Here is a 56,344-nt window from a genome sequence, read left to right as displayed (position 1 = left end):
ACTGTCCTGCTGCGCGTGACCGAGATCCAGGCCGAGCGCGTGCGCCCCTTCGAGGAGGTCGCCGGCGAGGTCAGGAACGAGGTCGCCGCCAGCAAGGCGTCGAGCCAGATCGGCGAGCTGCACGACAAGATCGAGGACCAGCGCGCCGCGGCCAGGCCGCTGGCCGAGATCGCGCGCGAATTCAATCTGCCGGTCCGCGCCGTCGGACCGGTCGATGCCGGACTGAACAAGCTCGATGGCACGAAAGAGCAGCCGCTGCCGGGCGGCGACGCCACGCTGCCTGCGATCTTCCAGTCCGATATCGGCGTCGACAACGAGGCGATCCGCCTGCCGCGCGACGCCGGCTATGTCTGGTTCGACGTCACCAAGATCGACCCGGCGCGCGAGCGCGGCTTCGACGAGGTCAAGGCCGAGGTCGAGGCGCAATGGCGCGCCGACGAGATCGCCAGCAGGCTTTCGGCAAAGGCGCGCGAGCTGGTCCAGCGGCTCGATACGGGCGAGGCCTTCGACGCGGTCGCCGCATCCGCGGGGCTGACGAGCGAGCAGGCCAAGGATCTCGGCCGGCAGGACCAGAAGCCGGAGCTGCCCGCGAACGTGGTCAGCCTGATCTTCGGGACGGCGGTGAGCAAGAGCGGCTCCGCCAGCGGCGCCGAAGGCGCCGGGCGCGTGCTGTTCAAGGTCGATTCGGCCACCGTTCCGCCCTATGCCCGCACGACGCAGGAGGCTGAAAACTTTGCCCGCCTGCTCGGCTCCAGTGTCAGCGAGGACATCCTCGCGCAATATGTCGGCAAGCGGCAGGCGGAGCTCGGGGTTTCCCTCAATGAGGCTGCCTTCCGGAACGCCACCGGCGGCACGCAGAACTGATGTCGACCCCGCCCGATATCGAGGCTTTCGCGCAAGCCTATGACGCCGGCACGCCGCAGCTCCTGAGGCGCGTGCTCGTCGGCGATTGCGAAACGCCGGTCGCGGCCTTCCTGAAGCTGCGCCACGCCACCGAGGGGCCGGCTTTCCTGCTCGAATCGGTCGAGGGCGGCGCGGTGCGCGGGCGCTACTCGATGATCGGGGTCGAGCCTGACCTGATCTGGCGCTGCCATCGCGGCGAGGCGTCGCTGTGCCGGCCGGCGCTGGGCGAGACCTTCCTGGCCGATCCGCGCCCGGCCTTCGAGAGCCTGCGCGCATTGCTGACCGAGAGTGCCATCCCGGCTGCCGACGACCTGCCGCCGATGGCGTCCGGCATCTTCGGCTATCTCGGCTACGACATGGTCCGGCTGATGGAGCGTCTGCCGGAGCCCAAGGATACGGGCACGGGCGTTCCGGACGCGATCCTGATGCGCCCGACGCTGATGGTCGTGTTCGATTCGATCCGGGACGAGATCCATCTGGTGACGCCGGTGCGGCAGCAGCCCGGCATCGCCGCGCGTGCCGCTCACGAGCGCGCGCAGGAACAGCTGGACAGGGTCGCGGCGGCGCTGGAAGGCCCCCTGCCCTCCGAAGCGGAAATCGATATCGCCAACCTGCCGGAACCCGCCATCGCGTCGAATACGACCGAGGACGAGTTCCACGCGATGGTCGCCAGGGCGCAGGACTATGTCCGCGCCGGCGACATCTTCCAGGTCGTGCTCTCACAGCGCTTCGAGGCGCCCTTCGCATTGCCGCCCTTCGCGCTCTACCGGGCGCTCCGGCGCGTCAATCCGGCGCCCTTCCTGTGCTATCTCGATTTCAGCGACTTCCAGATCGTCTGCTCCAGTCCGGAAATCCTGGTCCGGCTGCGCGACGAGACCGTCACGATCCGGCCGATCGCCGGCACCCGCAGGCGCGGCGCGACGCCCGACGAGGATGCGGCGCTGGCCGACGAACTGCTGGCCGACCCGAAGGAGCGCGCCGAGCACCTGATGCTGCTCGATCTCGGCCGCAACGATGTCGGCCGCGTCGCGCAGATCGGCTCGGTCAAGGTGACGGATTCCTTCTTCATCGAACGCTACAGCCAGGTCATGCACATCGTCTCCAATGTCGAGGGCAGGATCGACCCGCAGCACGATGCGCTTGCCGCGCTCGCGGCCGGCTTCCCCGCCGGCACCGTCTCGGGCGCGCCGAAGGTGCGGGCCATGGAGATCATCGACGAGCTCGAGCATGACGCGCGCGGCGCCTATGGCGGCTGCATCGGCTATTTCGGCGGAAATGGGGAGATGGACACCTGCATCGTGCTGCGCACGGCGGTGGTCAAGGACGGGCGCATGCATGTCCAGGCCGGCGCCGGGATCGTCTATGATTCCGACCCCGCCTCCGAACACCTCGAATGCGTCAACAAGGCCAAGGCGCTGTTCAAGGCTGCCGAGGAGGCGATCCGGTTCGCGGCGCGGACCGGGCGCGGACAATAGGTGCCTGACGCGGACATGGCCGATGAGGGTGGCCATACCGTCGTCGAGGTCCTGCAGATCTTCAGCCAGGCGAGCACCCGCCCCTGCCTGGTCCGGACAGCGGATGACCGGCTCCATGTCATGAAACTGGCCGGCGCCGGCCCCGGGCCGCGTGGGCTGCTGATCGAATTCCTCGCGCTTCGCTTCGCCCGGCTGCTTGGCGCCCCTGTCCCGGAGGCGACGCCGGTCCTGCTGCCGCAAGGCTTTCCCTGGATGGTCGGCACCGACGAGTTTGACGAGATGATCCAGCGCAGCTTCGGCTGGAATCTCGGGGTCGGCTATGTCCCGGATGCTGAGCTTGCGGCGGTTGAAACATTCGACGAAGCCGACGCCGCAGCACTCACGGCGACGGGTGAAGCCGACCGCTTCCTGCACAATGTCGACCGGACGGCCAAGAATCCCAATCTGTTGCGCAACGCGCAACGGCGGCTCCGGGCGATCGACTTCGACGCCTGCCTGTTCTTCGACCGGGCGGTTTCAGGCCGGATCCCCGAGAGCTTCCCGCTCCCGCGCGGGCATCTCCTCTCCGATCTCGAGAAACGACCGCCTCTGATCCGGCTCGATCCGGAGGCTTGCCGCGCCTGGTTGACTGAAGCGCCGGCGGAATGGCTGGCGACGACTGGCCGCTCGCCTGCGGAGCTTGCCAGCGCCCTCGCCAGCTATGTCGAAGCCTGGAATGGCCAGCGCTGGCCGTGACCTTTCCTCAGCGCGTCCGCGCGACACGCATATCCGCAAGCTTGACCGCGCGACCCGGTAGCGGGCATGACCATCGCTGAAACCCGGGACCGGAACCGCCCAAGCTCATGCGCATCCTGCTGATCGACAATTACGACAGCTTCACCTGGAACCTGGTCCACCTGATCGGTGGGCTCGGCGCCGAGGTCGAGGTGCGCCGCAACGACGCGCTCAGCGCCGAGGAGGCGCTGGCCGGCGAACATGACGCGATCGTGCTGTCGCCCGGTCCCTGCACGCCGAACGAAGCGGGCATCTGCCTCGAACTCGTGCGCCAGGGCGCCGACAAGGTGCCTATCTTCGGCGTCTGCCTCGGGCTGCAGGCCATTGGCCAAGTCTTCGGTGGCGAGGTCGTGCGCGCGCCGGTTCCGATGCATGGCAAGCTCTCGACGATCTCGCATCGGGCGCGCGGGCTGTTCCATGGCGTCAACGGCCCGATCCAGGCGACGCGCTACCATTCGCTGATCATCGCGCGCGAGAGCTGCCCGGCCGAGCTAGAGATCGAGGCCGCAACCGAGGACGGGCTGATCATGGCGCTGTCGCATCGCGAGCTGCCGGTGCATGGCGTGCAGTTCCACCCCGAAAGCATCGCGTCGGAACATGGCGCGACGATCCTGCGCAATTTCCTGACGATCGCCGAGCGATGGTCCGCCACGCAGGACCGCGCCGCCCTTTCCGAGACAGCCTGACCTTTCGAGCAATCATGGACGATTTCAAACCCTTCATCGCCAAGGTAGCGACCGGCGCCTCGCTCTCCCGCGAGGAGGCCAGGGACGCCTTCGACACCATCCTCTCCGGCGAGGTCACCAATGCCCAGGCGGCCGCCTTCCTGATGGCACTGCGCGTGCGCGGCGAGACCACGGAGGAGATCGCCGGCGCGGTCAGCGCGATGCGCGGCAAGATGCTGCCCGTCAAGGCGCCGGCGGAGGCGATCGACATCGTCGGAACCGGCGGCGACGCCTCGGGCTCCTACAATGTCTCGACTCTGGCCGCGATCATCACAGCGGCTTGCGGCGTACCCGTCGCCAAGCACGGCAACCGGGCGGCCTCGTCCCGGTCCGGCGCGGCCGACGTGCTGACGGCGCTCGGCGTCAAGGTCGGGCTCGAGCCGGCCGGTACCGAGCGCTGCATCAAGGAGGCCGGCGTCGGCTTCATGTTCGCGCCGACCCACCACGCCTCGATGCGCCATGTCGCGCCGGTGCGCACCGAACTCGGCACCCGCACGATCTTCAACCTGCTCGGCCCGCTCTCGAACCCCGCCGGCGTGAAGAGGCAACTCGTCGGCGCCTTCTCCGAGACCTGGCTGGAGCCGATGGTGCGGGTCCTGGCCTCGCTTGGGTCCGAGCGTCTCTGGGCCGTGCACGGCTCCGACGGGCTCGACGAGATCACCACCACGGGCCCGACCCGCGTCGTCTCGCTCGACAAGGGCAAGATCGAGAGTTTCTCGATCAGCCCCGACGATGTCGGATTGCCGCGCGCGAAACCCGAGGACCTGCGCGGCGGCGAGCCGGCGCAGAACGCCGAGGCGCTGCGGGCCGTGCTCGACGGCAAAAAGACGGCCTTCCGCGACATCGCCGCATTCAACGCCGCGGCCGCGCTGGTCGTGGCAGGTCAGGCAGGCGACTTGCGGGACGGCCTGACACGCGCCACATCCGCCATCGACAGCGGCAAGGCCAAGGCGGTGCTGACGACGCTGGTCGCGAGCTCGAACGCTTGAGGGCGCCATGACCGACATCCTGGCCCGGATCGAAGCCTATAAGCGCGGGGAGATCGCCGCCGCGAAGCTCGCCGTGCCGCCGGCCGAGATCGAAAGGCGGGCGCAGGCCGCGTCGCCGGCGCGTGGCTTCACGGCTGCCCTGGCCGCCAAGCACACGGCCGGGCAGCCGGCGCTGATCGCCGAGATCAAGAAGGCGAGCCCGTCCAAGGGGCTGATCCGCGCTGATTTCGATCCGCCGTCCCTGGCCCGCGCCTATGCCGATGGCGGCGCGGCCTGCCTCTCGGTCCTGACCGACGCACCCTCCTTCCAGGGCCGACCGGAATTCCTGGAGCAGGCGCGCGCGGCAAGCGGACTGCCCGTGCTGCGCAAGGATTTCCTCTACGAGCCCTACCAGGTCTTCGAAGCGCGGAGCTGGGGGGCGGACTGCATCCTGATCATCATGGCTGGCGTCGACGACGCGACCGCGCGCGCGCTGAACGAGACGGCGGCCGGGCTCGGCATGGACGTGCTGGTCGAGGTCCATGACGAGGCGGAACTCGAGCGTGCGCTGAAGATCGACAGCCGCCTGCTCGGCATCAACAACCGCGACCTGCGCAGTTTCTCCGTCGATCTCGCCGTCACCGAGCGGCTTGTCTCGCTGGTGCCGGCAGACCGGATCATCGTCGGTGAAAGCGGCATCTTCAGCCATGCCGATATCGGGCGGCTGCAGCGGGTGGGTGTGAACAGCTTCCTCGTCGGCGAGAGCCTGATGCGGCAGGAGAATGTTGCCGCAGCGACGCGCGAACTCCTCACCGGCTCGGCGCGCGACGCGGCATGACCAGGCTCAGCCATCTCGACGCCCAGGGCCAGGCCCATATGGTCGATGTCGGCGGCAAGGAAGAGACGGCGCGGATCGCCATCGCCGAAGGCCGAGTCGTGATGCAGGCCGCGACGCTGGCCATCGTGCGTGACGGCGACGCCAAGAAGGGCGACGTGCTCGGCACCGCCCGGCTTGCCGGCATCATGGCGGCGAAGCGTACGCATGAGCTCATCCCGCTTTGCCACCCGCTGCTGATCAGCAAGATCGCGGTCGACCTGACCCTGGACGAGGCCTTGCCCGGCGTACGCATCCGCGCAGAGGTCAAGATGAAGGGCCAGACCGGGGTCGAGATGGAGGCGCTGACCGCCGTCAGCGTCGCCTGCCTCACGGTCTACGACATGGTCAAGGCGGTCGACCGGGCGATGCGGATCGAGGATATCCGGCTCGTCCACAAATCCGGCGGCAAATCCGGCACGTTCGATTCGACCGAGGGCGCAGGATGAGCCTCACACCGGTTTCTGATGCCCTGAAGGCATTGATCGCGAGCGTTCCCGCCCCGACTGCAGCCGAGATCTTGCCTCTGTCGCGCTGCGCCGGGCGGGTGCTCGCCGCTGACCTGAAGGCGCTGCGGACCCAGCCTCCCTTCGCTAATTCCGCCATGGATGGCTATGCGGCGCGCGCCGATGATCTTGTGCCGGCAAATGAACTGCGTGTGATTGGCGAAGCCGCCGCCGGCCGGGCCTTCGCCGGTTCGGTCGGCCCCGGCGAGGTGGTCCGCATCTTCACCGGCGCGCCCTTGCCGGAGGGGGCGGATACGATCCTGATCCAGGAGGACGCCGACGGCGTCGGTACCGCCACGATCCGCGTGCGCGAGGGCGCCGCCAAGGGCCGCTTCGTGCGACCTGCCGGGCTCGATTTCAGCGAAGGCGACGTGCTGCTCAAGGCCGGCAGCCGGCTCGACAGCGCTTCGCTCGGCCTCGCCGCCGCGATGGGCCATCCCCAGCTCGCGGTGCGGAAGAAGCCGGTGGTCGCCATCCTCGCCACCGGCGACGAGCTCGTGCAGCCTGGCGAGCCGGTCGGCCCGGACCAGATCGTCGCCTCGAACAGCTTTGCGCTGGCCGCGCTGGTCGAACAGGCCGGCGGAACGGCGCTCGATCTCGGGATCGCACGTGACGACCATGCCGATCTCGCCGACAAGATCGGCAAGGCCCGCAGCGCCGATGCCGATGTCCTGATCACGCTCGGCGGCGCCTCGGTCGGCGAGCATGACCTCGTCCAGGCCGCGCTCAAGGCCCAGGGCATGGATCTCGGCTTCTGGAAGATCGCGATGCGCCCCGGCAAGCCGATGATGACCGGGCGCCTCGGCCGCATGGTCGCCGTCGGGCTGCCGGGCAACCCGGTCTCGTCGATCGTCTGCGGGCATCTCTTCGTCGTGCCGCTGCTGATGGCGCTGCTCGGCATGCCGGAGCCCGAGCGCGACCGCAGCGAGCCTGCCCTTCTCGGAAAAGATTTGCCGGCGAATGATGAGCGGCAGGACTATCTACGCGCCGAACTCGCGCTCGGACCGGACGGCTGGACCGCGACGCCCTTCGCCAAGCAGGATTCCTCGATGCTGGCCGCCCTGGCGAAGGCTGAGGCCCTCGTCATCCGCCCCGCTTTCGCTGAGCCGGCAAAGAGCGGTGACGACTGCCGGATCATCCGCCTGCGCTGAGCTCCGCTTGCGGAACACACCGCGAACATGTATGGTGTTCGTGATTTGTTTCGATTCTGCGCCGCTGGGCGCCGGCGGGGACCATGCTGACACGCAAACAATTCGAACTGCTTCGCTTCATCCAGGAACGCCTGCGCGAAACGGGCGTGCCCCCCTCCTTCGACGAGATGAAGGATGCGCTCGACCTGCGCTCCAAATCCGGCATCCACCGCCTGATCATGGCGCTCGAGGAGCGCGGCTTCATCCGGCGCCTTCCCAACCGGGCCCGGGCGCTGGAGATCATCAAGCTGCCCGACGGAGTCGGCGGCCCCCAGACGACGCGGGGGCGCTTCAACCCGTCGGTGGTCCAGGGCGGCCTCGGCAAGGTCCGGCCGCTGGCAACCGCGCCGGAGGAAGACGTGCGCGCGACCGTGGCGATCCCGGTCATGGGCCGTATCGCCGCCGGCACGCCGATCTCCGCCATCCAGAGCCGCAGCCATAGCGTCGCCCTGCCTGCCGATATGCTTGGCGCCGGCGAGCATTTCGCGCTCGAGGTCCGCGGCGATTCGATGGTGGAGGCCGGCATCCTCGATGGCGATACGGTGGTGATCCGGCGCCAGGACACGGCCAATACCGGCGACATCATCGTGGCCCTGATCGACGAGGAGGAAGCGACGCTGAAGCGGCTGCGCAAGCGCGGCTCCTCGATCGCGCTCGAGGCCGCCAATCCGGCCTATGAGACCCGGGTTCTCGGACCAGACCGGGTCAAGATCCAGGGCCGTCTCGTCAATCTGATGCGGCGTTACTGAAGCGGCTCCATTTCGTCCGCGACGACGGTCGGCTGGGCTGACGGCGCTGCAGGTAACGCTGGCCGCGTCGCGGCAGGTCGCGCGGATTTGCGGCTCCAGGGCCGGTCGGAACCGACCTGCTCCGAGAGATGCGCGCGCCAGCCGCCTGCATGGCTGGTCAGGGCGGTCGCGCCGTCACGGGCGAGCGTCATGCGGTCGATCAGTTTTGCGTCGCAGGGCGCCGTCCAGGGGATCGGCGTGATGACGAGGTCGGCGCGGCGGCAATCTTCGGCCAGCGCCAACCTGTCCTTGGCATAGGCGATGCTGCGGCCGTCCCGGGCGCGGATGACACAGCCCCATTCGTCGCAAGCCGCACCGCTGCGTAACGTCCCATCGTCCGGCTGGCGACTATCGCCGTCGGCGTTCAGCCATTGCTGCAGGACGAAGCGGCTCGGCCGCCCGGCCAGGATCAGCCGCTCGTCAGCGCCCCGGACCAGGATGCCGGAGCCGTCGCGTTCGATCAGGATATCGGGGCGCTGCGGCTTGGCGGCGACCGTGAGCCCCGCGACCAGCGGGACTGCCGCCAGGAAGCGCAAGGGCGTGGTCCAGAGCGTCACCCAGAGCAGCGTCACCGCGAAACAGACGAGCGCGGCGGAGCCAAAGGCCGGGATGATGATCGACGAGTGATCGAAACCCGCGACCCAATGCGCCAGCTTCAGGACGAGGTCGGACGCCAGTCCCATCAAGGCCCAGGCCGGCCAGTCGAGCCCGAACGGATAGGCGAGCACGCCGAAGACGGCCGCCGGCATCACGATCAGCGAGACGAAGGGCAAGGCGAGCGCGTTTCCGAGCAGACCGAAGGGGTTGAAGGTCTGGAAATGATAGGCGCCGAAGGGCGCGGTGGCGGCTGTGGCGAGCAAGGTCGTGACCGTGATGCCGATCGCGCCGAGCCAGATCGGCCGGATCGGCCAGGGCAGGTTCACGGGAGGCTCGGTCCGCCGCCTCTCCTCCCAGCGCTCGGCGAAGGCGATCAGCGCCGCGACCGCGCCGAAGGACATCTGGAAGCTCGGGCCCAGCAGCGCGTCCGGCTCGCGCAGCAGCACGATCATCGCGGCGAGCGCGAGATTGCGCATGCTCAGTGCCGGACGGTCGACAAGGATCGCACCGAGCATGACGAGCGTCATGATCAGGGACCGCACGGTCGCGACCTCCGCCCCCGAGAAGACGCAATAGCTGACTGCGCCGAGCATGGCGGCGACCGCCGCGAGCTTCTTCACGGGCCAGCGCAAGGCCAGCGTCTGCGACAGGGCCAGCAGCGAGCGGACCAGCCAGAAGATCGTGCCGGCCGCGAGCACCATGTGCAGGCCGGAGATCGAGACGATGTGGTAGATGCCGGCGGCGCGAAGGTCCGCATTGGTCGCCTCGGTGATGAGGCCGCGCTTGCCGGTCACCAGGGCGGCCGCCATCGCGCCCGCCTGCCCTCCCCCGATGCCGGCGATGCGCTCGGTCAGGGCGTTGCGCGCGCGGTCGATCAGCGTGCGCATCCGCAGCTCCAGAGGCGGTGGCCAGGGCGGCGGCGCGAGCGTGATCGTGCCCGGGATGGTGCCGACCGCGCCGAGGCCGCGAAAGAAGGCGTCGCGGCCGAAATCGTAGCCGCCAGGGCGTGCCGGGCCCGGCGGCGGCAGCAAACGTGCGGCGGCGGCGATGTGATCGCCCGGCGCGACCGATCCGCCGCGGATGTTGACGCGAACGCGCCGCGGCAAACGATCGGCTTCGAGCCCGGCGATGCCGGTCACCAGCACGACCAGCCTGGCGCCCGCGTCGCGGGTCTCGACCGATTCGACGAAGCCGGAGAGCTGGCCGACACGAACCCGGTCCAGCATCGGCGCCGCGATCGTGGCCGTGCGCCAGACCGCCGCGCCAAAGCCTGCGAAGACCGCCGTGATGCCGATGCAGGCCAGCCATGCGGCTCGCCGTTGCCGCAGCAACACGGCCAGCCCGGCAAAAACGAGAAAACCGGCGAGCGGCGCCCAGAGCGCCGGCTCGCTGTCGGCCGCGAAATAGAGCAGGATGCCGATACCCATCAGCACCGGCAGCCAGAGGAAAAGCCGCCTGCGGCCGGCCTCCGTCGCAGCGGCGGCGGCGGCCTTGCTGCGCCAGTCGGCCAGCAGGAGCGCGGCGGCGGCCCTCGGAAAACGCAGCCGATGCGGCCGCAGCGGCAGGGCGCGCGTGCGCCCGCCACGTGGCGGTCCCAATTCTGGCGGCGCGCTGCGCATCCGCCGTCCCCCCGAGGGCTGCCCGCCGGCCATGATCTAACGCTTAACGCCGGCCCCGCAGCCATGTTACAGGGGCCGCGCCGGTTGTCATCCGCCGCCCCGGCGTCGATCCTCATGCCGCGCTGCCGGCCTTGTCGTTACCGTTCTGCTGGAGCCTGCCTTTCATGAGTGATGCGGTCGTCACACGCTTCGCCCCGTCGCCAACCGGTTTCCTGCATATTGGCGGCGCGCGCACGGCACTGTTCAACTGGCTTTATGCGCGCCGGCATGGCGGCAAGATGCTGCTGCGCATTGAGGACACCGATCGCGAGCGCTCGACCGAGCCTGCGATCGCCGCGATCCTCGATGGGCTGAGCTGGCTCGGCCTCGATTGGGACGGCGAGACGGTCTACCAGTATGCGCGCGCCGAGCGGCATCGCGAGGTCGCGAACCAGATGCTCGCGGCCGGCAAGGCCTATCACTGCTACGCCACGCCGCAGGAGCTCGAGGAGATGCGCGAGAAGGCTCGCGCCGAGGGCCGGCCGATGCGCTATGACGGGCGCTGGCGCGACCGCGATCCCGCGACGGCGCCAGCCGGGGTGAAGCCGGTGATCCGGCTGCGTGCGCAGCAGACCGGCGAGACGGTGGTCGAGGACGAGGTCCAGGGCCGCGTCGTCTGGCAGAACGAGAATCTCGACGATCTCGTCCTGCTGCGCTCGGACGGCAACCCGACCTATATGCTCGCCGTCGTCGTCGACGACCATGACATGGGCGTCACCCACGTCATTCGCGGCGACGACCACCTCACCAATGCGGCGCGGCAGACGCAGATCTATCAGGCGATGGGCTGGCACGTGCCGAGCATGTCGCATATCCCGCTGATCCACGGCGCCGATGGCGCCAAGCTCTCGAAGCGCCATGGTGCGCTCGGCGTCGATGCCTATCGCGCCTTGGGCTATCTGCCGGTGGCCCTGCGCAATTACCTGTTGCGGCTGGGCTGGAGCCATGGCGACCAGGAGATCTTCTCCCCCGAGGAGATGATCGCGCTGTTCAACCTCTCCTCGATCGGGCGCTCGCCGGCCCGCTTCGATTACGCCAAGCTCGAGAGCCTGAACGGGCATTACATGCGCCAGGCCGACGATCGCGACCTGCTTGCAGCGCTGAAGACGATCCTGCCCGAGATCGGGCCGGTCCATGGCCTGGGCCCGACGCTGGACCCGGCGCTCGAAGCCAGGCTGCTGGCCGCGATGCCGGGCCTGAAGGAGCGCGCCAAGACGCTGGTCGAGCTGCTCGACAGCGCCTCCTATCTTTTTGCCAAGCGGCCTTTGGCGCTCGATCCCAAGGCGGCCTCGCTGCTCGACGCCGCCGCCCGCCAACGCCTGCCCGATCTGAGCGCCAAGCTCGCCGCCGTGAACGATTGGACGCCGGGGCCGCTGGAAGCGGCGGTCAGGGCCTTCGCCGAGGAGCAGGCGTTGAAGCTCGGGCAGGTGGCGCAACCCCTGCGCGCGGCGCTGACGGGCCGCGCCATGTCGCCCGGCCTGTTCGATGTGATGGCGGTTCTCGGCCGCGAGGAGACGCTTGCGCGCCTGGTCGATCAAACGTGATCCGGAGCGGGTCGGACCGTCTTTGTGATCGGTTGAACCGCCTCGGCAAATGAGCTAGTGACGCCGCATGCCACGGGCGGCGAAATCGACGCCCTGGGCATAAATATTGCTTGAATATCAGTTGGATGAGCCCGCCAGACATTTCCCGACATCCGCCTGGCCCGTCATGGGAGCGTCATGCTCCGGTCTTCCGATGGGAAGCGTGCCAGGTATGCCGGTTTCGAGCGCATGCAACTGATCAGCAGCGAGCCTGAAAGGATCGATATCGATGAGCGGAACCAACAGCCAGCTGAATGTCGACGGCAAGACCGTCGACATGACGGTCAAGACCGGATCGATCGGCCCTTCCGTCATCGATATCAGCAAGCTCTACGCACAGACCGGGATGTTCACCTATGACCCCGGCTTCACCTCGACCGCGAGCTGCGAGTCCGAGATCACTTATATCGACGGCGACGAGGGTGTTCTGCTCTATCGCGGCTATCCGATCGAGCAGCTTGCCGAGCACGGCGACTTCCTGGAGACCTGCTACCTGCTGCTCTATGGCGAGCTGCCGACAGCCGCGCAGAAGGCGGATTTCGACTATCGCGTGACGCGCCACACCATGGTGCATGAGCAGATGGCCCGCTTCTTCCAGGGCTTCCGGCGGGATGCGCACCCGATGGCCGTCATGGTCGGCTCGATCGGCGCGATGTCGGCCTTCTATCACGACTCGACCGACATCTCGGATCCGCACCAGCGCATGGTCGCCTCGATGCGGATGGTCGCCAAGATGCCGACGCTCGCGGCGATGGCCTTCAAGTACACGATCGGCCAGCCCTTCGTGTATCCGCTGAACTCGCTCGACTACACCTCGAACTTCCTGCGCATGTGCTTCGCGGTGCCGGCCGAGGAGTACAAGGTCAACCCGGTGCTCTCGCGCGCGCTCGACCGCATCTTCATCCTGCATGCCGACCACGAGCAGAACGCCTCGACCTCGACGGTCAGGCTTGCCGGCTCGTCGGGCGCCAATCCCTTCGCCTGCATCGCGGCCGGCGCGGCCTGCCTGTGGGGGCCGGCCCATGGCGGCGCCAACGAGGCGGCGCTGAAGATGCTGGAGGAGATCGGATCGGTCGAGAACATCCCGAAATACATCGCCAAGGCGAAGGACAAGAACGATCCCTTCCGCCTGATGGGCTTCGGCCACCGCGTCTACAAGAACTACGACCCGCGCGCCAAGATCATGCAGAAGACCACGCATGAGGTGCTGAACGAGCTCGGCATCAAGGACGACCCGCTGCTCGACGTCGCGATCGAGCTCGAGCGCATCGCGCTCAGCGACAGCTACTTCATCGAGAAGAAGCTCTACCCGAACATCGATTTCTATTCGGGCATCACCCTCAAGGCGATGGGCTTCCCGACCTCGATGTTCACCGCGCTCTTCGCGCTGGCCCGGACCGTCGGCTGGATCGCGCAGTGGAAGGAGATGATCGAGGATCCGTCCCAGCGCATCGGCCGCCCGCGCCAGCTCTATACCGGCGCGCCGAAGCGCGACTACACGCCGATCGGCCGGCGCTGAACCGGCGGCGGATTCACGAATGACCAGACGGCGGGCATCAGGCCCGCCGTTTTCGTTTCAGGGAAGGTTGACGCCCTTTTCGGCAAGAAGCGCGAGAGCGGCATCGACCGCATTGGCGGCCGGGCTGGCCCCGGCCGCGCGCATGTCCGCCTCGACCTCCAAGAAACCAGCAAGCTGGGCCTCGCGCGCCGGGCTGTTCGGCAGCAGCGCCAGGACCGATCGCGCGAGCGCGTCGGCGGTGGCGGTTTCCTGGATGAATTCCGGCACGAGACTGCGACCGAGGATCAGGTTGGGCAGGATCACGCTCGGCAGTTTGACGAGCCGCCTGGCGATCGCGGCCTCCCAGTTTGCGCCGCGATAGGCCGCGACGGTCGGGACCTGAGAGAGAGCGAGTTCGAGCGTCACCGTGCCCGAGGCGGCAAGCGCGGCGCGGGCCGTACGGAAGGAGGCAAGCTTTCCTGCCTCACCTTCGATCAGTTCGGGCTTCACGGGCCATGCAGCCGCCGCCGCCGCGATCAGATCGCGCAAATGGGAGACCGCCGGCAGCAGAAAGCGTGCGCCGGGCGCAGCCTGGGCGATCAGCCCGGCCGCCTCGCCGAAGACCGGCATCAAATGGTTGATCTCGGAGCGTCGGCTGCCCGGAAGGATCAGGATATCGGGCGTCGCCGCGTCGGCGCGCTTTGCAGCCTCGGCGCTATCGGGCCTGAGCTCGGCCAGCCGCTCGATCAGAGGATGGCCGACATACACCGTCTTCGGCCCATGCAGCCGCTCCAGGGCGGCAGGCTCGAAAGGCAGCAGCGCCAGGATGCGATCGACATGCGGCGCCATGCGGCGGGCGCGGCCGGAACGCCAGGCCCAGACGCTCGGGCAGACCCAATGAACGATCGGAATCGTCGGAGCCCTTCTCCTGACCTTCTGCGCCACGCGCAAGGTGAAGTCCGGGCTGTCGATCGTCAGCAACAGATCGGGAGCGAAGGCGGCGACACCCTTCGCCGCATCGTTCATACGCCGCAGCAGCAGCGGCAGCCGCGCCAGCACGGGGCCGAAACCCATCACCGCGATGTCCGATTGCGGAAAGAACGGCTTCAGGCCCTGCTCGATCAGTCCGTGCCCGCCGACGCCGACGATCTCGAGAGGGCGTCCCTGCAGGCGCTGGCGCAACACGGTCAGGAAGCGCAGGGCCAGCGCATCGCCCGATGCCTCGCCTGCAATGAGAGCGAGGCGGAACGGCCGGCTCACGGCACGCCCTCGACAAAGAGGCCGAGCTCGTCGGCGAGCGCACCCAGGCGCCCGGAATCGCCGACGAGGACATTGCCGGCCCGCAGCACCACGCCGGAAAGCCCCGCGCCGGCCACATGCCTCAACGTATCGGGACCGATTGCCGGCATGTCGACCCGCAGGTCCTGGCCTTGCTTGGGCGCCTTGACCAGGACGCCGTCGCCCTTGTCGAACTTGAGCCGCCCCCGGGCGACGAGATCGGCGACGCGTGCGATCATCGCATCGGTCCCCTCCGCCGCCTCGATCGCGACGATACGGTGGTCGGCAACGATCGCAGCCTGCCCGACATCGAAAGGCGACAAGGCCTCCAGCAAGGAAAAACCGCGGCTGATCGCGTCGCGCGCCGCCTCGGTCGCCTTGCGCCGGCCCAGCGGGCCAAGCGGCGCCGTCAGCTCCGGCGCGATCTCGGCGGGGCCATGCACGCGAAAACCCTGCCCCTCGAAGAACTGGACGACGCCCTTGAGCAGATGATCGTCGCCACCGCGGAACGCGCGGGCGAAATGCGGCAAGTATTTCAGCGTCGACGGCTCGGGCATCAGCGAACCGAAGCTCGGCCGCGGCAGCGCGCCGATCATGACGATGTCCGCGATCTGGCGCCGCTTCAGTTCGTTGAGCAGTCGTCCGAGCTGACCGAGCCGATAGGCATGCGACGAGTCCAGGCCGAAATCGGCAGGCGCGGCCGCGCCCTCGATCGCAGCGACATAGACCTTATGGCCTCGATCCGCAGCGAGCCGGGCCAGGCGGGGCGGGTACTCCCCGCCCCCGGCAATGATGGCAAGGGAGAACGCGGCAGCAGCGCTTTCAGGACCGGGGTTCACCGGTCCGGCGCGTTGACATCGCGGGGTATGCAGATCGCCCGATCGCCGCCGGTGCGGATGAAATCGAGGATCTCCAGCATCAGCGGATGCGAGGCGAACTCGCTCGCGACATCCTCGACCCGCTCGGCCAAGGTGCCCTCGTCGGCGAAAAGCAGGCGATAGGCGCGGCGCAGCTCGTGGATCTGCTCGCGCGAGAAACCGCGCCGCTTCAGCCCCACCAGGTTCAGGCCGGCGAGATGCGCCGGATTGTCCCGCACCATGCCGAAGGGGATGACGTCGTTCATCACCCCTGCCCCGCCGCCGATGAAGGCGTGCTCGCCGATGCGGACGAACTGGTGCAGGCCGGTCCCGCCGCTGACGATCACGTAGTCGCCGACCTTCACATGGCCGGCGCTCATGACGTTGTTCGAGAAGATGACGCTGTTGCCGATCTGGTTGTCGTGCGCGACATGCGAATTGGCGAGGAACAGGCAGCGATCGCCGATGACGGTCTTCATGCCGCCACCCTCGGTCCCCGGGTTCATCGTGACGCCTTCACGGATCATGCAGTCGGCGCCGATCGTCAGGGTCGAGGGCTCGCCGCGATATTTCAGGTCCTGCGGCGGATGGCCGATCGAGGCGAACGGATAGATCTTGGTTCGGGCGCCGATCGTGGTGCGTCCGGCGATCGCAACATGGCTGAGCAGCTCGACACCGTCGCCAAGAACGACATTGGCGTCGACGGTGCAGAACGGTCCAATGACGACGCCATCGCCCAACCGTGCGGCAGGGTCGACGACAGACATCGGGTGGATAGTCGCGGTCATGAATGATCAGTCCTGATTTCGATGGAACGCGACCGGCTCACATCACCATGGCGGAAAGCTCGGCCTCGGCGACCAGAGTGCCGTCGACGCGTGCCTCTCCGCGGTAGAACCAGATATTGCGCTTGCGCGCGATCTTGGTGAGATGGAAGCGCAAGGTGTCGCCCGGGATCACCGGCTTGCGGAACTTGGCCTTGTCGATCGTGGTGAACAGCACCGTGCTGACCGCGAGCTCTTCGGAGCCCCGCGCGCTGACGACGAGGACGCCCGCCGTCTGCGCCATCGCCTCGATCATCAGCACGCCCGGGAACACTGGCCGATCGGGAAAATGCCCCGTGAACTGCGGTTCGTTGGCGGTGACGTTCTTGATGCCGATCCCGGATTCGTCGCCGTTCATCTCGACGACGCGATCGACGAGGAGAAAGGGATAGCGGTGCGGAATGCAGGCCATGATCTTCTGGATATCGGCCACGCCCAGCGATGTCGTCGCGTCGCTCATGCTCTCCCGCCTCCCATGCAGATCGGCGGGAGCCGCCTGCAGAATCTATCGATCAAACCCACGCCGCAACAACACGTTACGGACGTTTGGCCAAACAATTGTCGTCGCCATGTCCGTTTGCCGGAAATCACGGCAGGCGATCAAGAGAATTCGACATACCGGCCCGGTCTTGCCGGCGTTCAGGAGTCCGAGCTGCCCGACGGCTTGCCGCGCTTGGCGACCAGCGACTTGAGAAGCGCGCTTTCCCGCGCCCAGCTCAAGGCCGGTTGCGCCGGATAGCCGCCATAGCGCGCGCCGCGAGGGATATCGCCCGCGACACCGCTTTGCGCCGCGACCTGCGCGCCCATGCCGACCGTCAGATGGCCCGCAAGCCCGACCTGCCCGCCAAGCACGACGAAATCCTCCAGCGTCGTGGAGCCGGCGATCCCGACCTGCGAGACGATGACGCAGTGGCGGCCGATGACGCAGTTATGGCCGATCTGGACCAGGTTATCGATCTTGGTGCCTTCGCCGATCACGGTATCGCGGCTGGCTCCGCGGTCGATGCAGCTATTGGCGCCGATCTCGACATCGTCCTGAATGATGACGCGCCCGATCTGCGGCACCTTCATATGGCCTTTCGGGCTCATCGCGAAGCCGAAGCCGTCCTGCCCGATCCGGACGCCCGGATGAATGATCACCCGGTTGCCGATTAGGGTCGACTGCAAGGTGCTTCCCGCCCCGATCGCGCAATCACGCCCGATCCGGACCTGAGGGCCGATCACGGCATGAGCCGCGATCACCGTGCCGGAACCGATTTCGGCCCCCGGGCCAATCACGGCGCCGGGATCGACGGTGACATTGGCTTCCAGCCGCGCGGTCGCGTGAACGATGGCGCCGGGCGCGACGCCCTGCGCTCCAAACACGGAGCCGGGCTTCAGAGCATCGGGAAAGAAGCGGGAGAGCACTCTGGCGAAGGCGTGATAGGGCGCCGGCGAGACCAGGGCGATGGTTGGCTCTGGAACGCGCGCAGCGAAACGCGCCGAGACCAGGCACAGGCCGGCCGAGGTCCTGGCCAGGGCGTCGGTATATTTCGGGTTGTCCATATAGGCGATATCGCCCGGCCCCGCCGCCTCGAGCGCCGCAGCACCCGTGACCAGGCGGGCCGGATCGACACCATCCGGAAGCGACACGCCTGAAATGGCTGCGACCTCGCCAAAGCTCAGCGAGGTCGCGATCGGAAAGAACTGGGGGTCTGACATGCACAAAGTCCGGTGCGGGGCGTCGCCGCCCCGCCGCGTCAGAAGCGGGCGCCGCCGGAGAAGCGGAAGGCCTGCAGGCGGTCGCCACCGTACTTGCCGGAGATGCCCGTCGCGGGATTGGTGCCCCACTGCCCCTTGTCCCGGGTCAAGGCATAGGCGTAATCGAACCGGATCGGTCCGAGCGGCGACTGCCAGAGCAAGCTGACGCCGACCGACGAGCGGATCATGTTCTTGTCGCGGACGCAGGCGACGTTGCCCTGATACTGAGTCTGAGACGGATCAAGGGCGACGTTGAACTGGCGCGCCTCGGAGCCGGCCGGGCAACCCGAGAAGGCACCCGTGATACCCTTCGAGCCACCGTCATAGTTGAACAGCGTGCCCGCATCGGCGAAGACCGCACCACGCAGACCGAGATCGCGCGGCAGGCCCCAGAGCGGGAACTGCACCTCGAGCGTACCGCCGAAATAGGTGGTGCCGCCGAGCGCGTTGGCCGTCGGGTCGTTCAGCACGTCGCGCGGACCGAGGCCGGACGGCGCGAAACCACGCACCAGGCTCGGGCCGAGGAAGTAGTGGTCGATCATGCGCAGGTCACCGCTGGTCGCCTGGACGTGACCGCCCTGGACCCGGACGAAACCGACGACATCGTCGAAGATCTCGCGATAATAGCGGGCGTCCGCCGAGACGCGCAGGAACTTCGAGTCGCCGCCGACACCTGCGAATTCCGGCTTCAGCTCCGCAATGAAGCCGTTGCGCGGGTTCTGGTAGTTGTCGAGCGAGTTGTAGTTGAAGTTCACGCCGACCAGCGAGGTCAGGGTCGTGCCGGCGGCTTCCTTCACCGCGATCGACGCTTCGCCGTTGCTCAAGCAGTTGAATCCGGTCGTCGATGCCGGCAGGGCCCCGTCCGTGCCCGGCGTGATGCCGGTGATCGGGCGGGTACAGTCGTTATAGGGCCGCGAGATCGTGTTCGGGATCTCGATCTCGGTCGAGTAGATCGAATAGCGCGGCGTGATCGAGAACTCTTCCGTGATCGGGAAGGTGAAACGCACCTGTCCGCCGGTCACGCGGCTCTCGAAGCGGCCGGTATTGTAGTTCTCGTTGAACTTCGAGAACAGGTCGAAGCCGGCAGCGATGCGGTGGCCGAGGAAATAGGGCTCGGTGAAGGAGAAGTCGATGCCCTGCGTCCGCTGGCCGAGCGTGCCGGCGATCTTCACGAACTGGCCGCGGCCGAGGAAGTTCGATTCCGACAGCGAGACCTCGCCGATCATGCCGTCGGAGGTCGAATAGCCGCCGGCGATCGAGAACGAGCCGGTCGCCTTGTCCTCGACATCGATATTGACGATCACCCGGTCCGGCGCGCTGCCCGGCTCGTTGGTGATGCGGACCTTGTTGAAGAAGCCGAGATTGTTCAGGCGGCGCTCGGCGCGGTCGACCAGGACCTTGTTATAGGCGTCGCCCTCGCCGAGATCGAGCTCGCGGCGCACGACATAATCGCGGGTGCGGTTGTTGCCGCGGACATTGATGCGCTCGACATAGACCCGCGGGCCTTCGTCGACGACATAGGTGATGCCGATCTGCTGGCCCGCACCGTCGCGGTCGCCGCGCGGGCGGACCTGGGCGAAGGGATGGCCGCGGCGCGCGACCTCGGTGGTCAGGTTGACGAGCGACCTCTCGACCGCCTCGGCATTGTAGGTATCACCGGCCGAGGTGACGATCATCCGCTCGAGCGCGCCCGGCTCGATGTCGCCAAGCTGCGAATCGACGGCAACGTTGCCGACCTTGTATTGCGGCCCCTCATCCACCGCGACGTCGATGACCCAGCCGCTCTGCGCCTCGTCGAAGCGCGCGTCGCTCGCGACGATCCTGAAATCGGCATAGCCGTTCTTCAGATAGTAGCGGCGGATCAGCTCGAGGTCGGACGCGATGCGATCCGGATCATAGACGTCAGAGGTCTTGATGAAGCTGAGGAAATTCGACTCGGTCGAGGTCATCAGGCCGCGCAGGCGCGACGCGGAGTAGACCCCGTTGCCGGTGAAGTTGATTTGCTTGATGCCGGTCTTGCCGCTTTCGACGATGGTGAAGACCACGTCCGAGCGACCGTTCGGCAGCGGCGCGATACGGCCGGAGATGGAGGCAGCACCGTAGCCCGAGCGGCGATAGGTTTCCTTCAGCCGCTGCACGTCGGAATCGATCAGCTGCTGGCTGAGCGGGCCGCGCGCCTTCGACTCGACCTGCTGCAGCAGGACCTCGCTCTTGAGGCGCTTGTTGCCCTCAAAGGCGACACGATTGATCGTGTCGTTCTCCTGGACCGAAATCACGGTCTGGCTGCCGCGGCGGTTGACCTGGACGTTCGAGAACAGTCCGGTCGCCAGCAGGCTCTGCCGGATCTCCTGCGGGCCGCCTTGCGTTGCGTAGGAGCGGATGGTCTCCGCATCGACGTGACGGTTGCCTTGGACAATCACGGCCTGCGCAAAAACAACGCCACCGCTTACGGCCAACATGAAGGCCGAAAGTCCGACTGATCGAGAGAGCCGCGTTTTGAAAGACCGGCTCTTTTGGGTCGACGTCATCGGGTCGCCTATTCCATTTCGTAGGTCACCACCCCGAACGGGGGCCCCTGCTTTTGCGCAGGTGCATGGCGACATTGCAGACCAATCGCTTCTACAAAGTTTCCTGCGAGGTGCAAACGGACATTGTCGTTAACGAATTATTTTTAACCGCGTCGTTGCCAGGAGGCCACGCGTGCACCGTTGCTGCCGCGAATCAGGATATTCTGCGCGAAACTGGGCCAAAAGCGCTACTTCGACCCGCTATTTCTGCGTCATGCCGGCTGCGCTAAAGCAGCGAACGGACATGGACGAGGTCGTTCCAGGTGACAAAAAGCATGAGCATGAGCACCAGCCCGAGACCGACGCGGAAGCCGATTTCCTGGGCGCGCTCGCTCAGGGGCCGGCCACGGAGCGCCTCGATCGCGTAGAACATGAGGTGCCCGCCATCCAGCATCGGCACGGGCAGCAGATTCATCAGCCCGATCGAGACCGAGAGAATCGCCGCGAGGTTGATCAGCGCCAGGACGCCGCCGCTCGACGCGACCATTCCCGACACCTGCGCGATCCGGATCGGACCCGAAAGCTGGTCGGTCGATTCCCGGCCGCTGACCAGCTTGGACAGGTAGTCATAGGTCCGCTCGACGACGAACCATGTCTCGGAGAAACCGACCTTGACCGCCTCGCCGAAACCGAAATGCTGCGTCGTCCAGTCCTCGGCCTTGCGCGACGCCTGGACCCCGACGACGCCGATGCGCTGCTTGCCCAGGGCCGACGACGTTTCGACAAGGTCGGGCGTGACGGGAAGGACCAGCGTGCTGCCCGCCCGGTCGACCGAGACGGAGAGGGTTTCGTTCGGCCGCGTCGAGATCGCGCGCTGCATGTCGCCGAAACTGCGGATCGAGCTGCCGTCGATCGAGAGAACCAGGTCCCCGGCGCGCAGGCCGGCTCGCTCTGCGGCGCTGCCGACGACCACCTGATCGATCCGCGGGGTCAGGATCGGGCGTCCGAAGGTGTAGACGGTGCCGGCGAAGATCAGGATCGCCAGCAGGAAATTGGCGATCGGACCGGCGGCCACGATCGCGGCACGCTCGCCGATCGACTGGGCCGGGAAGGAACGCGCGCGCTGTTCGGGCGTCATGCGCGCGACTTCACTGTTGTCCGGGGTGCTCGAGGCGTCGGCGTCGCCCGAGAATTTCACGTAGCCGCCGAGCGGGATGAGAGCGAAGCGCCAGCGCGTGCCGTGGCGGTCCTCGAAGCCGAAGAGCTCGCGGCCGAAGCCGATCGAAAACACCTTCACGTCGACGCCGCACCAGCGGCCGACGAGGAAGTGGCCGAGCTCATGCACGAAGACCACGATGGTCAGGACAAACAGGAACGGCACCAGATAGCCGAGCAGGAAGCTGCCCGAGTTCCAGATGGTTGCTGCGATATCCATAAATTTCTCCCGATCCCTCCCCTCTAGGTGACAGCGAAGCGGCCCTGGGACAAGAGCAGGCGGGCGCGCTTTCTCGTCTCATGGTCAATGGCGAGGGCGGCGTCGATATCGGCAGGCGCCGCACGCCCTGACGCAGAGGCGTCGCAGATCGTCTCGACCAGCGCCGCGATGCCGGGAAAGCCGATCCGCCCGGCAAGGAAGGCCTCGACTGCGACCTCGTTGGCCGCATTGAGAATGGCGGGCATCGCCCCGCCCGCGGCCAGCGCGGCCATGGCCAATCCAAGAGCCGGGAAACGGCCAAGATCCGGCTTTTCGAAGGAGAGCGGCGCCACGGCGGCAAGATCGAGGAAGCGTCCGGCGGGCGCGTCGAGCCTGCCATCGACGCCGAGACAATGCGCCGCCGCCACCCGCATGTCCGGCACGGCCATGCCGGCGCTGACCGAACCGTCGCGGAAGGTCACGAGCCCGTGCACGATCTGCTGGGGATGGACCAGGACATCGAGCTGATCCGGCGCGAGCCCGAACAGGAAGCAGGCCTCGATCAGCTCCAGCCCCTTGTTCATCAAGCCGGCGGAGTCGATGGTGATCTTGGCGCCCATCGCATAATTCGGATGGGCCAGGGCCTGTTCCGGCGTGGCGGCAGCGATCCGCTCGGCCGACCAGGTCCGGAACGGTCCGCCCGACGCCGTCAGCGTCATCTTGCGAATCGCCGAGATCGGCTCCGATCCGAGCACCTGGAAGAGAGCGTTATGCTCGGAATCGAGCGGCAGGATCCTGGCGCCGACAGCTTGCGCGCGCGCCATCACGGCGGCGCCGGCGCAAACCAGGCTCTCCTTGTTCGCGAGCGCGATCACACGGCCGGGCGTCAGGGCCGCAAAGGTGGCTTCAAGGCCGGCGGCGCCGGAAATGGCGCTGACGACGATGTCGCTCGGCATGGCGACCGCTTCGAACACCGCCTGCCGCCCGGCTCCCGAGCGGATGCCGTGCCCCGCGAGCGCCTGCGCCAGTGCGGGTCCGCCCGCCTCGTCGGCAAGGGCGGCGAAGCTCGCCCCGGTCTCGATCGCGACCTGCGCCAGCCCCTCGGCATCGCGGCCGCCCACGACGACGCCGATCCTCAGATGATCGGGGTTCTCCGCGACGACATCGCGCGTCGAGCGGCCGATGGAGCCGGTCGCTCCGAGCAGGGTAACCAGACGGCGCATGACCTCGTCAGAACTCCAGCCGCGCCAGGAACAGGGCCGCACCGACGAAAACCAGTACGGCCCAATAGCCGTCAAGACGATCGAAAAAGCCGCCATGGCCCGGGATCAGCTGGCTCGAATCCTTCGCACCAAAACGACGTTTCATCGCAGATTCAAACAGATCGCCGGCCTGGCTGACAACGGAAGCGAAGAAGGAGGCAGCGACCACCACCAGCGGACCGACAATGTTCGCCGCCCCCGGCGTCAACGCCCAGACCGCATATCCGCCAAGCGTGCCGGCGGCTGCCCCGCCAAGCGCGCCGGACCAGGTCTTCTTCGGGCTGATCGACGGCATCAGCTTCGGCCCGCCAAGCGCGCGGCCAGCAAAATAGGCGGCGATATCGGTGAGCCAGGCGACCGCAAAGGTCCAGATGATGAGAGCGAGGCCCAACTCGGGCCAAGCGCGCAAGGATGGCGGGATCACCGCGAAGGCGAGCGCATAGACGATGCCGCCGATCTCGAGCCAGCAGCGCTGCTTGAGACGCGCCATCAGCACCGCTCCGATGAAGGCCGCGAAAGCGGACACCCCGGCGAGCGCAGTCGCGCTGACCGGCGCCAGACCGAGCGCGAGGCCTGCCAGCGCCACGCCGATACCGGCAGGCACGGCGTTGCGGCGGCTCACCATCGCCAGCCACTCATAGGCGACCAGCCCCGCGGCCAGCGCCCAGACCAGCCTGAAAGGCCAGCCGCCGACGAGCGTCGTGACGAGAACGGCCGCGGCAAGGACCAGCGCGGACAGGACACGCAGCTTGAGTTCGCTCGGACCGGCCGTCGGGCCGCCGGGAGGATGATCGCTCACGCCACGCCCACATTGCGGGCGGACGATTCCGCCAGCCCACCGAAGCGGCGCTCGCGGCGGCGATATTCCGCCAGCGCCTCCTCGAGCGCAGCGCGATCGAAATCAGGCCAGAGCACCGGCGTAAAGACGAACTCGGCATAGGCCGCCTGCCAGAGCAGGAAATTCGAGATCCGGGTCTCGCCGGAGGTCCGGATCACCAGTTCCGGGTCGGGCAGGTCGCCGGTATCGAGACGCAGCGAGAAGCTGCTCTCGTCGATCGAGGCCGGGCTGATGCGGCCGGCGGCAACGTCGGCTGCGAGTTGGCGGGCAGTGCGGACGATCTCGTCACGCGAACCGTAGTTGAACGCGACGACGAGGATCATGCCGGTATTGCCGCGCGTGGCGGCTTCAGCATGCTCGACCAGGCGGAGCAGGTCCGGCGCAAGATCCTCCCGCCCGCCGATGACACGAACGCGCACATTTGCGGCGCTGAGCTCGGCGAGGTCCTTCTCGACGAAATGCCGGAGCAGCGTCATCAGGAATGAGACTTCGGCGGCCGGCCGGCGCCAGTTCTCGGTCGAGAAACTGTAGAGGGTCAGGACCTCGATGCCGAGGTCGGCGGCGTTCTTGACGGTGCGGCGCAAGGCCTCCAGCCCGCGCCGGTGGCCTTCATGGCGCGGCAGGCCGCGCAGCTGCGCCCAGCGCCCGTTGCCGTCCATGATCACCGCGACATGGGAGGGTATCTCGGCGCGTTCCCCCGGACGCTGGCCTACTGACATTGTCGTGCCTCTTTCGGCGTTGCGTCCCATGATCGCCGGCGCTCGACCGCCAGACGGCGATCAAACGTGCAGGATTTCCTTTTCCTTGGCCGCCAGCGCCTGGTCGATCTCCGCGATATGCTGATCCGTCACCTTCTGGACCTGGTCGGACTCGCGCGTCACGTCGTCCTTGGTGAGGTGGCCGTCCTTCTCGAGCTTCTTGACGAGATCGAGGCCGTCGCGGCGGACATGGCGCACGGCGATCTTGGATTCCTCGGCATATTTATGCGCGACCTTGACCATCTCCTTGCGGCGCTGCTCGTTCAGCTCCGGAATCCGGATGCGCAGCACTTGGCCTTCCGTTTGCGGATTGAGGCCGAGATCGGATTCGCGGATCGCCTTTTCCACCGCCTGGACCATGCTGCGGTCCCAGACCTGGACGCTGAGCAGGCGCGCTTCCGGAACGCTCACGGTTGCGAGCTGGTTCAGCGGCGTGCGCGCACCATAAGCCTCGACCTGGATCGGATCGAGGACGTTGGCCGAGGCGCGGCCAGTGCGCAGGGAGGCGAGATCGCCCCTGAAGGACTGCACCGCCCCCTGCATCCGACGCTTCAGGTCGGAGATATCGAACGTCGTCTGGGCCATCGTAGTCAAGACCTTGCAGATAATCGAAAACCGGGCGCGACCATGGCCGCCGCCCCGCCCAGGGTCAAGGATTTCATCCTGTCTGCAGCGCGTTTCGCCGTGGTCAAGCCAAGGTTGCCCCTTATAGCGCTTTTCCACGCCGGTGCTCATCCCCCTCCGAATGACTGCAATGCCGAAGCTGAACCGCATCATCGAGACCGCGCTTTACGTCGACGATCTGGAGCGCGCGCGCGCGTTCTACGAGAACGTCCTGGGCCTGCAGTCGGTACTCACGACCCGGACCCTGTTCGCCTATGACGTCGGCGGCGCAAGCGTGCTGCTGCTCTTCAAGCGCGGGGAATCGCTGCAGACGCAGAGGTCGCCGACCGGGAGCATCCCGCCGCATGACGGCTCCGGGCCGCTCCATATCGCCTTCGCCATCGACACGGAGGCCCTGCCCGGTTGGGAGGAGACCCTGGCCAGGCACGACGTCACGATCGAAGGGCGCATGAGCTGGGACCGCGGCGGGACGAGCCTCTATTTCCGCGATCCCGATGGCCACTTGCTGGAATTGATGACGCCGGGCGTCTGGCGGACCTACTGAGCCCTCGTCAGGGCGTCACATAGGTCGCCCTGCCCTCGCCGCGCAGCACGGCGGCCAAGGCACCCGCCTCGGCGATCGAGAACACCACGATCGTCAGGCCGGCATCACGCGCCAGCGCGAAGGCCGCCGTATCCATTACCTTGAGATCGTGCCTGATCGCCTCGGCATGAGTCAGGCGCTCGTAGCGCGTCGCGGTCGGATCCTTCTTGGGATCGGCGGTATAGACGCCGTCGACCTGCGTCGCCTTCAGCAATTGCTCGCAATCGAGCTCCGCCGCCCGCAGCGCCGCGCCGGTGTCGGTGGTGAAATAGGGATTGCCGGTGCCGCCGCCGAGAATCACGACCTTGCCGTTGCTGAGATGATCAAGCGCGCGGCGCCTGGCATAGCTTTCGCAGAGCGACGGCATCGGCACCGCCGACATGGCGCGGGCCGGAGCGCCGGCGGTCTCGATCGCATGTTCGAGCGCGAGCGCGTTCATCACCGTACCCAGCATGCCGATCGAATCGGCGCTGGGGCGATCCAGGCCCTTGTTCAGACCCTGCAGGCCGCGGAAGAAATTGCCGCCACCGACGACGATGGCGATCTCCACGCCTTCATGCGAGGCCTTGGCGATATCGGCGGCCAGGGCCGTCAAGGTCGCGCCGTCGAGGCCGGATCCTGCTTGTCCTGCAAGAGCTTCGCCGGAGAGCTTCACAAGAACGCGTTTGGGTCTCACCGGCTTTTCTCCGCTGTCAGCGCCTGATGCCGAGCGTACGAAATGGCTTTCGGATGGCATCAGGCTCTCGTTCATTGGTGAGAGGCGGATTCACGCTTCAGGTCAAGCTGACGCTAGAGCAGGATGCGAAAAAGTGGGAACCGGTTTTTCGCATTGATCCTGCTCTAACATATTAGTGAGAGCCGGCTCCCGACGGCGCGAATCGGCACCAACACCATTTTCATACAAAAAAGGCCGCGCTGGGCGCGGCCTTTTTCGATCTCTATCAACGGGTTTTCAGCCGGCCGTGCCGCCTGCCGCAGCGACTTCGGCCGCGAAGTCCGTCTCTTCCTTCTCGATGCCCTCGCCGAGCGCGAAGCGGGCGAAGCCGGTGAGCTTGACGGGAGCGCCGACCTTGCCCTCGATCTCCTTCAGCACCTGCGCGACCGACTTCGAGCCGTCATGGATATAGGCCTGCTCGAGCAGGCAATATTCCTTGGCATAGCTCTTCAGGCCGCTCTCGGTGATCTTCTCGAGCACATGGGCGGGCTTGCCGGCGTTCTTCTCGGCCAGGATCGCCTTCTCACGCTCCAGGATCGCCGGATCGACCGAAGCGAGGTCGAGCGCGACGGGATTGGTCGCCGCGACATGCATCGCGAGCTGGCGGCCGAGCGCAGCGAGCTCCTCGCCCTTGCCGGTCGACTCGAGGCCGACGATGACGCCGATCTTGCCGAGCCCGTCGGCGACCGCGCCATGCACGTACTGGCCGATGAAGCCGGACGAGACCTTGACGTCGGCGACGCGGCGCAGGGTCATGTTCTCGCCGATCGTGGCGATAGCGTTGGCGATGGCGTCGGCCACCGTGCCGCCGCCGGGATAGTGATGGGCGAGCAGCGCCTCGACATCGCCGCCGCGCTCGAGAGCGACATCGGCGATGGTGCGCGCAAGCGCCTGGAACTCGAGGTTGCGCGCGACGAAGTCGGTCTCGGAATTGACTTCGACGACGACGCCGCGATTGCCGGACACCGCCGCGGCGACAAGGCCCTCGGCGGCGACGCGGCCGGCCTTCTTGGCGGCCTTGGCGAGGCCCTTGGTGCGCAGCCAGTCGATGGCGGCCTCGATATTGCCGTCGGTCGCGCTGAGCGCGGTCTTGCAGTCCATCATGCCCGCGCCGGTCTTGTCGCGGAGTTCCTTCACCATGCCGGCGGTGATCGCAGCCATTTCTCGTTCCTTGCTGTCATGTGCCGGGCCTGCGGGGACACGCTGGCAATCGACGGCACGTCTTTCGATGTCGTTGCACGCCACGGCGTGACGGGGAAACGCCGACGCTCCGTTTCCGGCCGTCGGCGCTGACTTCACTCAGATTCCGACGACGCGCGAATGACGCGTCGCAGCCGGGCTCAGGCCTCGGCGAGATCGCGCGCCTGGGCCACCCAGCCGTCGCGCTCGATGCGGCCGGCGAGCTTCAGGTCGGCATCGACCTTGGCGATGTCGGCGGGCGACATCGCGGCGAACTGCCAGAAATGGAACAGGCCGCCGTCATTGAGCTTCTGGACCAGTTCCGGGCCCATGCCGCTCAGCTTCATCAGGTCGTCCGGCGCGCCGCGCGGCGCGGTCAGGAGCTCGAAGACCGGGCCGGCATCATTGGCCGGCTCGGCGGCGACGACTTCCTCGACCACCGGGGCCTCGGCGGCGCCGAGATCGACGCCGGTGTCGCCCGAGGCGCGCGAGATGCCGTCGATGGCCGAGCGCGCGATCAGGTCGCAATAGAGCGCGATGGCGCGGCCGGCGTCGTCATTGGCCGGGACCGGGAAGGTGATGCCGTCCGGATCCGAGTTCGAATCGACGATTGCCGCGACCGGGATGCCGAGGCGCTGAGCCTCCTTGATCGCGAGCGCTTCCTTGTTGGTGTCGATCACGAAGATCATGTCGGGCGTGCCGCCCATGTCCTTGATGCCGCCGAGCGCCTTCTCGAGCTTGTCGCGCTCGCGCGCCAGCATCAGGCGCTCCTTCTTGGTCAGGCCGGTGCCGCCGCCGGCGAGCAGCTCGTCGACCTTGCGCAGGCGCTGGATCGAAGCCGAGATGGTCTTCCAGTTGGTCAGCATGCCGCCGAGCCAGCGGGAGTTGACATAATACTGGGCCGAGCGCTTGGCGGCGTCAGCGATGGCGTCCTGCGCCTGGCGCTTGGTGCCGACGAAGAGCACGCGACCGCCGCGGGCGACGGTGTCGCTGACCGCCTGCAGGGCGCGCGACAGCATCGGCACCGACTGCGACAGGTCGAGAATGTGGATGTTGTTGCGCGTCCCGTAGATGAACGGCGACATCTTCGGGTTCCAGCGATGCGACTGGTGGCCGAAATGAGCGCCGGCCTCGAGCAACTGGCGCATGGAAAAATCTGGCAGAGCCATGGTTCTATCGTCCTTCCGGTTGAGCCTCTGGGGTGCGAATGAACGAGGCATAGGCTGCCAAGTCACCGGAACGCTTCGGGTTTGAAGCGATGCTCCCCATGTGGGATGGGCTGCGCCTTACATGGGATGGCGCAGGAATGCAAGGCGCCGCACGCCGCCAGGCGCAAAAGCTCAGGCGCGTCGGGCTGTGGACGGCGTATCGCCCTCCCCGAGATCCCACCACAGGCCGGCGAAGGCCGCCGTTCCCTCGCGTGCCAGGACGATCAGCAGATGCTCGTCGGGCCCATGCTGCTTGCAGCCGTTATAGCTGTGCTTGAACCACATCACCGGCAGGCGCAGATGCTCGACGAACATGTCGCTCGGCAGCCCACCGCCACCGCTCGGGATGATCTGGGTCGGACGGTCGAGCGTGCGGTCCATGCTGGCGAGCGTCCAGCGCACCCAGGGGTCACTCGGATCGGTGCGGCTGGCAGGCATGCCGACCCCGGCATTCTCGATCCGTACCTCCGGGAAGCCGGCCGCATCCAGGTGCGCGCGCAAAACCGGCTCGAACACGGCCGGGTCGCAATCGGCAGGATAGCGCAACTGGCAATGAGCGCGCGCACTCGGCGCCACGGCGTTCACCGGGTTTTCCGGCCGCCCCGAGGTCATGGCGACGACGATGAAGCTGGTCCAGCCAAAAACCTTCTCGGCCGCCGAGAGGCCAGGCTCGCCCCAGCCCGCGTCGATCGTCGCCGCATCGCTCTCGGCGCGCAGCACCAGGCCGTCGAGCGCCGCGCGGACGGGAGCGGGCAACCCCTGCGGCGGCAGCCAGCCGGGAACCAGGATCTGCCCGTTGCGGCCGGCAAGGGTCGAGATGGCATGGGCGAGCACGATCGCCGGATCCGTGGTGATCCCGCCCCAGTTGCCGGAATGCACGCCGCCCGGACGCAGGTCGAGCGCGAGCTCGAAATGGAACAGGCCGCGATTTCCGAGCGACAGGGTCGGCGTGTCGGTCGCGACGCGCGGCCCGTCGCTGCCGATCAGCACATCGGCGCGCAACGCATCGGCATGGGCCGCGATGAACTCGCGAAGGCCGGTCGAGCCGCGCTCCTCCGAGGTTTCGAGCAGCAGCTTGAGGTTGAAGCCGAGGCGCCCGCCCCGTTCGGCCAGGACGGCCTCCAGCGCGCAGAGGTTGATCGCGTGCTGGCCCTTGTTGTCGGCGGTTCCGCGCCCGTACCAGCGACCATCCTCCTCGATCAGGGTCCAGGGCTTGAGGCCCTTGCGCCACTGGTCGTCGAGCCCCGCGACGGTATCGCCATGGCCATAGGTCAGGATCGTCGGGCCGTCGCCTTCGATCCGCTCCGCAATGAGGATCGGGCCGAGGCCCGGCACGGGATTGGGGTGGATTTCCACCGCAAAACCCATCCGTTCCAGCCAGGGCTGGATGGCGTCGGCCAGATAGCGCTGGGTATCGGCCTCATGCGCGGGATCGAGCAGCGTGCTCGGGATCGCCACCAGTTCGGACAACCGGTCACGGAAGGCGCCGGAATCGAAGAACCCCAAAGCCCGCGCGATCGCGCCATCCCGTGTCGACATGCCTGCAGTCATCCCTGACGATGAGGCGCGGCGAGCGCGCCGTCGATGAAGAAGCCGGAAGGGCTCGGACCATTGGCCGATGCCCCTCCGCTCGCGATCGCCCGGAGGCGATCTATTTCGGCAGGGCGGCGCCGGCCTGCTTCACCACATCGCCGATCTGCTTGCAGTAGGTGGCGGCACTCCCGTTCTGCGCCTTGGCGATCGTCTCGAGATCCTGGGTGACGCCCATCACGGCGATGGTGCCCTTCTTGCCCTGCGCCTCGGCGGCATCGCCGCCGCTCTTGTCGGCAGGAGCCGGGATCAGGCCGAGCATCTTCTTCTGGATCTCGACGACATCGGCGCCGATATGGCCCTTCTCGCTGCAATAGGTCAGGATTCCGAGCTGGTTGCGGCCCGACTGATAGGCGACCGCGAGCTGGTCGGCCTGGCTTTGGGCCGAAGCGGCCGTGGCGCCGAAGACGACGGCGGTCAGCGCGCCGGCCGCGCAGGCGGCCTTCAAGAGAGAGATCATATCGAGCTTTCCTTCATGCAATCCGCATCGAGACGATGCGTGCCCCATTTCCCCCGACCCGGCTCTAGCCCTGCAGACAGCGCAAGACAATCGCGTGACGGACTGGCTCCGATGCAACCAATGCGGGACCGAGATTTGCCTCGACAGCCATGCCTTGGCGGATCAGCCGAGCTCAGCGCCCGGCCCCGCGCGTCATCCGCGTCACGCCCTTGCGGGCCGCGAACATCCGGCCATAGACGTCGCCGACCAGATCCGGCCGGTAGCAGGCCTGTTCGAGCAGCGGATCCCAAGAATATTCGAGGGTGTCGATCAGGTCGAAATCGGCTTTCAGGCGCGCTTCCAGCTGAAGCCGGTTCTTGCGATTCTGATACTCGAGCAGCACCAGGGAAGTCTTTGACAGATCGATGTTATCCAGCACATCGCCTTCGCCGCCCTCGATGTCGATCTTGACGATATCCGGCGAAGGCAGGCTGGCCGGGTCGACGACGGCGACCTCGTAGCGCTCGACCATGGCGCCGGCGACAAAGGTATCGCCGGCATAGGATGCCAACCCGGATTCGCCGTCGCCGGCGAAGCGGCTGACGAAGCTCGCGGTCTTCTGCCCGCCCGGAAACAGGGCCGCATTCACGATGGTGATGTCGCGGCGCTGCTGCGTGTTGCGCTTCAGGAACTCGAACGTGCCGGGATGCGGCTCGTAGGAGGTCACCACGCTGCCCGGCCAGCGGGCCGTGGCCCAGAGCGCGAAGGAGCCGACATTCGCTCCGATATCGAGGATGTCGAGGCCGACGCCGTCATAACCCGCCTCGTATTCGCCCTCCAGCACGTCCTTGATGGCCCAGTGCATCGCCTCCGGCACGGCAAGGCTCATCGGAATGCGTGCGACATAGTGATTCACGATAGCCCCCGTCATCTGCGCCCTCCAGCACCGGTTCCATTCTCAACCGGTTAGCGCACGCACATCAACTGCGATCGGAGGCGAGAGACGATCAGCAAGCCCGGGACGCGACGGCAGCCCCCCGCGCCCGTCCAGGACTCCGCGCCTCAGCGCAGCTCGACGCTGACGACGCCGGGCGCGGCGCGGACGGCATTGGCAATCTGCTGGTTGACGGGATAGCGGCCCGGCAATTCGATCTCGACCTCCTGCGCGCCGTCGTCGAGGATCATCACCAGCGCGACCTTGCCTTCGGCGCGCACGCCGTCGCCGCGCGGCCGGACTCGTTCGGCGATGCTGGCCAGCGCCTTGTCGTCGCGCAGATAGACCAGCAGGTCCTGCTTCTGGCGGGCGGCGAGATCGTCCAGGACCTCGACATCCTCGATGCGCGGACGGACCTCGTCGCCGTCGAGCACCGCCGAGAGCCGCAGCACGAGCGCCCTGCCCGGCTCCAGCAGGTCGCGATGGCGCTGCAGGCCCTCCGAGAACAGGATCGCCTCGAACTGCCCGCTCGGATCCGAAAGCTGGACGATGCCCATCTTCGAGCCGGACTTGGTGCGCCGTTCCGACTTGTCGATGACGGAGACCGCCACCTTCGCGACCGAGGTGCCATTGGCCCGCACCGTCTGCGCGAAATCGGCGAAACGCTGCACCCGCAGCCGCTTCAGCACATGCTCGTAATCGTCGAGCGGATGGCCGGAGAGGAAGAAGCCGACCGCGTCATGCTCGCGCCTGAGCCGCTCGGCCGGCGCCCACGGCTCGGTCGGCGGAATGCGGAAGGCTTCCTGCACCGTGCCGCCGCCGAAGAGCTCCGACTGGCCGCCGGCAGCCGCCTCGCGCGTGCGGTTCGACAGCGCCAGCATGCCGTCGATCGCCGCCATGGCGCGGGCGCGGTCCTTCTCCAGCGCGTCGAGCGCGCCGGCTGCGATCAACGCCTCGATGGTGCGGCGGTTGACGAGCTTTGCGTCGATCCGGCGGGCGAAATCGGCGAGGTCCTTGAACGAGCCGCCCGCGGCACGCGCGGTGACGACGGACTCGACCGCCGCGCGCCCGACACCCTTGATCGCCCCGAGCGCATAGCGGATCGCCCCGTCGGCCACGTCGAATTCGACGCCCGAACGGTTGATCGCCGGCGGCTCGACGGTGATGCCGATGCGCTCGGCATCGCGCCGGAATTCCGAGAGCTTGTCGGTGTTGCCGATATCGAGCGTCATCGACGCGGCGAGGAACTCGACCGGGTAATTCGCCTTGAGATAGGCGGTCTGGAAGGCGACGACCGCATAGGCCGCGGCATGGCTCTTGTTGAAGCCGTAATCGGCGAATTTCGCCAGCAGGTCGAAGATCTCGGAGGCGATGTCCTTGGTCATGCCGCCCTCGACGGCACCTTTCACGAAACGGTCGCGCTGGGCGTCCATCTCGGCCTTGATCTTCTTGCCCATGGCGCGGCGCAGCAGGTCGGCCTCGCCGAGCGAGTAGCCCGAGAGCGCCTGCGCCACCTGCATCACCTGCTCCTGGTAGACGATGATGCCATGCGTCTCGGCGAGGATCGGCTCCATCTTGGGATGGAGATAGGTCGGCTCTTCCAGGCCGAGCTTGCGGCGGCAATAGCTCGGGATGTTATCCATCGGGCCCGGCCGGTAGAGCGCGACGAGCGCGATCAGGTCCTCGATGCGGTCGGCCTTCATCTCGACCAGGGCGCGCCGCATGCCGGCGCTTTCCACCTGGAACACGCCGACCACCTCACCGCGCGCCAGCATCTCGTAGCTCTTGGGGTCGTCGAAGGGCAGGCTCGCCAGATCGATCGCGATGCCGCGCTGGGCGATCAGCGCCACCGCGGTGGTCAGCGTGGTCAAGGTCTTGAGGCCGAGGAAGTCGAACTTCACCAGGCCGGCCTGCTCGACCCATTTCATGTTGAACTGGGTGACGCGCATGCCGGTGCGCGGATCGACCGACAGCGCGACCAGTTCTTCCAGCGGCCTGTCGCCGATCACCACGCCGGCCGCGTGCGTCGAGGCGTGGCGGTGCAGGCCCTCGAGCTTCTGGCCGATTTCGAGCAGCCGGGCGACGATCGGCTCCTCCTCCGCCGCCGATTGCAGCTTGGGCTCGCCCTTGATCGCATCGGCCAGCGAGATCGGCTTGGCCGGATTCTGCGGCACGAGCTTGGTCAGCTTGTCGACCTGGCCGTAGGGCATCTCCAGCACGCGCCCGACGTCGCGCAGCACGCCGCGCGCCAGCAAGGTGCCGAAGGTGATGATCTGCGCCACGCGCTCCTCGCCATAGCGGCGCTTGACGTAGTCGATCACCTCTTCGCGCCGGTTCTGGCAGAAATCGATGTCGAAATCCGGCATCGAGACGCGATCGGGATTGAGGAAGCGCTCGAAGAGCAGCCCGAAGCGGAGTGGATCGACATCGGTGATGGTGAGCGCATAGGCGACGAGCGAGCCCGCGCCCGAGCCGCGGCCCGGGCCGACCGGGATGCCATGATCCTTGGCCCATTTGATGAAGTCGGAGACGATCAGGAAATAGCCCGGATACTTCATCCGCGCGATGACGGAGAGCTCGAAATCGAGCCGCTTCTCGTAGTCCTCGACGCCGAATCCGGGCGACGGCCCATGCTTGGCCAGCCGCGCCGCAAGCCCGGCCTTGGCCTGGCGCTCGAGCTCGGCCGCCTCGTCCAGCCCGTCCTCCTCGCCGAAGCGCGGCAGGATCGGCCGGCGCAGGCCGACGCGCCAGGTACAGCGCATCGCAATCTCGACCGTCGCGGCGAGCGCTTCCGGCAGGTCGGCGAAACGGCGCTTCATCTCGGCGCGGCTGGCGAAATAATGCTCCGTGGTGACGCGGCGGCGCTCGCCATCGGAGACGAGCCGGCCCTCGGCCACCGCGAGCAGCGCGTCATGGGCGTCGTAATCGGCCGGCTTGGCGTAGAAGGGCTCGTTCGTCGCGACAATGGCGAGGTCGGAATCATAGGCGAGCCGCAGCAGATGCGCTTCGACCGCCGCCTCCCCGTCGCGGCCGCTGCGCTGCAGCTCGACATACAATCTGTCGCCAAAGATGGCGGCGAGGCGCGCGAGCCGGGCCTCGGCCTGCGCCACCTGGCCGCCGCGCAAGGCGCCGTCGATCGGCCCGCCCGGCCCACCGGTCAGGGCGATCAGGCCGTCGTGATGCGCGGCCAGGCGTTCGAGCGTCGAGATCGGCTGCCCTGCCCCGCCGCTCGCCAGGCAGGCTTCCGTGACGAGCTTCATCAGGTTGCCGTAGCCCGCTTCGGACATCGCGAGCAGGACGACATGCGGCACCGTCTGCTGGACGAGCCTGCGGCCGTTCTCGGCCTCGTCGGCAAAATCGACCGAGAGCTGCACGCCGGCGATCGGCTGCAGGCCGGCACCCGCGAGCTTTTCGGAGAATTCGAGCGCGCCGAAGAGATTGTTGGTGTCGGTCAGCGCCACCGCCGGCTGGCCATCCGCCGCGGCGAGCTTGGCCAGCGTCCCGATGGTCATCGCGCCTTCGAGCAGGGAATAGCTCGAATGGACATGGAGATGGACGAAGCCCACCTCGGGCAGAATGCGGGGCCGGCTCGGCTCTCGACTCATTGAATCACCTCACGCAACTCTTATGGAGCGCGGGCGTGAGCGGCGTCGAGTCGTCCGCTGCAGGCCAACTGTGGATGGGCCGGCGGGCCTGAGCCTTCCGCCAGGCAGCTTCAGACGCTGGGCGCGGCCAGCAGCGCGGCCCAGAGCCAGATCATGCCGAGAAACACACCGAGCGAGGCGAGTTCCGCGGCGCCAATCGCCAGTTTACGCACCAAAATCATCTTGACCTCCTGATGTTCGTTATATGTCCATGTTAATTCATGTTTTGTTCTCGTCAATCTCGCAACGTTAGTTCCACTTCGGACATATGAATGGCGGTTAACATTCGCTTGATGCCGGCGATCCTCCGTTAAGGATGTCAGGTCCGCTACCGGCGTTTACGCCCGGTCGGCAGGCGCTCCGGTCACCGCGGGCCTCCGTGGAATCGCGTAGGATGCCCCGATGGACACCTCATCCGACACTGCCCGGGGCACGGCTGCCGAGGCCCTCGAATGCGCTTCAGCCGATCCTGCTCCGGCTGAAGCCGCCGCATCGGATGAGCAGCGCAAACCCGCGCTCGGGATCGCCCTGATGGCGGTGGCCATGCTGATCATTCCCGGCTCCGATGCGATCGCCAAATATCTCAGCCCCGTCCATTCCCCGGTCTTCCTGAGCTGGGCCCGCTATGTCGCGGCGCTGGGCTTCGTGCTCCCGGTGGTGCTGTTCCAGCAGGCGCGATCGCGCGAGCCGCTGATCAGCCGCGGCCAGATCCTGCCGCAGCTCGTGCGCACCGCCTTCCTGGTCGGGGCGATGACGCTCTATTTCGTCGCGATCGCGCGCATACCGCTCGCCGATGCGCTCGGCGCCTATTTCGTGGCACCGATCATCGCGACCCTGCTTGCCGCCATGGTCCTGCGCGAGCGTCTCGACCGGCGCAAGCTGGCGGCTGTGCTGCTCGGGTTTGCCGGCGCCCTGCTGGTGGTGCGGCCGGGAACCGCTGGCAGCGCCGGCACGCTGATCGCGCTGGCCTCGGGCGGGCTGATGGCGTGTTATCTGGTGATGACCCGCGCGACGGCCCAGGCGAGCCCGCCGCTGTCGACGCTGACGATCCAGCTCGTCTTCGGCATTCTTCTGCTCACGCCGTTCCTGCTGTTCCAGTGGACGACACCGAGCTGGGAGGCGCTCGCGCTCATCCTGCTGATGGGCCTGCTCGCCGCCGCCGCCAACCTGATGACGATCAGCGCCTTCAGGCTGGCACAGGTCTCGACGCTGTCGCCGCTGGTCTATCTCGAGCTGCTCGGCGCCACTGCGCTCGGCTTCGTCCTGTTCGGCGACCTGCCATCGGTGACGACCTGGATCGGCATCGCCGTGATCGTCGCCGCAGGCTTCACCGTCGTCACGCCACGCCGGGCCGTCCGGCGGAGCATCGCCAAGCCTTAATCGAGCGGAACGACCAGGCCTTCGCGGATCGTCACCTGCCGGTCCATCCGGCGCGCGAGGTCGAGATTATGGGTCGCGATCAGGGCTGCCAGCCCCGACGCACGCGCCAGCGCCACCAAGGTGCTGAAGACATGCAGCGAGGTATGCGGGTCGAGGTTGCCCGTCGGCTCGTCGGCCAGGAGCAGGCGCGGCGCATTGGCGACGGCCCGGCCAATGGCGACCCGCTGCTGCTCGCCACCGGAGAGTTCGCCGGGAAGATGGTCGAGCCGCTCGCCGAGGCCGAGGAAGCTCAGGAGCTCGGTCGCGCGCGCCTCGGCCTCGGCTTTCGCCAGGCCACGAATGCGCTGCGGCAGGACGACATTCTCCAGCGCCGTGAATTCCGGCAGCAAATGGTGGAACTGGTAGACGAAGCCGATCTCGGTGCGGCGCAGCCTTGTGCGGCCCTTGTCATCGAGCTTCGTCGTCGGCAGCCCGCCGACGAAGACCTCGCCGGCATCCGGCTTTTCCAGCAGGCCGGCGACATGGAGCAAGGTCGACTTGCCGGTTCCGCTCGGCGCGACGAGCGCGACGAGCTCGCCCGGCCAGAGCGCAAAATCCGCCTTGCGCAGGATCTCGAGCGGCGCGTCGGTCTGGGGGTAATAGCGCTCGATCTGCGAGAGAAAGAGCGTTGGTGTCTCGCGTTGCATGGCCACGAACTGTTCCGCCTCAACCCATCCGCAGTGCCTGGACCGGATCGAGCCGCGCCGCCTTCCAGGCCGGATAGAGCGTCGCCAGCAACGACAGGACCAGCGCCATCGCGACCACGCTCGCCACCTCGCGCCAGTCGATCACCGAGGGAATGTCGCTCAGGAAGCGCACCGTCGGGTCCCAGAGATTGGCGCCCGTAAGCCAGTTCAGGAAGGCCATGATCGACTTGACGTTATTGGCGAAGACGACGCCGAGCCCGAGCCCCGCGAGCGTGCCGAACACACCGATCGCCGCCCCCGTGATCAGGAAGACGCGCAGCACGGTGCCGCGCGTCGCGCCCATGGTGCGCATGATCGCGATGTCCTCGGTCTTGTCCTTCACCAGCATGATCAGGCCCGAGACGATGTTGAGCGCCGCCACCAGGACGATCAGGGCCAGGATGATGAACATCACGTTGCGCTCGACCTCGAGCGCATTGAAGAAGGTGCGGTTGCGCTGGCGCCAGTCGGACAGCACCAGCGGACGTGGCGCATCGGCCTCGATCGCGTCGCGCACGGCCTGCGTCCGGTCGGGATCGTCGATGAAGACCTCGATCACGTTCACGTCGCCGTCGCGGTTGAAATAGGCCTGCGATTCCCCTAGCGGCATGAAAACGAACGAGGAATCGAACTCGGTCATGCCGATCTCGAACACCGCCTGGATCGGATAGGCCTTGATGCGCGGCGCGGTGCCGAAGGGCGTGGAGGCGCCACGTGGCGTGACCAGCGTGATCGAATCGCCCGCCGTGAGCGAGAGCGACGCCGCGAGCCGGCTGCCGATCGCGACGCCGCCGGCCGTGTCGAAGCCGTCGAGCGTGCCGCGCTTGATATTGCCCCCGACGAAGGGACTCGATTTCAGGTCGGCCTCGGCGATGCCGCGCACCAGCACGCCGCCATTGGCGTATTGCGACGAGGCCAGCGCCTGCCCCTCGACCAGCGGGATGGCGAGCTTGATGCCCTGCACCTGGCGCAGCTTGGCCGCGACCTGCTCGTAATCGTCGAGCGGGCGGTCGATCGGCGTCGCGAAGATATGGCCGTTGACGCCGACGATCTTCTCCAGAAGCTCCTTCCGGAAGCCGTTCATCACCGACATCACGATGATCAGCGTGGCGACGCCGAGAAGGATGCCGAGAAAGGAAAAGCCGGCGATGACCGAAACGAAGCCCTCGCGCCGGCGCGTGCGCAAATAGCGGCCGGCCAGCAGCCACTCGAAACCTGCGAAGGGGCGGGTGCCGGTCGGCTGCGCGGTTTCAGCAGCGATCGTATCCGTCGCCGAATTCATCAGCAGCCGCTCCGCGTTCTGGTCGCCAGGCGCAGGCTCAAGCCGAACGCCCCGGGAAACGATCGAGCGCAGCCGCGAGCGAGACCAGTTCACGCTCGCCGCCGGCGCGACGCTTGATTTCGACCTTGCCCTCGGCCAGCCCCTTCGGCCCGACGATGATCTGCCAGGGCACGCCGATCAGGTCGGCGGTCGCGAACTTGGCGCCCGGCCGGTCGTCGGTGTCGTCATAGAGCGTGTCGTAGCCCTTGGCGGCGAGCGCCTTGTAGAGCTGCTCGCAGGCGCCGTCGGTCCCGGCGTCGCCGGTCTTGAGATTGAGCACCGCGATGTCGAAGGGCGCGATCTCGTCGGGCCAGACAATGCCAGCATCGTCGTGACCGGCTTCGATCAGCGCCGCGACGAGGCGGCTCGGGCCGATACCGTAGGATCCCATATGCACCGGCACCTGCGCTCCGTCCGGGCCGGTCACCGTCGCGCCCATCGGCTCGGAATACTTGGTGCCAAAGTAGAAAATATGGCCGACCTCGATGCCGCGGGCCGAAAGCTGCTTGTCGGCGGGAATCGCACCATAGGCGGCCGCATCATGCATCTCGTCGGTCGCCGCATAGAGGCTCGTCCATTTGTCGACGATGCCCTGGAGACCAGCGATGCTGTCGAAATCGGTGTCGGCCGCCGGCGTCTGGAACTCAAGGAAATCCTTATGGCAGAAGACCTCGCTCTCGCCGGTCGAGGCGAGCACGATGAATTCGTGGCTGAGGTCGCCGCCGATCGGCCCGGTATCGGCGCGCATCGGGATCGCCTTCAGGCCGAGGCGGGCGAAGGTGCGCAAATAGGCCGTGAACATCCGGTTATAGGCGTGGCGCGCGCCGGCCTGGTCGAGATCGAAGGAATAGGCGTCCTTCATCAGGAACTCGCGCCCGCGCATCACGCCGAAACGCGGCCGGACCTCGTCGCGGAACTTCCACTGGATGTGATAAAGATTCAGCGGCAAGTCCTTGTAGGACTTCACATAGGACCGGAAGATGTCGGTGATCATCTCCTCATTGGTCGGGCCATAGAGCATGTCGCGCTCATGGCGGTCCTTGATGCGCAACATCTCCTTGCCATAGGCGTCGTAGCGCCCGCTCTCGCGCCAGAGATCGGCCGACTGGATCGTCGGCATCAGCACCTCGATCGCGCCGGAGCGGTTCTGCTCCTCGCGCACCACGGCGCTGATCTTGTTCAGCACGCGCAGTCCGAGCGGCAGCCAGGAATAGATCCCGGCCGATTGCTGGCGGATCATGCCGGCGCGCAGCATCAACCGATGCGAGACGATCTCGGCTTCCTTGGGCGTGTCGCGCAGGATCGGCAGGAAATAACGGGAGAGGCGCATCGGAAAACTCGTCGGAGGGCGACGCACGGCTAGGCGCACATCGAGTCACATTGATCCCAGAGACACCATCGCCGTTTGCAAAATGCAAACGCAAATCGACTTGGTGCAGATGAACTTGGCGCAAAGCGCCGCCTGAACGGCCTCAGCAGAGCTTCAGCGCTTGGCGAATTTCGCCTTGAGCCTGTCGCGTACCAGTGGCGGGACGAAGGCGGAGACATCGCCGCCCATCGAGGCGACCTGGCGCACGAGCGTCGCCGTGATGTGCCGGGCGGGCGGGGTCGCGGGCAGGAACACGGTCTGCAACTCGGGAACCATGGTGTGGTTCATGCCGGCAAGCTGCATCTCGTAGTCGAGGTCTGTGCCGTCGCGCAGGCCGCGGACCAGGATCGTGGCGCCGAGACGGCGCGCCGCGTCGATGGTCAGATCGTCGAAGGTGGCGACCTCGAGCTCAGTCTTGAGCTCGGCCGCGACCGGGCCGCAGATTTCGCGCAGCAGCTCGGCCCGCTCTTCAGCCGAAAAGATCGGCGTCTTGCCGGGGTGGACGCCGATCGCGAGGATCAGCCTGTCGCAGAGCCGGCAGGCGGCCGCGATCATGTCGACATGGCCGTTGGTGACGGGGTCGAACGACCCGGCATAGAAGGCGGTGTGGCTCATAAGACAGCGTTAGCCTGCGAACATGGCAGCGACAAGCGCGACACGCGCCGGCTCACGCCGCCCGCACCTGCGCGATGAACTCGTCGACGCGCGATTTCAGCGAATGCGCGAGCCCGGTCAGGTCGCCGGCTGCCCTGAGGACCGCGTTCGCCGCGCTCGATGTCTGCTGCGACGCGGTCGAGACCAGGCTCGTCGCATCGCCGATCCGGCTGAACTCGCTGGTCGCCGCGCCGACATCGGCGACGATGGCATGGGTCACGCCCTGCTGGTGCCGCATCGTCTCGGCCGTGCGGCGCACGGCATCGCTGAGGCCGCCGATCATTGCCTGGATGTCCGAGATCGCCGCGACCGTCGCCACCGTCGCCTCGTTCATCGAGGCGATCTGGCGCGTGATGTCGTCGATGGCGCGCGCCGTCTGCCCCGAGAGGCCCTTCACCTCGGATGCGACGACGGCGAAGCCGCGTCCGGCCTCTCCAGCGCGTGCCGCCTCGATCGTCGCGTTGAGCGCCAGCAGATTGGTCTGCTCGGCAATGTCGGAGATTAGCCCGATCACGTCGGAGACGCGGGCCGCGCCGGCGGCCAGCGAATCGACGACGGCGCTCATTTGCCCGGCCTGGTCGCGCGCCGAGCGGGCGGCGAGGTCCGACGACTGGACATCGCCGTCGAGCCTGTCGATGGCGGCGCGCAGATCCTGCGCCGCGTCCTCGATCGAATGGATGTTGGCGATGGCGCGCGCGGTCGCCTCATGCATCGTCCCGGCGCTGGCCTGGGTCTCCTGCGCGCCGCTCGAAAGCTGGTTGGCGGTGACGGCGAGTTCCTCGGCCGCTGTCGAGACGGCGCTAGTGACGGTCAGGATCGAGCGATCGAGGTCGGCGGCGAGATCGGCGAGCAGGGCGGCGCGCTGGCGATCGACCTCGCTGCTGCGCTCCTCGCGCTCCTGTTCGCGCAGCTCGGCCTCCGCCACCATGTTCTCGCGGATGCGCTTGACCGAGGCCGCGATGCCGCCGATCTCATCGCGGCGCTGCCGGCCGGGAATGGCCTGGTCGGCCCGCCCGTCGGCGATGCCAGCGAGCGCATCCGACAGCCCCGCGATCGGCCGCGCCACCGACCAGCCCAGCGCCGTCGCGATCAACAGCAGCGGCAGCATGACGATGAGCCCCGCCGCGAGCATGGCCGAGCGGAGATTGTCGGTGACGACGAAGGCCTGCTTCATCGGCTCGGTCAGCCAGAGATACCAGGTCCAGGGACCGACCTGGATATCGCGCGCGACGACGATCAGCGGCTCGCCTTCGCGGCTTGCGATCTTGTCGACCGCATCATCGGTCATCGCGGCGCGCAATTGCCCATCGAACGGCTTGGCCGGGACGAAATGATCCTCGGTCTCGTTCACGGCCGAACGCAAGGTGCCGTCGGCGCCCGTGATGAACACGCGCGAACCTGAGCGGCGCCGCGCCGTCGCGGCGAGAGCCGCATCGATGGTCTGGAGGTTCAACGCCACCGCCAGCGTCCCGACCTGACGCCTGGCTTCGCCGGGCTTGGTGTCGAGCGCATAGAGCGGCTCGGCCAGGAAAGCCCGCGCCTCGCCCGCAGCCGGTGCATAGGACGCGAAGTCGATCAGCCCTTGTTGCCCGGGCTCGCCGCCCTTGACCGTAGCGACGGCCTTGGCGAGGCCGGTGCCGGCCAACTCCCGCGAATCCAGCAACTCCCCGAACTCACGGCCCTTGGCGACGCTGTAGACGACGCGTCCCTTGGCCGAGACCAGGTAGATGTCGGCATGTCCGAATTGCTTGTAGACCGATGCGAAGGTCTCGTGGATCGCGCCATGGCGCCAGGCATAGCCACCACGCTCGCCCTGCCCCGTCTTCGCGAGGCGCTCAGCCAGCGGGATGCGATCGTCGCCCCGGTAATAGTGCTGGATCTCGGCGAGATCGCGCTCGGCGAACTCCATCCATTTCTCGGCTTCCTCGACCGATGCCACCGCGAAGGCGCTGCGCGCCTGCACCGCCACCTCAGCGCGGATATGCTCCCAGCGGCGCTCGACGGCGAGCGCTTCGCTCTCGGCGGCCGCATGCAGGCGTTGCCGGACAGCCTCATCGGCCCAGGTCTTGACGGAATAATAGGCGACATAGCCCACGCTCGCGGCCGCCAGCGCGGCAAGCGCGACCATGGCGAAAGGCAGCCGGAAACGCAGACTTGAAAACCACGGCATTCCGCCTGCTCCGAAAGCGATTCCTACGCCCTCGGTCGAGTGAACACTGGCATGGTTAAGCGACTCTGAAGAAAGGCCCGCTCAGCAGCGTCATGACGTAACGTTATGTGCGTCGCCCGATGCCCCGCGGAATATCTCCGGAGACGCGCCGTCCCGGTGCGCGCCGACGGGAGCGTCGCGGAGGCTGGTGGCCAGCACGCTCGCCGCGCCAACGCTGCCGAGGATCAGCGCAACGATCACCAGGGCGGCCGCCGAAGTGGAGAAACGCCGCTGACTTAGGTTCCTTGGGTCGATCTGCATCGATTTCTCTTCGCGAATCACGGAAAGGCGTCGCTTCCTCTGGGTGAGGCTCGGCTCCGGCGCGACCATGGCCGGAACTTGTTCAAACCATGACAGCCCTTTCAATCGCGTTACCCGTTGCCTTGCGCCCCCGCATGCGCCTAAACCGCCGCCATGCTTACGATCAGTGACATCACCTACCGCCTCGGCGAAAGACTGCTCCTCGACAAGGCGAGCGCAGCGCTGCCTGACGGCTCCCGCGTCGGCCTCGTCGGCCGCAACGGCACGGGCAAGACGACGCTCTTCCACATCATCACCGGCGATCTGTCGCCGGAGGGCGGTTCGGTCAGCGTTCCGCGCGGCATGCGCATCGGCGGCGTGGCGCAGGAGGCGCCGGGCGGCCCGGAATCCCTGATCGAGGTCGTGCTCGCCGCAGACACCGAACGCGCCGCCCTGATGAAGGAGTCCGAGAGCGCGACCGATCCGTTGCGCATCGCGGAGATCGAGACGCGGCTCGCCGATATCGGAGCCCATGCCGCGCCGGCGCGCGCGGCGACGGTGCTGCACGGGCTTGGCTTCGACGAGGCGGCCCAGCAGCGCCCCTGCTCGGACTTCTCGGGCGGCTGGCGGATGCGGGTGGCGCTTGCCGCCGTGCTCTTCGCCGAGCCGGACCTGCTGCTGCTCGACGAGCCGACCAACTATCTCGACCTGGAAGGCACGCTCTGGCTCTACGACTATCTGGAAAAATATCCGCACACGGTCCTCGTGGTCAGCCACGACCGTGAGCTGCTCGACACCTGCGTCGACCACATCCTGCATCTCGACCAGGGCAAGCTGACGATCTATCGCGGCGGCTATTCCTCCTTCGAGCGCCAGCGCGCCGAGAAGCAGACGCTGCTCGCCAAGGCGCGCGAGAAGCAGGATGCCGAGCGCAAGCATCTCCAGGCCTTCGTCGACCGCTTCAAGGCCAAGGCCTCGAAGGCGCGTCAGGCGCAGTCGCGCGTCAAGCGGCTGGAAAAGATGGAGACGATCGCGACCATCATCGATCGCGACGTGCAGCCTTTCAGCCTGCCGGGGCCGGAACGGCCGCTCTCGCCGCCTATGGTGGTGCTCGACGATGCCAGCGCCGGCTATGGCGAGCGCAAGGTGCTGTCGCGGCTCAACCTGACGCTCCTTCCGGACGACCGCATCGCGCTGCTCGGTTCCAACGGCAACGGCAAGTCGACTTTCTGCAAGCTGATCGGCGGGCGCTTGCCGCCGCTATCTGGCGAGATGCGGCGCTCGTCAAAACTCCAGACCGCCTATTTCGCCCAGCACCAGCTCGACGAGCTCCGCATGGACGAGACGCCGATCGCGCATCTGCGCGACCTGATGCCGGACGCGCCCGAGGCGAAGGTCCGCTCGAAGGCGGCGCAGATCGGCTTTCCGGCGAGCAAGGCCGAGACGCCGGTCAAGAACCTCTCCGGCGGCGAGAAGGCGCGCCTAATGCTCGGGCTCGCCGCTTTTGGCGGGCCGCATCTGCTCATTCTCGACGAGCCGACCAACCATCTCGACATCGACAGCCGCGTCGCGCTGGTGAAGGCGATCAACGATTATCCCGGCGCCGTCATCCTGGTCAGCCATGACCGCTTCCTGATCGAGGCCTGCGCCGACCGGCTCTGGCTCGTCGGCGACGGCACGGTGAAGAATTTCGATGGCGATATGGAGGACTATCGCGCCTTCATCCTCGGCGGTGCCAAGGCGGCGCGGCGCGAGAAGGCCGCGCCCGCGGCAGCCACCGGCGGCGCCAAGGCCGATGAGCGCAAGGGCGCCGCTGTCAAACGGGTCGCTCAGGGGCCGCTGCGCCAGAAGCTCAATCTCGCCGAGGCGCGGATCGCCAAGCTGACCGGATTGATCGAGAAGGTCGACGGCGTGCTCGGCAACGGCGCGGCCTTCGCGCGAGATCCGCAAAAGGCGGCGGTGCTCTCGCGGCAGCGGGCGGAACTGGTCGAGGCTTTGACCGCGGCCGAGGAAGAGTGGCTGGCGCTGGGCGAAGAGCTCGAAGGGGTGTGACGCCAAATGGCGCACGAAGAACAACACGTCAGCCCCGACGGCTTGCTGCGTCTTAGGGTATTGTTCGCCGACGACGGCGAAGTCACCATCGGCTTCGACGGCTTCCGGTGGCACACGCATGGCGAACTGCTGACCGGCGACTATGGTTCGACACCAGAACAAGCAGCACGGGCCTTCGTGAAGGCGATCCTGGCCGGCTCCGAAGTGATCGAATTGTTCATGGACAGCGGTCGATTGATCGACGTCAGCATTCGCGAAAAGCCACTCCTGGCCGACGCAGAGATCTTGCCGGGTGAAGAGATTCTGCTTCGCTACTGGGACGGAACCATTCACCAGAGAGCCGATCGCTAGCTCCCTGACCCGCCGACCTTTCACCGGCGGCCTCAGGGCAAGGTCCGCACCTCTCGTCACGGTCTCCCGATAGAGATGGCTTGAGAGTCTGCCCGGACCGTCAAGCCGGCCAATCGCCGCCATTCTTGTCGCGAAGCCGCACTCGCGCCGCGTCCAGCAATGCGCCGTATTCTGCGACGAACGGTTGGGGCAGACCGCGTTCGAGGGTGTTGCTCAGCGCGTTCAACGCCCAGATTTCGGCGTCATCGACAACTGCGCTCCGGATTGTCCGTCCGCGATCGTCATCGAGCCAGCGGTGCAACATCTCAAAGAGGACGAGCGCTTCGTCCTGCCCGAGCTCGGCCACCAAGCCAGTCGTCGCGGGCTGGGCAGCGTTCTCGCTCATCCCTGCCCCGGCTTGACGATCCGGCTCAGGCGGTTGTCGGTGAACATGTAGATCTCGCGGCCACCCGGCTCCGAATAGAGCACCTGCACCTCGCGTTGGCCCTTGCCGCTCTCGCCGATCAGCACGTCGCTCGGGCGCGTGCCCTTCAACCTGACGAGCTCGCATTCGGTGATGCCGAGGGCGATCTCGTTCGGCAGCGGCCGTGTCGAGGGATCGAGCGAGGCGCCGACGCTGCACTCGCCGTCCGGCATCAGGACAGGTTCCTGGGTCGAGATGCCGGCACTCCCCGACGTCGTCCTCGTCGTGGTGACGCCGCCTCTCGTCTGGGATTGGAAGGCGAAACCGCCCATGTCGACGGAGCATCCGCCCAGGGCGGCGGCGCAAACGAGCAGAACGGGCAATCTCACGCTTTTTTCTCCCAGCGACCGGTTTCGTCCTGCTGCCAGTAGCTCGCCGTCGCGCCGGAAGCGCGAACCGTCTTCCAATCCTCGCGCGCGGCCGTGAGCGCGTCTGGATCGTCGCCGTCGAAGATGAGGACGACGCGCTCGTAATCCTGCAATGCGACCGGAATGCGGACACCGTCGGCGCAGATGCGGACCTGGGCCGCGTTGGGGTTATGGGCCTGGGTGGTGAGGACGACGGGGTTCGCCGCCGCGTCCGGCTCGCTCGCCGCGACATGCGGCAGGAAGGACGCGTCGGCATAGGTCCAGAGATGGTCGTCGAGCGCGCTCAGCCGCTCGGGGCTCGAGACCTCGACGACCACCTTCTGGCCGCGCGACAGCGCCCGCTCCAGAATCGTCGGCAGCACCTGCTCGAGCGGGCGCGACTGGAGATGGAAGAACAGGATCTCGGCCATGAAAGCCCTTTCCTGTCAGATGATTGCAAGCTGATTCGCGGAAATCAAATCAGCTTTCGTAGTGGTCCGAGACCAGCCGGTCGAGCAGGCGCACGCCCCAACCCGAGCCCCAGGAACGATTGGTCTCGCTATTGGGCGAGCCCATGCCCGTGCCGGCGATGTCGAGATGCGCCCAGGGCGTGTCGTTGACATGGCGCTGCAGGAACTGCGCGGCCGTGATCGAGCCGCCATAGCGCCCGGCCGAGTTCTTCATGTCGGCGAACTTGGAATCGATCATCTTGTCATAGGCCGCGCCCAGTGGCATGCGCCAGACGCTCTCGCCCGTGGCCTTGCCGGCAGCCGCGAGACGCTCGGACAACTCGTCGCTGTTGGAGAACAGCCCGGCATTCTCCTGGGCCAATGCGACCAGGATCGCTCCGGTGAGCGTCGCGAGATTGACCATGAAACGCGGCTTGAACTTGTCCTGCGTGTACCAGAGCACGTCGGCCAGGACGAGCCGGCCCTCGGCGTCGGTATTGATGATCTCGATCGTCTGGCCCGAGAGCGAGGTGACGATGTCACCCGGACGCTGGGCATTGCCGTCCGGCATGTTCTCGACCAGCCCGATCACGCCGATGGCGTTGACCTTGGCCTTGCGCGCGGCGAGCGCATGCATCAGCCCGGTGACGCAGGCCGCGCCGGCCATGTCGCCCTTCATGTCCTCCATGCCGGCACCGGGCTTCAGCGAGATGCCGCCGGTATCGAAGGTCACGCCCTTGCCGACGAAGGCGACCGGCTGGACCGAAGCCTTGGCGCCGTTCCAGCGCATCACGACGACGCGGCTTTCGCGCCGCGAGCCCTGGCCGACGCCAAGCAGCGCCCGCATCCCGATCTTGCGGAGCTGCTTCTCGTCGAGGATCTCGATTCCGACGCCGAGCTTTTCTAGCCTGGCGGCGCGCTCGGCGAACTCTTCGGGATAGAGGACGTTGGGCGGCTCGTTCACGAGATCGCGAGCGATCTCGACGCCGGCCGCGATCGCCTCGCGCGCCTTGACCGCCTTCTTGACCGCGGCAGGATCCGCGACGCGCAGCGTCACGGTGAACGGCTCGGCCTGGTCGGCCTCTTTGGTCTTGGTCTTGTAGCGGTCGAACACGTAGCTGCGCAGGCGCAGCCCGAGCGCGAGCTCCGCGACCTGCTCGGGACCGATCTGGGAATCGGGCAGCGCGGCAATGATGTCGGCCGAACGGCCATGCCCGAGCCGGCCGGCAATGGCGCCGCCCAGCTTGGCGAAATCGAGCTTGTCGCGTTCGCCGTCCGGCCCGACGCCAAGCACGATCAGCCGCTCGTAACCGGCGCCGTCGGGGGCGAGCAGGGTCAGCCCGGCCAGCGCCTTGCCCTTGAAGCGATCGGCCGCGGCGGCGCGCGCCAGCAATGCATGCGTGCCCTCGCCGAGCCACTCCTCGGCGATCTTCGGCGGCGCCAGCTTGTCGGAAACGAGAATGACGAGATCCTGCCCGCCGATCGCGTTCAGGTGTTTGACCTCAAGCTTCAGGCGCTGCGACATAAGCTGCTCACAATTGGTGGGAATAGGACTTGCGGTGGGAGTGGAACTTGGCGGGATGCGGCCGTGGGGGGCGGACGATTCCCGTTTGCGCCACGGCCGAGGCTATACCATAGGAAGTGTTTGGCGAACCCTCCAGGGCGCGCCACGGTTTTGCCGCCGTCACATCGGAAACGAAAGCGTGCCCCTTCTCCGTCTCGACCGTTACATCCTGAAGATCGCTGCGCTCGCGGCGATCGTGCTGCTGATCGGGCTGACGAGCGTGATCTGGGTGACCCAGGCGTTGCGCGAGGTCGACCTGATCACCGGCAAGGGCCAGACCGTCTATATCTTCTTCACGGTGACCCTGCTGTCGCTGCCGGCACTGATCGCAGGCATCGCGCCGGTCGCGCTGTTCATGGCCACGCTCTACACGCTGAACCGGCTGAACGGCGATTCGGAGCTGATCGTGATGAACGCCGCCGGCGTCGCGCCGCATCGGCTGACACGGCCTTTCGTGGTGTTGACCCTGGCGACCTCGCTCCTCGTCGGCTGGATGGCGATTTCGGTGATGCCGATGGGGTTTCGGGCCCTGCGCGACCTGATCACGCTGATCCGGGCCGATTTCGTCGCCAACGTCGTCAAGGAAGGCCAGTTCGTCCAGCTCGATTCCGGCGTGACCTTCCACTACCGCGAACGCTCCGGCGACGCGCTGCTCGGCATCTTCATGCAGGACCGCCGCGACCCGAATCAGCCGGCGGTCTATATCGCCGAACGCGGCCGGACGGTGGAAGCGGACGGCAACAGCTTCCTGATGCTGGAGAAGGGCACGATCCAGCGCGAGACGAAGAACAAGGACACGACCTCGATCATCTCGTTCGAGCGTTACGCGCTCAACCTGTCGGCCTTGTCGGGGGACTCGACCGGCGGCGACGGCGAAGGCAGCGGCGACAAGGTGATCTACAAGCCGCGCGAGCGAACGACCTGGGCCCTGCTCCGGCAGGATCCGAACGAGCCCTATTACAAGCTTCAGTCCGGCCGGTTCCGCGCCGAGCTGCATAACCGGCTCTCGGCGCCGCTCTATCCGATCGCCTTCATGCTCGTCGCCTTCGCCGCGCTCGGCGAGGCGCGCACGACGCGTCAGGGGCGCAATGTCGCGATCCAGGCCGCGATCCTGATCGTGGGCGCCGTGCGCATCGGCGCCTATGCCGCCTGGACGGCCAGCGTCAGGTCCGAGTTCGCGGTCGTTTTGCTTTATCTGCTGCCGCTGGCGACCATCGCGATCTCGGTCGCGGTGATCGGGTTCGGCCCGCGCCTGCGGCCCTTCGCCTCGAAGCTCTTCCGACCGTTGATCGCACCGTTCAACGACCTCACCGCTCGCCTGCGGCGCGCCTGATGCTGCTCGTCTCGACCTTCGGCCGCTACCTGACGAAGCGCTTCGCGCGCGCCATCATCGGCGTCTTCGGCACCTTCTTCTTCCTCGTCCTGACGCTGGATTTCGTCGAGCTGATGCGGCGCGCCGGCGATTCTCCGCTCGCGACCACGCCGCAGATCATCAAGCTCGCGCTCTTCCGCGCGCCGGCGGTCGCCGAGCAGATCTTCCCCTTCGCCGTGCTGTTCGGCGGCATGTTCGCGCTGCTGACGCTGAGCCGGAAGCTCGAGCTGGTCGTCGCACGCTCGGTCGGCGTGTCGGCCTGGCAGTTCCTGCAGCCGGCGACCGTGGTCGCAGCGCTGATCGGCCTCGCCTCGATCATGGTCTACAACCCCCTCGCCGCCCAGTTGAAGCACAGCGCGACCGCGCTCGAGGCCCGGCTTTTTGCCCGGACAGGTCAGGTGATGAGCGGCCAGGAGATCTGGATCCGCCAGCGCAGCATGGACGGTCAGGCGATCATCCGTGCCGCGGCCGCCCTGCCGGACGGCAACGGCCTCTCGCAGGTCGCCATCTTCAGCTTCAGCCCGGAAGGCGGATTCAGCGAGCGCATCGAGGCACGAGAGGCCGTGCTGTACCGGGGTTATTGGGAGTTGAGCGACGCGCGCGTGGTCTCCGCCACGGAAGAGCCACAGAGCTACAAGACGTATCTGCTCGCGACGACCCTGGAGCCCGATCAAGTGCGGCAAAGTTTCACCCCACCGGACGCCGTCGGGTTCTGGTCGATGCCGACCGTGATCGAAAGAACGCAGCGGGCCGGCCTCGATACCACGCGCTACGAGTTGCGCTATCAATCGCTCATGGCCCGGCCATTGCTGCTCGTCGCCATGATTCTCGTGGCTGCGTCGGTTTCCTTAAGATTTTTCAGGTTTGGTGGCGTTACGCGATTGGTGATAGGTGGCGTGGCGGCTGGGTTCGTGCTCTATGTTGCGACGCAGTTGTCGGAAGAGCTGGGCGCATCGGGGATCGTCAATCCGCCGGTGGCTGCCTGGTTGCCGGCGGTTGTGGGGACGATGCTCGGGGCGCTCGCCCTCCTTCATCAGGAAGACGGGTAACAAGTACTGTGCCTATGGTTAATTTTGGATTGAGAGTATGGCCCCGGGCGTAAGACGGATGACGCGCTTTGCGGCGGCGACCGCCCTCGCCTCGAGCTTGGCCTATTGCCTCTCGATGGGCGGAGCCGCTTGGGCGCAGGCTCCCCAGAAGCCGCAAGAGCGCATGGTCGTCGATGCGCGCGAGCTGGTTTACGACAACAAGAACAACAAGGTATCGGCGGTCGGCGACGTCCAGATCCTCTATCAGGGTCGGACGATCGAGGCCGACACCGTCACCTATGACCGCGCCAGCAAGCGCGTCATCGCGACCGGCAATGCCCGGATCACCGAATCGAACGGCACCGTCATCACCGGCGACCGTTTCAACCTGACGGATGATTTCCGCGACGGCTTCATCGATTCGCTGCGCGTCGTGAACCCCGACAAGACGCGTTTCACCGCACCGCGCGCAGAGCGCACCGACGGCGAGACCTTCGTCTTCGAGAAGGGCATCTACACCGCTTGCGAGCCCTGCAAGGACAACCCCGAGAAGCCGCCGCTCTGGCAGGTCCGTTCCGCCCGGATCATCCACAAGAAGTCGGAGCAGACGATCTACTACGAAGAATCCAGGCTCGAATTCGCCGGGGTTCCGCTCGCCTATATCCCCTACATGTCGGGGCCCGACTCGACGGTGAAGCGCAAGAGCGGCTTCCTGTCGCCGACCTTCATGAACACCGGCGCGGCGGGCTTCGGCGTCGGCCTGCCCTATTTCTTCAATCTCGCGCCGAATTACGACCTGACGGTCACGCCGAGCTATCTGTCGCGGCAGGGCTTCCTCGGTCAGGCCGAATGGCGCCACCGCCTCGAGAACGGCTCCTACAACATCCGCGCGGCCGGTATCTTCCAGCAGGAGCCGGAGGCTTTCCTGCAATCCCCGCTCGGCGCGCGCGACAGTGATTTCCGCGGCTCGCTGGAGACCTCCGGCAAGTTCTTCATCAACCCGCGCTGGAATTTCGGCTGGGACGTGGCGATGTCCACGGACCGCTGGTTCTGGAAGAACTACCGCATCCGCAGCGAGAGCATCGCCAACGGGACCTTCCTGCAGGAATCGATCTCGACCGCCTATCTCAACGGCCAGAGCCCGACGGCCTGGTTCGACTTGCGCAGCTATTATTTCCAGACGCTGTCGGCGCTCGACTGGCAGAAGCAGCAGCCGGTCGTGCTGCCGGTGCTCGACTACAACAAGCGGGTGCACAAGCCGAGCTTCCTCGGCGGCGAGTTGGCCTTCAACGTCAACGTCACGCATCTGACGCGAGACAAGGCGGCGTTCAAGGAGCTGCCGGTCCAAAGCGCCTATCTGATCAATGTGCCGACGACCGCGACACAGACCGGCTATTCGCTCTACGACGCCTGCGTGGTCTATCAGAAGGGCAGCTGCCTGGTCCGCGGCATCGCCGGCTCCGTGGCGCGCGCCACCGCCGAAGTGTCGTGGCGGCGCAACTTCATCGACCCGATAGGCCAGGTCTGGACGCCTTACGCCTCGCTGCGGGCCGACATCTTCTCGGTCAACCCGTCGACGAGCGGCTATCCCAATGCCAATGTCAACTCGCTCGTCGACACCTCGGACGAGGTGTTCGGGCGGGCCATGCCGACGATCGGTCTGATGTACCGCTATCCCTTCGTCGCCAAGACCTCGTGGGGCACGCATATCATCGAGCCCGTCGCCCAGATCGTGGCGCGGCCGAACGAGACGAACAGCCTGCGCGTCGCCAACGAGGATTCGCAGAGCCTCGTCTTCGACGATACGAACCTGTTCGAGTGGAGCGGCAAGTTCTCCGGCTATGACCGTCTCGAGGGCGGCACGCGCGCCAATGTCGGCATGCTCTATACCGGCCGCTTCGGCTCGGAGGCCTATGCGAATTTCCTGGTCGGCCAGTCCTATCGCTTGGCCGGGCGCAACTCCTTCGCGCATGGCGACCTGGTCAATACCGGCCTCGATTCCGGGCTCGAGACCAATCGCTCGGACTTCGTCGCGCGGGCGCAGGTTTCGCCGTTCAAGAACTTCTTCCTGACCGGCGCGGCGCGGCTGGACGAAAGCACATTCGAGGCCCAGCGCGTCGACGCCGCGGCGACCTACAGCAACTCCAAGTTCTCGGCCTCGGTCGGTTATGGGCGCTACGAACCGCAGCCCAATCTCGGTGTCCCCCGCCGGCGCGAAGGCTTGAACCTGAACGGCTCTCTTGCCGTGGCGCAATACTGGCGCGTTCGCGCCGGCGTCCTGTTCGATCTCGACAAGTACAAATACGACCGCGAGCGTTATCGCGATGCCTATCAGCTCGCCCAGATCAGCCCGGCCGTGTACGCCACGCCGGCTTATCCGAAGACCGACGTCTTCCAGCCGGCCTCGCTGAATTTCGGCCTCAACTACACCGACGAGTGCACGGTCTTCGACGTGTCCTATTCGCAATATTATGCCGACCGGCAGGCCGGCGCGACCAAGGACACGCGCACGGTGATGTTCCGGCTGGAGCTGCGTACGCTGGGCGAGCTCAGCTACTCGCAGAGCCTCGGCCAGTCTTCGGCGGACGGCGTCAACACCACCACCCGCTGACGCCATCGGCATCGATCGCGCGCAGTGCGGGCCGAAGCCGCGGAGATACAGATGCCGCCGCGATTGCTCGCGTTGACCCAGGGCGACCCGGCCGGAATCGGGCCGGAACTCGCCCTGATGGCCTGGAAGCAGCGGGAGCAGGCCGCGCTCCCCGCCTTCGCCTGCATCGCCGATCCGGATCATCTGCAAAAGCTGTCGCGGCAGCTCGGGCTCGAGGTGCCGGTTGCGGGCTGCGACTGGGACGAAGCGGAGGCGCTGTTCGCGCGCGCCCTGCCGGTGATCGCGCTCGAAAGCCGGATGCCGGCGACGCCGGGACGTCCTGACGCCGCGACCGCGCCGGGCACGATCGAGGCGATCGACCGCGCGGTGGCGGCGGTGCGCGCAGGGCATGTCGCGGCGCTCGTCACCAATCCCATCGCCAAGAGCGTTCTCTATGCCGCCGGCTTCGCCTATCCCGGCCACACCGAATATCTTGCGCATCTCGCGGCGGATGGCGGCACCGTGCCCCATCCGGTGATGATGCTCTGGTGCGACGAGCTCGCCGTCGTGCCGGTGACGATCCATATCCCGCTCAGCGCGGTGCCGGCGGCGCTGACGACCGGGCTGATCGTCGAGACCGGCCGCATCGTCGCCGCCGAACTGACGAGCCGTTTCGGCATCGCCAGCCCGCGCCTCGCCCTCAGCGGCCTCAATCCCCATGCCGGCGAAGGCGGTGCGCTCGGCAAGGAGGATGCCGCCGTCGTCGCGCCGGCCATCGAGCGTCTGAAGGCGCTGGGCATCGATGCACGCGGCCCCTACCCGGCCGACACCATGTTCCATGCCCGGGCGCGGGCCGGCTATGACGCGGCGCTGGCGATGTATCACGACCAGGCCCTGATCCCGATCAAGACCATCGCCTTCGACGAGGGCGTCAACGTCACCCTCGGGCTGCCCTTCATCCGGACCTCGCCGGACCATGGCACGGCCTTCGACATTGCCGGCCAGGGCATCGCCCGGCCCGATAGTCTATGCGCCGCCTTGCGCCTCGCCGCGCGTATGGCGACACAGGTGGCCGCAACCGCATGAGCCAGATCGACGCCCTGCCGCCGTTGCGCGAGGTGGTCGAGCGCCACGGGCTGATGGCCCAGAAATCGCTCGGCCAGAATTTCCTGTACGACCTCAACCTGACCGGCCGGATCGCGCGGGCGGCCGGGCTCCTCGCTGACGAGACGATCGTCGAGATCGGCCCCGGGCCGGGCGGATTGACACGCGCCCTGCTCGCCAATGGTGCGGCCAGGGTGATCGCCGTTGAGCGGGACCGGCGCTGCCTGCCGGCGCTCGCCGAGATCGCGGCGCATTATCCCGGTCGGCTCGAGGTGATCGAGGGCGACGCGCTCGCGGTCGACCTGACGAGCCGTCTTGGCGGCGGCCCCGCCCGCATCGTCGCCAACCTGCCCTATAATATCGGCACGCCCCTGCTCGTCGGCTGGCTCAGCCTGGAGCCATGGCCGCCCTGGTGGCGCTCGCTGACGCTGATGTTCCAGCGCGAAGTGGCCGAGCGCATCGTCGCAACGCCGGCCCAGCGCGCCGATTACGGCCGGCTCGCCGTCCTGGCGAACTGGCGCTGCGAGACGAAGATCCTGTTTGATGTGCCGAGATCGGCCTTCGTGCCGCCGCCCAAGATCACCTCGTCGGTCGTCCAGCTCGTGCCACGGGCGCAGCCGGAACCCTGCGAGCAGAGATTGCTGGAGCGGGTCACGCTGGCGGCCTTCGGGCAGCGCCGCAAGATGCTGCGCCAGAGCCTGAAGGCGGTGCTCCCCGAGCCGTCGCCGATGATCGAAGCCGCCGGCCTGTCGCCGACCGCCCGGGCCGAGGAGGTACCGGTCTCCGGCTTCGTGCGGCTGGCCAATGCCCTGAAGGCGATGCGCTGAGCGGCATGGTTCGTGCTAGCCTGACGCTTCCCGCTGGCAAGGAACCCACGATGCCTCTCGACCGCCGGACCGCACTGTCATTGCTCCTGGGCGCCGCGAGCGTCGGCCCCACGCGGCTCGTCGCGCAATCGACGGACTATCCGACGCGGGCTATCCGCATCGTCGTCGGCTTCGCCGCCGGCGGCGCGCCGGATGCGCTTGCGCGGATCGTCGCGGACAAGCTGACCCAGCTCTGGGGCCAGCCGGTCACGGTCGAGAACCGGGTCGGCGCGCAGGGCAACACGGCGCTCGCCGCCGTCGCGAAATCGGAGCCCGACGGCTATACGCTGGCGCTGATGCCGGTCGGCAATGCTGCGGTGAACCCCA

49 protein-coding genes and 1 pseudogene (1 of these 50 cut by a window edge) are annotated in these 56,344 nt (G+C 67.1%); 21 read left to right on the top strand and 29 right to left on the bottom strand.

The genetic code is table 11. The features are described from left to right. The 9 genes and pseudogenes from ACTIF2_RS21070 to lexA all read left to right on the top strand — a co-directional run. A pseudogene (locus tag ACTIF2_RS21070) lies at positions 1 to 864 on the top strand (peptidylprolyl isomerase); the annotation flags it as partial. After that, on the top strand, positions 864 to 2,378 hold the full coding sequence (trpE, locus tag ACTIF2_RS21065) for an anthranilate synthase component I (protein ID WP_439499074.1): 1,515 nt from the start codon (positions 864 to 866) through the stop codon (positions 2,376 to 2,378). The pseudogene ACTIF2_RS21070 and the gene trpE, both read left to right, overlap by 1 nt. A 15-nt stretch (positions 2,379 to 2,393) precedes the next feature. Beyond that, positions 2,394 to 3,113, top strand: coding sequence for a HipA family kinase (locus tag ACTIF2_RS21060; RefSeq protein ID WP_439499073.1), 720 nt, complete (start codon positions 2,394 to 2,396; stop codon positions 3,111 to 3,113). Positions 3,114 to 3,220: 107 nt separating this feature from the next. Continuing rightward, positions 3,221 to 3,838: an anthranilate synthase component II gene (locus ACTIF2_RS21055; RefSeq protein WP_439499072.1), complete on the top strand. Its 618-nt coding sequence runs from the start codon at positions 3,221 to 3,223 to the stop codon at positions 3,836 to 3,838. Positions 3,839 to 3,852: 14 nt separating this feature from the next. Beyond that, a complete protein-coding gene (gene trpD, locus ACTIF2_RS21050; RefSeq protein WP_439499071.1) occupies positions 3,853 to 4,866 on the top strand; it encodes an anthranilate phosphoribosyltransferase in 1,014 nt (337 codons plus the stop codon). Positions 4,867 to 4,873: 7 nt separating this feature from the next. Next, positions 4,874 to 5,683, top strand: a complete 810-nt coding sequence (gene trpC / locus ACTIF2_RS21045; protein ID WP_439499070.1) for an indole-3-glycerol phosphate synthase TrpC — start codon at positions 4,874 to 4,876, stop codon at positions 5,681 to 5,683. Continuing rightward, complete coding sequence (moaC, locus tag ACTIF2_RS21040; RefSeq protein ID WP_439499069.1) at positions 5,680 to 6,168, top strand: cyclic pyranopterin monophosphate synthase MoaC; 489 nt, start codon at positions 5,680 to 5,682, stop codon at positions 6,166 to 6,168. Before trpC ends, moaC begins: the two co-directional genes overlap by 4 nt. Next, on the top strand, positions 6,165 to 7,376 hold the full coding sequence (locus ACTIF2_RS21035) for a molybdopterin molybdotransferase MoeA (RefSeq protein WP_439499068.1): 1,212 nt from the start codon (positions 6,165 to 6,167) through the stop codon (positions 7,374 to 7,376). The genes moaC and ACTIF2_RS21035 overlap by 4 nt, the downstream gene beginning before the upstream one ends. A gap of 83 nt (positions 7,377 to 7,459) precedes the next feature. Continuing rightward, on the top strand, positions 7,460 to 8,164 hold the full coding sequence (gene lexA, locus ACTIF2_RS21030) for a transcriptional repressor LexA (RefSeq protein ID WP_439499067.1): 705 nt from the start codon (positions 7,460 to 7,462) through the stop codon (positions 8,162 to 8,164). On the opposite strand, the gene ACTIF2_RS21025 is transcribed toward lexA, so the two are convergent. Further along, the gene (locus tag ACTIF2_RS21025; protein WP_439499066.1) at positions 8,158 to 10,419 is read right to left on the bottom strand and encodes a ComEC/Rec2 family competence protein; all 2,262 of its coding nucleotides are present in this window, start codon (positions 10,417 to 10,419) and stop codon (positions 8,158 to 8,160) included. The genes lexA and ACTIF2_RS21025 overlap by 7 nt on opposite strands. Positions 10,420 to 10,583: 164 nt before the next feature. Between ACTIF2_RS21025 and gltX the strand changes: the two genes are divergently transcribed. Next, positions 10,584 to 12,002, top strand: coding sequence for a glutamate--tRNA ligase (gene gltX, locus ACTIF2_RS21020; RefSeq protein WP_439499065.1), 1,419 nt, complete (start codon positions 10,584 to 10,586; stop codon positions 12,000 to 12,002). Positions 12,003 to 12,270: 268 nt separating this feature from the next. Then, the gene (gltA, locus tag ACTIF2_RS21015) at positions 12,271 to 13,560 is read left to right on the top strand and encodes a citrate synthase (protein ID WP_439499064.1); all 1,290 of its coding nucleotides are present in this window, start codon (positions 12,271 to 12,273) and stop codon (positions 13,558 to 13,560) included. 57 nt (positions 13,561 to 13,617) lie between these two features. Here the strand turns inward: gltA and lpxB are convergent, their stop codons facing one another. The 11 genes from lpxB to frr form a co-directional block, all read right to left on the bottom strand. Next, positions 13,618 to 14,799, bottom strand: a complete 1,182-nt coding sequence (lpxB, locus tag ACTIF2_RS21010; RefSeq protein ID WP_439499063.1) for a lipid-A-disaccharide synthase — start codon at positions 14,797 to 14,799, stop codon at positions 13,618 to 13,620. Continuing rightward, positions 14,796 to 15,656 carry an LpxI family protein gene (locus ACTIF2_RS21005; protein WP_439499062.1) on the bottom strand — a complete coding sequence of 287 codons (861 nt, stop codon included), beginning with the start codon at positions 15,654 to 15,656 and terminating at the stop codon, positions 14,796 to 14,798. The genes lpxB and ACTIF2_RS21005 overlap by 4 nt, the downstream gene beginning before the upstream one ends. Then, entirely contained in the window at positions 15,653 to 16,462 is an 810-nt protein-coding gene (gene lpxA / locus ACTIF2_RS21000; RefSeq protein WP_439499061.1) for an acyl-ACP--UDP-N-acetylglucosamine O-acyltransferase, read from the bottom strand. Before lpxA ends, ACTIF2_RS21005 begins: the two co-directional genes overlap by 4 nt. Before the next feature lie 37 nt (positions 16,463 to 16,499). Continuing rightward, a complete protein-coding gene (fabZ, locus tag ACTIF2_RS20995) occupies positions 16,500 to 16,958 on the bottom strand; it encodes a 3-hydroxyacyl-ACP dehydratase FabZ (protein WP_439499060.1) in 459 nt (152 codons plus the stop codon). Between the two features lie 179 nt (positions 16,959 to 17,137). Next, positions 17,138 to 18,199 (bottom strand): UDP-3-O-(3-hydroxymyristoyl)glucosamine N-acyltransferase, encoded by a 1,062-nt coding sequence (lpxD, locus tag ACTIF2_RS20990; protein ID WP_439499059.1) that lies wholly within the window; start codon positions 18,197 to 18,199, stop codon positions 17,138 to 17,140. A gap of 38 nt (positions 18,200 to 18,237) precedes the next feature. Continuing rightward, a complete protein-coding gene (bamA, locus tag ACTIF2_RS20985) occupies positions 18,238 to 20,766 on the bottom strand; it encodes an outer membrane protein assembly factor BamA (protein WP_439499058.1) in 2,529 nt (842 codons plus the stop codon). 265 nt (positions 20,767 to 21,031) lie between these two features. Then, on the bottom strand, positions 21,032 to 22,180 hold the full coding sequence (rseP, locus tag ACTIF2_RS20980) for an RIP metalloprotease RseP (protein WP_439499057.1): 1,149 nt from the start codon (positions 22,178 to 22,180) through the stop codon (positions 21,032 to 21,034). A 23-nt stretch (positions 22,181 to 22,203) separates the two neighbouring features. Further along, positions 22,204 to 23,382 (bottom strand): 1-deoxy-D-xylulose-5-phosphate reductoisomerase, encoded by a 1,179-nt coding sequence (dxr, locus tag ACTIF2_RS20975; RefSeq protein WP_439499056.1) that lies wholly within the window; start codon positions 23,380 to 23,382, stop codon positions 22,204 to 22,206. 7 nt (positions 23,383 to 23,389) lie between these two features. Beyond that, the gene (locus ACTIF2_RS20970) at positions 23,390 to 24,220 is read right to left on the bottom strand and encodes a phosphatidate cytidylyltransferase (RefSeq protein WP_439499055.1); all 831 of its coding nucleotides are present in this window, start codon (positions 24,218 to 24,220) and stop codon (positions 23,390 to 23,392) included. Further along, positions 24,217 to 24,978 carry an isoprenyl transferase gene (locus ACTIF2_RS20965; RefSeq protein ID WP_439499054.1) on the bottom strand — a complete coding sequence of 254 codons (762 nt, stop codon included), beginning with the start codon at positions 24,976 to 24,978 and terminating at the stop codon, positions 24,217 to 24,219. Before ACTIF2_RS20965 ends, ACTIF2_RS20970 begins: the two co-directional genes overlap by 4 nt. Before the next feature lie 60 nt (positions 24,979 to 25,038). Further along, positions 25,039 to 25,602 (bottom strand): ribosome recycling factor, encoded by a 564-nt coding sequence (frr, locus tag ACTIF2_RS20960; RefSeq protein ID WP_439499079.1) that lies wholly within the window; start codon positions 25,600 to 25,602, stop codon positions 25,039 to 25,041. 169 nt (positions 25,603 to 25,771) lie between these two features. Here frr and ACTIF2_RS20955 point away from each other — a divergent pair, with 169 nt between their 5' ends. Next, positions 25,772 to 26,185, top strand: a complete 414-nt coding sequence (locus ACTIF2_RS20955) for a VOC family protein (protein ID WP_439499053.1) — start codon at positions 25,772 to 25,774, stop codon at positions 26,183 to 26,185. A 7-nt stretch (positions 26,186 to 26,192) separates the two neighbouring features. Here the strand turns inward: ACTIF2_RS20955 and pyrH are convergent, their stop codons facing one another. The 7 genes from pyrH to dnaE all read right to left on the bottom strand — a co-directional run bounded on the left by pyrH (position 26,193) and on the right by dnaE (position 35,894). Continuing rightward, on the bottom strand, positions 26,193 to 26,900 hold the full coding sequence (pyrH, locus tag ACTIF2_RS20950; protein WP_439499052.1) for a UMP kinase: 708 nt from the start codon (positions 26,898 to 26,900) through the stop codon (positions 26,193 to 26,195). A 276-nt stretch (positions 26,901 to 27,176) separates the two neighbouring features. Beyond that, a complete protein-coding gene (gene tsf / locus ACTIF2_RS20945; RefSeq protein WP_439499051.1) occupies positions 27,177 to 28,100 on the bottom strand; it encodes a translation elongation factor Ts in 924 nt (307 codons plus the stop codon). Positions 28,101 to 28,279: 179 nt separating this feature from the next. Further along, complete coding sequence (locus ACTIF2_RS20940; protein ID WP_439499050.1) at positions 28,280 to 29,287, bottom strand: 30S ribosomal protein S2; 1,008 nt, start codon at positions 29,285 to 29,287, stop codon at positions 28,280 to 28,282. A 171-nt stretch (positions 29,288 to 29,458) separates the two neighbouring features. Beyond that, positions 29,459 to 30,865 carry a M20/M25/M40 family metallo-hydrolase gene (locus tag ACTIF2_RS20935; RefSeq protein ID WP_439499049.1) on the bottom strand — a complete coding sequence of 469 codons (1,407 nt, stop codon included), beginning with the start codon at positions 30,863 to 30,865 and terminating at the stop codon, positions 29,459 to 29,461. A 112-nt stretch (positions 30,866 to 30,977) separates the two neighbouring features. Next, on the bottom strand, positions 30,978 to 31,376 hold the full coding sequence (locus ACTIF2_RS20930; RefSeq protein ID WP_439499048.1) for a pore-forming ESAT-6 family protein: 399 nt from the start codon (positions 31,374 to 31,376) through the stop codon (positions 30,978 to 30,980). Positions 31,377 to 31,548: 172 nt separating this feature from the next. Beyond that, entirely contained in the window at positions 31,549 to 32,286 is a 738-nt protein-coding gene (locus ACTIF2_RS20925) for an FkbM family methyltransferase (protein WP_439499047.1), read from the bottom strand. 131 nt (positions 32,287 to 32,417) lie between these two features. Beyond that, positions 32,418 to 35,894 (bottom strand): DNA polymerase III subunit alpha, encoded by a 3,477-nt coding sequence (dnaE, locus tag ACTIF2_RS20920; protein ID WP_439499046.1) that lies wholly within the window; start codon positions 35,892 to 35,894, stop codon positions 32,418 to 32,420. A 441-nt stretch (positions 35,895 to 36,335) separates the two neighbouring features. On the opposite strand from dnaE, the gene ACTIF2_RS20915 reads away from it, so the two are divergent. Further along, positions 36,336 to 37,313: a DMT family transporter gene (locus ACTIF2_RS20915; RefSeq protein WP_439499045.1), complete on the top strand. Its 978-nt coding sequence runs from the start codon at positions 36,336 to 36,338 to the stop codon at positions 37,311 to 37,313. Here the strand turns inward: ACTIF2_RS20915 and ACTIF2_RS20910 are convergent. The 6 genes from ACTIF2_RS20910 to ACTIF2_RS20885 form a co-directional block, all read right to left on the bottom strand. Continuing rightward, on the bottom strand, positions 37,310 to 37,999 hold the full coding sequence (locus ACTIF2_RS20910; RefSeq protein ID WP_439499078.1) for an ABC transporter ATP-binding protein: 690 nt from the start codon (positions 37,997 to 37,999) through the stop codon (positions 37,310 to 37,312). The genes ACTIF2_RS20915 and ACTIF2_RS20910 overlap by 4 nt on opposite strands. Positions 38,000 to 38,018: 19 nt before the next feature. Beyond that, positions 38,019 to 39,320, bottom strand: coding sequence for a lipoprotein-releasing ABC transporter permease subunit (locus ACTIF2_RS20905; RefSeq protein WP_439499044.1), 1,302 nt, complete (start codon positions 39,318 to 39,320; stop codon positions 38,019 to 38,021). Between the two features lie 37 nt (positions 39,321 to 39,357). Further along, complete coding sequence (gene proS, locus ACTIF2_RS20900) at positions 39,358 to 40,689, bottom strand: proline--tRNA ligase (protein ID WP_439499043.1); 1,332 nt, start codon at positions 40,687 to 40,689, stop codon at positions 39,358 to 39,360. Positions 40,690 to 40,842: 153 nt separating this feature from the next. Then, the gene (gene coaD, locus ACTIF2_RS20895; protein WP_439499042.1) at positions 40,843 to 41,343 is read right to left on the bottom strand and encodes a pantetheine-phosphate adenylyltransferase; all 501 of its coding nucleotides are present in this window, start codon (positions 41,341 to 41,343) and stop codon (positions 40,843 to 40,845) included. A gap of 52 nt (positions 41,344 to 41,395) precedes the next feature. Further along, on the bottom strand, positions 41,396 to 43,552 hold the full coding sequence (locus ACTIF2_RS20890) for a methyl-accepting chemotaxis protein (protein ID WP_439499041.1): 2,157 nt from the start codon (positions 43,550 to 43,552) through the stop codon (positions 41,396 to 41,398). 90 nt (positions 43,553 to 43,642) lie between these two features. Beyond that, on the bottom strand, positions 43,643 to 43,921 hold the full coding sequence (locus ACTIF2_RS20885; RefSeq protein WP_439499040.1) for a hypothetical protein: 279 nt from the start codon (positions 43,919 to 43,921) through the stop codon (positions 43,643 to 43,645). Positions 43,922 to 44,005: 84 nt separating this feature from the next. Here ACTIF2_RS20885 and ACTIF2_RS20880 point away from each other — a divergent pair, with 84 nt between their 5' ends. Then, a complete protein-coding gene (locus ACTIF2_RS20880) occupies positions 44,006 to 45,883 on the top strand; it encodes an ABC-F family ATP-binding cassette domain-containing protein (protein WP_439499039.1) in 1,878 nt (625 codons plus the stop codon). A gap of 6 nt (positions 45,884 to 45,889) precedes the next feature. Then, positions 45,890 to 46,234 carry a hypothetical protein gene (locus ACTIF2_RS20875; protein ID WP_439499038.1) on the top strand — a complete coding sequence of 115 codons (345 nt, stop codon included), beginning with the start codon at positions 45,890 to 45,892 and terminating at the stop codon, positions 46,232 to 46,234. Positions 46,235 to 46,334: 100 nt separating this feature from the next. On the opposite strand, the gene ACTIF2_RS20870 is transcribed toward ACTIF2_RS20875, so the two are convergent. From ACTIF2_RS20870 to ACTIF2_RS20855, 4 genes are read right to left on the bottom strand one after another with little or no spacing between them, the layout of a single operon-like run. Further along, positions 46,335 to 46,619 (bottom strand): hypothetical protein, encoded by a 285-nt coding sequence (locus ACTIF2_RS20870; protein ID WP_439499037.1) that lies wholly within the window; start codon positions 46,617 to 46,619, stop codon positions 46,335 to 46,337. Next, a complete protein-coding gene (locus tag ACTIF2_RS20865; protein ID WP_439499036.1) occupies positions 46,616 to 47,026 on the bottom strand; it encodes a hypothetical protein in 411 nt (136 codons plus the stop codon). Before ACTIF2_RS20865 ends, ACTIF2_RS20870 begins: the two co-directional genes overlap by 4 nt. Next, positions 47,023 to 47,475: a DNA polymerase III subunit chi gene (locus tag ACTIF2_RS20860; RefSeq protein WP_439499035.1), complete on the bottom strand. Its 453-nt coding sequence runs from the start codon at positions 47,473 to 47,475 to the stop codon at positions 47,023 to 47,025. Before ACTIF2_RS20860 ends, ACTIF2_RS20865 begins: the two co-directional genes overlap by 4 nt. A 49-nt stretch (positions 47,476 to 47,524) precedes the next feature. Next, positions 47,525 to 49,018 carry a leucyl aminopeptidase gene (locus ACTIF2_RS20855; protein ID WP_439499034.1) on the bottom strand — a complete coding sequence of 498 codons (1,494 nt, stop codon included), beginning with the start codon at positions 49,016 to 49,018 and terminating at the stop codon, positions 47,525 to 47,527. A 178-nt stretch (positions 49,019 to 49,196) separates the two neighbouring features. Here ACTIF2_RS20855 and lptF point away from each other — a divergent pair, with 178 nt between their 5' ends. The 6 genes in view from lptF to ACTIF2_RS20825 are tightly spaced (at most 58 nt apart) and all read left to right on the top strand, a layout consistent with a single transcriptional unit that may run on beyond the window. Beyond that, positions 49,197 to 50,390 carry an LPS export ABC transporter permease LptF gene (gene lptF, locus ACTIF2_RS20850; protein ID WP_439499033.1) on the top strand — a complete coding sequence of 398 codons (1,194 nt, stop codon included), beginning with the start codon at positions 49,197 to 49,199 and terminating at the stop codon, positions 50,388 to 50,390. After that, complete coding sequence (gene lptG, locus ACTIF2_RS20845; RefSeq protein WP_439499032.1) at positions 50,390 to 51,478, top strand: LPS export ABC transporter permease LptG; 1,089 nt, start codon at positions 50,390 to 50,392, stop codon at positions 51,476 to 51,478. Before lptF ends, lptG begins: the two co-directional genes overlap by 1 nt. A gap of 58 nt (positions 51,479 to 51,536) precedes the next feature. Beyond that, positions 51,537 to 54,068 carry an LPS-assembly protein LptD gene (locus ACTIF2_RS20840; RefSeq protein WP_439499031.1) on the top strand — a complete coding sequence of 844 codons (2,532 nt, stop codon included), beginning with the start codon at positions 51,537 to 51,539 and terminating at the stop codon, positions 54,066 to 54,068. A 51-nt stretch (positions 54,069 to 54,119) separates the two neighbouring features. Then, positions 54,120 to 55,133: a 4-hydroxythreonine-4-phosphate dehydrogenase PdxA gene (pdxA, locus tag ACTIF2_RS20835; protein ID WP_439499030.1), complete on the top strand. Its 1,014-nt coding sequence runs from the start codon at positions 54,120 to 54,122 to the stop codon at positions 55,131 to 55,133. Beyond that, positions 55,130 to 55,978 (top strand): 16S rRNA (adenine(1518)-N(6)/adenine(1519)-N(6))-dimethyltransferase RsmA, encoded by an 849-nt coding sequence (gene rsmA, locus ACTIF2_RS20830; protein WP_439499029.1) that lies wholly within the window; start codon positions 55,130 to 55,132, stop codon positions 55,976 to 55,978. The genes pdxA and rsmA overlap by 4 nt, the downstream gene beginning before the upstream one ends. Positions 55,979 to 56,028: 50 nt before the next feature. Next, positions 56,029 to 56,344: the start of a Bug family tripartite tricarboxylate transporter substrate binding protein gene (locus ACTIF2_RS20825; protein ID WP_439499028.1), read on the top strand. The gene runs 671 nt beyond the window's last position; only the first 316 of its 987 coding nucleotides appear in the window; it begins with the start codon at positions 56,029 to 56,031; its stop codon lies off the right edge, out of view.

It is taken from the genome of Allobosea sp., assembly GCF_051860145.1.
In the GTDB taxonomy this organism is placed as follows: Bacteria; Pseudomonadota; Alphaproteobacteria; order Rhizobiales; family Beijerinckiaceae; genus Allobosea.
Note: the sequence above shows the minus strand (reverse complement) of the source record. Positions and strands in the feature narration are given on the sequence as shown.

What these genes read in the sequence shown, in the direction of transcription:
- trpE (WP_439499074.1), top strand. Translation starts at nt 864, where the DNA reads ATGTCGACCCCGCCCGATATCGAGGCTTTCGCGCAAGCCTATGACGCC.
- ACTIF2_RS21060 (WP_439499073.1), top strand. Translation starts at nt 2,394, where the DNA reads ATGGCCGATGAGGGTGGCCATACCGTCGTCGAGGTCCTGCAGATCTTC.
- ACTIF2_RS21055 (WP_439499072.1), top strand. Translation starts at nt 3,221, where the DNA reads ATGCGCATCCTGCTGATCGACAATTACGACAGCTTCACCTGGAACCTG.
- trpD (WP_439499071.1), top strand. Translation starts at nt 3,853, where the DNA reads ATGGACGATTTCAAACCCTTCATCGCCAAGGTAGCGACCGGCGCCTCG.
- trpC (WP_439499070.1), top strand. Translation starts at nt 4,874, where the DNA reads ATGACCGACATCCTGGCCCGGATCGAAGCCTATAAGCGCGGGGAGATC.
- moaC (WP_439499069.1), top strand. Translation starts at nt 5,680, where the DNA reads ATGACCAGGCTCAGCCATCTCGACGCCCAGGGCCAGGCCCATATGGTC.
- ACTIF2_RS21035 (WP_439499068.1), top strand. Translation starts at nt 6,165, where the DNA reads ATGAGCCTCACACCGGTTTCTGATGCCCTGAAGGCATTGATCGCGAGC.
- lexA (WP_439499067.1), top strand. Translation starts at nt 7,460, where the DNA reads ATGCTGACACGCAAACAATTCGAACTGCTTCGCTTCATCCAGGAACGC.
- ACTIF2_RS21025 (WP_439499066.1), bottom strand. Translation starts at nt 10,419, where the DNA reads ATGCGCAGCGCGCCGCCAGAATTGGGACCGCCACGTGGCGGGCGCACG.
- gltX (WP_439499065.1), top strand. Translation starts at nt 10,584, where the DNA reads ATGAGTGATGCGGTCGTCACACGCTTCGCCCCGTCGCCAACCGGTTTC.
- gltA (WP_439499064.1), top strand. Translation starts at nt 12,271, where the DNA reads ATGAGCGGAACCAACAGCCAGCTGAATGTCGACGGCAAGACCGTCGAC.
- lpxA (WP_439499061.1), bottom strand. Translation starts at nt 16,462, where the DNA reads ATGACCGCGACTATCCACCCGATGTCTGTCGTCGACCCTGCCGCACGG.
- fabZ (WP_439499060.1), bottom strand. Translation starts at nt 16,958, where the DNA reads ATGAGCGACGCGACGACATCGCTGGGCGTGGCCGATATCCAGAAGATC.
- lpxD (WP_439499059.1), bottom strand. Translation starts at nt 18,199, where the DNA reads ATGTCAGACCCCCAGTTCTTTCCGATCGCGACCTCGCTGAGCTTTGGC.
- bamA (WP_439499058.1), bottom strand. Translation starts at nt 20,766, where the DNA reads ATGACGTCGACCCAAAAGAGCCGGTCTTTCAAAACGCGGCTCTCTCGA.
- rseP (WP_439499057.1), bottom strand. Translation starts at nt 22,180, where the DNA reads ATGGATATCGCAGCAACCATCTGGAACTCGGGCAGCTTCCTGCTCGGC.
- dxr (WP_439499056.1), bottom strand. Translation starts at nt 23,382, where the DNA reads ATGCGCCGTCTGGTTACCCTGCTCGGAGCGACCGGCTCCATCGGCCGC.
- ACTIF2_RS20965 (WP_439499054.1), bottom strand. Translation starts at nt 24,978, where the DNA reads ATGTCAGTAGGCCAGCGTCCGGGGGAACGCGCCGAGATACCCTCCCAT.
- frr (WP_439499079.1), bottom strand. Translation starts at nt 25,602, where the DNA reads ATGGCCCAGACGACGTTCGATATCTCCGACCTGAAGCGTCGGATGCAG.
- ACTIF2_RS20955 (WP_439499053.1), top strand. Translation starts at nt 25,772, where the DNA reads ATGCCGAAGCTGAACCGCATCATCGAGACCGCGCTTTACGTCGACGAT.
- tsf (WP_439499051.1), bottom strand. Translation starts at nt 28,100, where the DNA reads ATGGCTGCGATCACCGCCGGCATGGTGAAGGAACTCCGCGACAAGACC.
- ACTIF2_RS20940 (WP_439499050.1), bottom strand. Translation starts at nt 29,287, where the DNA reads ATGGCTCTGCCAGATTTTTCCATGCGCCAGTTGCTCGAGGCCGGCGCT.
- ACTIF2_RS20935 (WP_439499049.1), bottom strand. Translation starts at nt 30,865, where the DNA reads ATGTCGACACGGGATGGCGCGATCGCGCGGGCTTTGGGGTTCTTCGAT.
- ACTIF2_RS20930 (WP_439499048.1), bottom strand. Translation starts at nt 31,376, where the DNA reads ATGATCTCTCTCTTGAAGGCCGCCTGCGCGGCCGGCGCGCTGACCGCC.
- ACTIF2_RS20925 (WP_439499047.1), bottom strand. Translation starts at nt 32,286, where the DNA reads ATGACGGGGGCTATCGTGAATCACTATGTCGCACGCATTCCGATGAGC.
- dnaE (WP_439499046.1), bottom strand. Translation starts at nt 35,894, where the DNA reads ATGAGTCGAGAGCCGAGCCGGCCCCGCATTCTGCCCGAGGTGGGCTTC.
- ACTIF2_RS20915 (WP_439499045.1), top strand. Translation starts at nt 36,336, where the DNA reads ATGGACACCTCATCCGACACTGCCCGGGGCACGGCTGCCGAGGCCCTC.
- ACTIF2_RS20910 (WP_439499078.1), bottom strand. Translation starts at nt 37,999, where the DNA reads ATGCAACGCGAGACACCAACGCTCTTTCTCTCGCAGATCGAGCGCTAT.
- ACTIF2_RS20905 (WP_439499044.1), bottom strand. Translation starts at nt 39,320, where the DNA reads ATGAATTCGGCGACGGATACGATCGCTGCTGAAACCGCGCAGCCGACC.
- proS (WP_439499043.1), bottom strand. Translation starts at nt 40,689, where the DNA reads ATGCGCCTCTCCCGTTATTTCCTGCCGATCCTGCGCGACACGCCCAAG.
- coaD (WP_439499042.1), bottom strand. Translation starts at nt 41,343, where the DNA reads ATGAGCCACACCGCCTTCTATGCCGGGTCGTTCGACCCCGTCACCAAC.
- ACTIF2_RS20890 (WP_439499041.1), bottom strand. Translation starts at nt 43,552, where the DNA reads ATGCCGTGGTTTTCAAGTCTGCGTTTCCGGCTGCCTTTCGCCATGGTC.
- ACTIF2_RS20885 (WP_439499040.1), bottom strand. Translation starts at nt 43,921, where the DNA reads ATGGTCGCGCCGGAGCCGAGCCTCACCCAGAGGAAGCGACGCCTTTCC.
- ACTIF2_RS20880 (WP_439499039.1), top strand. Translation starts at nt 44,006, where the DNA reads ATGCTTACGATCAGTGACATCACCTACCGCCTCGGCGAAAGACTGCTC.
- ACTIF2_RS20875 (WP_439499038.1), top strand. Translation starts at nt 45,890, where the DNA reads ATGGCGCACGAAGAACAACACGTCAGCCCCGACGGCTTGCTGCGTCTT.
- ACTIF2_RS20870 (WP_439499037.1), bottom strand. Translation starts at nt 46,619, where the DNA reads ATGAGCGAGAACGCTGCCCAGCCCGCGACGACTGGCTTGGTGGCCGAG.
- ACTIF2_RS20860 (WP_439499035.1), bottom strand. Translation starts at nt 47,475, where the DNA reads ATGGCCGAGATCCTGTTCTTCCATCTCCAGTCGCGCCCGCTCGAGCAG.
- ACTIF2_RS20855 (WP_439499034.1), bottom strand. Translation starts at nt 49,018, where the DNA reads ATGTCGCAGCGCCTGAAGCTTGAGGTCAAACACCTGAACGCGATCGGC.
- lptG (WP_439499032.1), top strand. Translation starts at nt 50,390, where the DNA reads ATGCTGCTCGTCTCGACCTTCGGCCGCTACCTGACGAAGCGCTTCGCG.
- ACTIF2_RS20840 (WP_439499031.1), top strand. Translation starts at nt 51,537, where the DNA reads ATGACGCGCTTTGCGGCGGCGACCGCCCTCGCCTCGAGCTTGGCCTAT.
- pdxA (WP_439499030.1), top strand. Translation starts at nt 54,120, where the DNA reads ATGCCGCCGCGATTGCTCGCGTTGACCCAGGGCGACCCGGCCGGAATC.
- rsmA (WP_439499029.1), top strand. Translation starts at nt 55,130, where the DNA reads ATGAGCCAGATCGACGCCCTGCCGCCGTTGCGCGAGGTGGTCGAGCGC.